Source organism: Spirosoma pulveris (assembly GCF_054781875.1).
Window position 1 is genome coordinate 634,386 of sequence record NZ_BAAGTO010000003.1, and the last position, 57,671, is coordinate 692,056.

Below are 57,671 nucleotides of genomic sequence, written 5' to 3' on the forward strand. Positions count from 1 at the left end.
TTGATAAACGGAGGCATTTGGCTACTAACGGACCTGTAAAAGACGGTCTGCTGCTCTTTTGTGAGGGAGCGTATTTTGGGTTATGGCAACTCAAACAAAGTGACGGCAGACCTTGTCTATGCAGAAGCTGGCCTCCTGATCAGGCACGGCTCAGTCACTTCGTCTACGGCCTATGTTTGTCACTAACCACCCAACGGTAGCCATTTGCCTTTGTCTCTTCACCATGTTCTGCTGGGGCTCCTGGGCCAACGCCCAGAAGTACGTTACCCTGTCGTCTCCCCTGTATGTCTTCTACCGGGACTATGTTTACGGTATTCTTCTGGCATCGATGGTGATTGGGTTTACGCTGGGCAGCTTTGGCGAACAGGGCCGCTCCCTGGTCGCCGACCTTCAGCAGGCGCAGGTAAGCAGTTTATTAATTGCCCTGGCCGCCGGTGTGGTGTTTAACATCGGCAACATGCTGCTCACAGTAGGCATTGGTATCGCCGGTATTTCCATTGCCATGCCTGTGGGTACGGGCTTATCCTTGTCTATTGGTTTGGTTGTCAACTATCTGGCTGAGCCTAAAGGAAGTATTCCGTTACTGGCGGCAGGCGCAGCCGCCATACTGGTCGCCATGGTCTTTAGTGCGCTGGCATATCGGGCTAAACAGGGGCAGAATGATACCGGCGCATCATCGTCCAATAATCGGGGCATCTGGATTGCGCTGGCTGGCGGACTGGTGGCGGGGTTCTTCTTCCGCATCACGGCTGAGTCGCAGGTTAGCGATCTGGAAAGCCCCGAGTCAGGGTTGTTAACGCCATATACGAGTCTGCTACTATTTGCGCTGGGTGTTACTTTGAGCAATCCACTTCTGGAGTACCTGGTCCGGCGATTTTTGCAAACCGAAGAACAGGACCAGCCTTCATACCGCCAAACGCCGGTCAGCGTACACCTGGCTGGCCTGGGCGGGGGTGTCATCTGGGGGCTGGGTATGATCACGCTGCTGCTGGGCACCGGGCAGGCGGGCGATGCGGTATCGTATGGTCTTAGCCAGGGGGCCACGATTGTATCTGTCCTTTGGGGGGTGTTTGTCTGGCAGGAATTTAAGGATGCACCTCCCAAAGCCAGCCGCTATCTCTGGCTAATGGGCACGGCTTACGTGGCAGGTCTGGTACTTATTGTTCTGGCCCGAATGTAGGGCAACTGGCCAAAACCGTAACCCGTTCTACTCCGTCCAGTACATACGAAGCGTGGAGAAGCATTCCCGCCATTCGTTGTAGGTTAGGGGTTTTACAATATATGAATTGCTGGAGTAGGAAAGTGCGCTCTTGACGTCGTCGGGGTTATTGGAGCGGCTAATGATAACTGTAGGAATTTGTCCGTACATTGGATGCAGTTTAATTTTTTTCAGAATGTTCAGGCCGGACTGCGAGGTGGGTAAGTACAAGTCTACGAGGATTAGTCGGGGCAAGTCGATCTCACGCTGAACACATTTATTAAGGTAGGGTATCACCCGTCGGGGCTCGGCAATCCAGATCACCTGCGAGACGGGAAACTGTTGAAGTAAGGCCCATCGAATTAGAAACCATTCATCTGCATTATCCTCAATGACCAGAATAGTTGGTTTATTTGGGTTAGTCTGTAATAACGACTGAGGGGGATTAAGCTGGGGGGCGGGGTTGGTTCTGGATAGGTAAGTTTCGTACACTCGGCTCCGATATAAGGCCAGCCAGCTCTCAAAATTCTGTAGTGTTGTCTGATCCTCGTCTGTATTCGATTCGTTATCTGAAGCCATACGTTACGCTAATTACAGGTTTTGTGTACTATCCGTTTGAACATTACTTGTACAAACACGATTTACCTCACTAAACGGACACGTGAGAAAATGTCATAAGTTTACAGATGGGACTTTTTGGGAAATTAAATTGATGTATTGCTTGAAAATTCAGGCAATTTAAATGTTCTGAGATTAATGTAAGCAATGATTATTTAGTATTGTTTAGCTAATTGATAAATTAGTTGCTCAATTATTTTCCATGTATCGCTATTAATAGAATAAAACAACGTTATCCAAGTTGCCAAAATCGAATGGCCGGATGCTGGGGAGCCGCCATAGTAATTAGGAAGAAAGAGCTTGTCCGGACGGTGGCAAATCCAATGAGATGAGCAAGGTTAAATCAGTGTTTTCTTGTCATTAACAGGGTTATAATGAGATTATATTCAGATTAACCCACCTATTCTAACCTTTTCTAATTCTGAAATGTAACCATAGCGGGCAAGGATCAAGAAGAGTATGTTTCTGGCACACAATCCAGATGAGCAGACCCCTCCACTTTGTTCTACCTTTTCTTTATGTGTGCCTTACTTAATACTATGATTGAGCGTGAATCGTCGGAGCCGTTTTTAGCTGGAGGTGGAGAGATGGGGCAATTGATCCGCTCTATGGACTGGGCAAAGACACCCCTTGGGCCTATTTCTTCATGGCCGCAAAGTTTACGGACATCGGTTAGTTTATGCCTTTCATCAACATTTCCTATTCTCATTGCCTGGGGACCCGAAACCATTCAGCTGTATAACGATAGTTACCGGCCTATCTGCGGAGCCAAACACCCGGAATCGATGGGGCAGAATTTCCGGATCTGCTGGGAAACGGCGCTGCCCGTTGTTGGGGATGCTTTTACGCGGGGACAGCAGGGTGAAGGTACCTATATTAAAGATCAGCGGATGTTTCTGGATCGGTATGGCTACCTCGAAGAAGCGTTCATGACGTTCTCCTTCGCCCCCATTCGGGATGAATCCGGTGGGGTAGGCGGAATTTTCCACCCCATCACCGAAACGACCGACAAAATGCTCAGCGCCCGCCGAACACAGGTGCTGCGGGATGTGGCAGCCCTTGTTGGACAGGCAAAGACCAGTCAGGATATTTATACAAGTCTGGTAAACGCGCAGAGCGGGTTTGACCTGGATTTACCTTTTTTATTGTTTTACGACCTTCTGGACGATGGGAAACAGGCTAAACTGGTTAGCACGGCTGGCCTGAACGTCGATTCACCTATGCCGCCCGGTCTCGACCAGGTAACTATAGCCGAAACAGGCTGGCTCGCCAACCTGCCGGAAACGCTGGTCATGGACCAACTGGCCGAAGGGGTCGGAACAATTATTGGCGGTCCCTATCCGGAACCTCCGCATACCGCCGTCCGGCTTCCTATTCTGCTGTCGACCCGCGAGCAGCCCGTTGGTTTTCTGCTGGCTGGCGTTAGTCCGCGCCGGGCACTCGACCAGGACTATCTCAACTTTTACGCGCTCCTGGCCAATACCATCAGCACCGCTTTCTCCAATGTTCATGCGTATCAGGAAGAACAAAAACGAGCCGAAGCCCTGGCCGCTATCGACCAGGCTAAAACGGCATTCTTCAACAATATCAGTCACGAATTCCGGACACCGCTAACCCTGATGCTCGGGCCGCTGGAAGGGCTGCTACAGGACACTGCCATCCAGGCATCGTCGTATAAGCAGCCTATAGAAGCCACCCACCGCAACGCCCTGCGTCTGCTGAAACTGGTTAATAACCTGCTCGATTTCAGTCGTATAGAAGCCGGTCGGACAAAAGCCAGCTTCCGCCCCGTCGATTTGGTTGGTCTGACCGTTGACCTGACCAGCAGTTTCCGCTCCCTGATCGAGCGGGCCGGGATGCACCTGACCGTTGACTGTGAGCCGCTGCCCGCCGTCGTCTATGCCGATGCAGAAATGTGGGAAAAAGTTGTCCTCAACCTGCTGTCCAATGCCTTCAAATATACATTGCAGGGTAGCATTGGGGTACAACTAACCGCCGAAGATGGAAATGCTGTCCTGCGCGTGTCGGATACGGGTGTGGGCATCCCTGCCGCAGAACTGCCTCACATGTTCGAGCGCTTTCACCGGGTTGCCAATGCGGGCGGTCGCACCTACGAGGGCAGCGGCATCGGCCTTTCTCTGGTGCACGAACTGGTGAATCTGCACGGCGGTACGATCACTGTAGCCAGTGTGGAAGGCCAGGGCAGTACATTCACGGTACAATTACCGCTGGGTAGAGAGCATCTATTTAAAGGTCAGATCGTTGAAGATAATTACCGGGGTCAGCGGAGCCAGTTGGCTGATACCTTTCTGCAGGAAGCCCGAACGATGCTTCCGGATGAGATGATGCCCATAGAAACGGCCGGAATGACGCTGGAAGCCGGTGAGGATGACCGGACAACGAAAATACTGGTGGTCGACGATAATGCCGATATGCGCGCCTATCTGAGTCGGTTACTGGCTCCTTATTTCACCGTTCAGACGGCAGTACATGGTGCCGATGCTATCCGGCAGTTGAACACAGACCTGCCCCAGCTTATCCTGAGCGATATGATGATGCCGGTCATGGATGGGAAAGAACTACTGCGCCGGATAAAGCAAAACCCGGTAATGGCCCACATTCCGCTTATCTTTTTATCGGCCAGAGCTGGCCAAGAGGCTCGTATCGACGGTCTGGAGGCCGGGGCAGATGATTACCTGGTGAAACCGTTTTCGAGTCTGGAGCTCCTGACCAAAGTTCGGGCGCAGATCAACCTGAACCAGACCCGTCGACAGGCCGAAACGCGTCTGCGTAATCTGGTTGAGCAGGCTCCGGTAGCCATGCTGCTGATGAAAGGCCCTGATCTGGTCATTGATCTGATTAACCAAGGCATGCTGGAGCTGATTCAGCGGGATAAGGACGTACTGGGAAAACCTCTCGTCGACGCCCTCCCGGAACTGAATGGGCAGTCGTTTATCGATCAATGTCTGCGGGTGTATCACACGGGCGTTACCGATCAGAGCTGGTCTATTCCCATACCCGTAACCCGGAATGGCGAGGTCGAAACGGGGTATTTCAACGTTCTCCTAACGCCCTACTACGAGGGAAACACCATTACGGGTGTACTGGAAGTGTGTACCGAGATCACTGAACTTGTTGAGGTGAACAAGGCATTGACCGCCAGTGAAGACCGGTATCGACAGCTATCAACTGCCCTGGACGAACAGGTTCGGCAGCGTACGGCCCAGCTGCAGGCGTCGATCCACGATTTACAGCGTTCCAACGACAACCTTCAGCAGTTTGCTTACGTGGCATCGCACGATTTGCAGGAGCCGTTACGCAAGATACAGTCGTTCGGCGACCTTCTGAAAAGCCAGTACGCTGATAATCTGGGAGATGGTATCGACTATCTGAAACGAATGCAGACAGCGGCCAACCGAATGTCGACGCTCATCCGGGATTTGCTGAGCTTCTCCCGAATCACTACCCGTCAGGAAGCAAACGGGGCCATTTCACTGACCGAAACGCTCAACATGGTACTGATGGATCTGGACGTGATGATTCAGGAAACCGGTGCTACGATCCATATTCAGCCATTACCAACGGTACTGGGCGACCGTTCGCAACTGATACAACTCTTTCAGAATTTACTGTCGAATGCCCTTAAGTTTCGCCGGAAGAGCCCCTCCGGTGTGCCGGTGCCGCCGGTTGTTGAGGTAAGTGCTAAACTGGTGAAAGCACCGGACCTACCCCCGTCTGCGAAACCTACCCGCGCCGTGAACCTGTATCACCGCATCGATGTGACAGATAATGGAATTGGGTTTAATGAGAAATACCTGGATCGAATTTTTCAGGTGTTTCAGCGGCTGCACGGCAAAAGTGAATTTCAGGGCACAGGAATCGGACTGGCCATTTGCGAAAAAGTAGTTGCCAATCATGGGGGTGTGATTACGGCCCAGAGTCAGCCCGGCGAAGGAGCTACCTTTAGCGTATATCTTCCGGCAGTGCAGTTTCAGAATCAGTAATTCCGACGTCTCCTCTTTATTTTTACACCAACAAAACCTACCGAACCTCTACTTTTGTGCTATGAATATTCTGTCAATGAGCCAGACGCTGTTCTACCTGATCGAGCAGCAATCGAATTCTGAAAAAGCCGTAACCTACCTGCGCCAACAGGCTGATGCCTTTTCGGCAAACCCGCAAGTCGCTGTATTTTACCGCGTCTTTACCGCCTTGCCACGCTTTGTCGGGAAGCAGCCCGTTGTGGTTCCGGCGGATATACAATTTGCCTTGAAACGGGTTCGACCCGGCTTCACCGTTCAGGACTGGACCCTCGACCGGCTGGCGCGGGTGTGGTGGCTGCTTCAACTCCCCGCCGACGACCAGACTGCCTACGTCAAAACCATCAGCGAACTTTTTAAAGCGGGTGAACTGAACGAATTGGTTGCCCTGTATTCAGCCCTGCCGGTACTGGCCTATCCCGAAGCGTGGAAGTTTCAGGCCACGGAAGGTATTCGCAACAACATCGCCGATGTGCAGTCGGCCATTATGCTTCACAACCCTTACCCTGCCGACTACTTCGACGAACCCGCCTGGAATCAGTTGATTATGAAAGCGTTTTTCACGGACAAAGACGTTACGCAGGTCATTGGCCTGAATGAGCGCAACAACGCCCGGCTCGCTCAAACGCTGACAGATTTTGCTGCCGAACGCCGGGCGGCCGGGCGAAGTTTGCCCGCTCACATGGAAGAATTAATGTAACGCGGGTATACCCGCGTCACATTAATAAAACCGATACGAAATACCCGCTGAGATCATGAGCGAGGGAGCACTGTTCTTCAACAAATCATAGTTGAAGAATATATTCTGGTATTGCGCCTGAATTTCAGCTCCCAGCCCCTGCTCACGTTTGCCGTAGTACTTAACGCCAATGGCCGGAGCTATGGCACCCCTGAAGCCATTCGATTGGTCGGCCAGCGTACCGAAATAGTTGGTATAATCGACATAAGCACCGCCACCGGCCATCTGCACATAGGGCCGAAGGGCGGCTGCATTATCGGCAAAGTAATAGGAGAGCGACACCATAGCCGGAATAACCGACAGCGTCCGGGTCTGTACGGCCGAAATAGACTGGTCGCCATAATCGTAGACCTGCCGATCCAGCCGCTGCTTGTTGTACTGGTAACCCGTTTTTATGCCGATGGCAAACCGTTTTGGGAACAGCCATTCGCCTTCCAGTGCAAAGTTAGTGGGCGACACCTTGTCGATGTACCCCTGTGTACCACCCATCGGGAAGGCCACTCCATACCGGGCCGCAATGTTGAAGGTCACGTACTCCTGATAGGGCGACGGGAAGCCGTTGTCTCCCGAATTATCATTTCTATACTGTGCCCAGGTCGTTGTCGTGAACGCCATCAGGGCAACCAATGTGATGATCGATTTCATAATAACTTATTCAGCAGCCTTCAAATAAGGCGATTGGTTGAAAATAGCCGTAACTGCGTTGTCGACGGCTTGCTGATCTGTGATATCAGTGCCCCGGACGGTTGCATTGTAAATAACATTCAGCTGAGGCTGTCCGGTACCTGTTCCCGTTCCTGCCGTTGGCCGGTTTTTCAGGTCCACAATCTGAATTTCCCAGTATTGATCGGTTACCTGATACGTGTAATAACTTGGATAATAAGGTGAATAACCGTAACCTCCTAAACCGCCAAAGCCACCCCAGTAGCCCGAATAATACGAATACGGATTGGATGCTACCCCGGTGTATTGGTTATTAACCTGGATGATCGCTACGCCTAGATCTGCGCTGTCGCCCCGGCTAACCCGCTGAAACCCTTTGGCCGTCAGTGCGTTCGCTACATTTGTGACAAACCGGCTCGAAACAGGTGTTTGCGACGTAACGTATGAATCGTTCGACTCTATAATGACGGAGTCAGGGAGGCTGAAAGTCTTGTACTGACCAAAGTTGACCGAACGGTCGTAGTTCGTTATATAAACCGGGCTATCAGCCGGGCTCAGATCTTTAATGGCGTTTTCGCGGCAGGAGAGTAACCCGCCACCCGCCAGAAGGAGTAAAACTGCCCCCAGTTTCCACTTTCCTGCTTTACGCTGTTGATGCATGTTCATATTCGTGGTTGCATTTGTTGTAGGACTATCTATCTATAAAACGAATAGACTACTGCGAAGTTTGTGTAACCTGAATTAAATGTTGCTAAAAATCGTGCAGAACGGGGGTAATTTTTACGGAACTTTACGGCCCAATTAACGAGTACTTAATGCCTCTAACGTAGAACTATTATGGATTTTATGGATTCTATTCGTGGCATGTCGTTTTTCGATATGCACGTCCACATGACGTCCCGCACCACAGATGACTATCAGGCAATGGCCGATGCGGGCGTCGTAGCCCTGATCGAACCGGCTTTCTGGCTGGGGCAACCCCGTACGGGCGTCGACTCATTTCGGGATTATTTTGCCAGTCTGGTTGGATGGGAGCGTTTTCGGGCGTCACAGTTCGGTATCCGGCACTACTGTACCATCGGATTGAACTCCAAAGAGGCAAATCAGGAGGAATTAGCCGAGCAGGTTATGGAAATCCTGCCATTATTCATCTACAAAGAAGGTGTGGTTGGCGTAGGGGAGATTGGCTTTGACGACCAGACGCCCGCCGAGGATAAGTACTACCGGGCGCAACTGGAACTGGCCAGAGAGGCCGGGTTGCCCGTGCAGATCCACACGCCCCACCGCGACAAAAAACAGGGTACCAGCCGGAGCATGGACATTGCTATCGAGCACGGTATCGACCCCGGCATGGTGATTGTCGACCACAATAATGAGGAAACGGTGCGTGAGGTGCTGGATCGTGGTTTCTGGGCCGGTTTCACTATTTACCCGTTTACCAAGATGGGCAACGAACGTATGGTAGAGGTCGTAAAACAGTACGGGCCGGAGCGCATCATGATCAACTCGGCCGCCGACTGGGGTATCAGCGACCCGCTGGCTGTACCTAAAACGGCAGCTTTGATGAAACAACGAGGTATTTCGGACGAGGCCATCAAACTGGTGACGTTCACCAATGCCGTAACGGCCTTTGCCCAAAGCGGACAACTTAGCCTGGAAGACCTCACCCAACCAATGGGTATCGACCAAAGCCAGCGATACAACGGCAGTTCTGTGCTGCGCGGTGGCCAGGCCCCAAGAGTAGATAAGGAATCGACAATTATTAAATAGAACGATAGCGTTTGTGGTGTCGGGTTCTCAAACCCGACACGCTCGCGTCAGCAATTGTTATCGGGTTCTTGAACCCGATAACACGGCCCGACACCACTTCATGAGTAAGATTAAAGCACTTCTTTCCCTTACCCGACCAGCTAATCTGGTTACGGCTGTTGCCGATGTGCTGGCCGGGATGGCTATTGCCGGGTATTTTGGGGTTTACGATCCGGCACCGGCTCCGGTGGGCTGGCTTTGCCTGGCAACAGTCGGGTTGTACGGTGGGGGCGTTGTTTTTAACGACGTGTTCGATGCCGAACTGGATGCTGTCGAGCGGCCCGAGCGACCTATACCCAGCGGTGTTATTCCCAAACCGACGGCTATTCTGCTGGGGGCAGTGTTATTTCTGATTGGTATAGGTGCATCGTTCGCCGTGAACCAAACGGCGGGGGTACTGGCCATCGGGATTACGGTGGCATCGCTGGTCTATGATAAATTTGGAAAGCACCATAACCTGCTGGGCCCCGTCAACATGGGTCTTTGCCGGGGACTGAATCTCCTGCTGGGTATCAGCATCGTTCCCGATCAGGTGATGCCCTGGGCGTGGGTTGGTCTGGTACCCATTGCCTACATTGCGGCTATCACCATGATCAGTCGGGGGGAAGTGCATGGCGGGAGCCCGACGACGCTGCGGTTTGCGGGGATTCTCTATGCGCTGGTTATTGGCTGTCTGGCGGCTCTGGCGCAACAGCAGCAACAGTTGGGTACGGCTTTGCCGTTTCTGCTTTTGTTTGGCTATTATATTTTCCCCCCTCTCTGGCGGGCGGTGAAAGAACCTGTCGGCCGCAACATCGGGCTGGCAGTGCGGGCGGGGGTGCTGTCGCTTATTGTCATGAATGCGGCCTGGGTAGCGGCTTTCGCGTCGTTCCCGCTGGCTATGCTGGTCTTTTGCCTGTTACCCCTGTCGAGATTGCTGGCGAAGGTTTTCGCGGTAACGTAGTTAATACCAAAAAGGGGTGGTGGGTCGGGGAGTTAAACGTTATATCTTAAAGATATAACGTTTAACTCCCCGACCCACCACCCCTTTTTGGTTAATGACGCTGCTAATTAATTAGGCGTTAGCTGGTGTGCAGAACTCTTCCAGCGCCATTTCCAGGTGCTGGGCGATCATCTGCGCCGAACGACCTTCGATGTGGTGCCGCTCGATGAAATGAACGAGTTCACCATCTTTGAAAATACCGATGGCTGGCGATGATGGAGGATACGGCAGCAGGTATTCCCGCATCTTGGCGGTTGCTTCCAGATCGCCACCGGCAAAGACACTGACCATCTTATCGGGCTTAACGGGACTAGCCGCCAAAGCCGCTTTCACACCCGGGCGAGCTGCACCGGCTGCACAGCCGCAAACCGAATTTACGACGACCAGCATGGTGCCTTCGGTATTTTCCACGGCGTTCACTACGTCGTCGGCGGTGGTCAATTCTTCAAACCCGACGCTGGTCAGGTCTTCCCGCATCGGGATAAGCAAATGAGGAGGATACATAATAGTTTGTTAGTTAATAAGTTAGTAAGTCGAGTCGGTAAGTCAGCGATAGGGTTGCCCCAACACGCCTTACCCACTATTTTTTTACATAAACCCAAGTTCAAGCTTCGCTACTTCCGACATCAGTTCGGTCGAGTAGGGAGGATCAAAAGTCAGCTCTACGCTCACGTCGCTGACGCCTTCGATGGCCCGTACTTTCTCTTCGATCTCGGCGGGAATCGACCCGGCGGAGGGGCACGAAGGGGAGGTCAGCGTCATCAGAATATATACGTTGTTGACCGGAAATATCTTAATGTCGTAAATGAGTCCCAGCTCATACACGTCCACTGGAATTTCGGGGTCATAAACACCCTTCAGGGCCAGTACAACTTGTTCTTTCAGTTCTTCGTCTGTCATCTTTTTAGGTCATGTTGTGGTCAAAAGTGGTCAGGTTTCGTCATGAATACGGCAAAGCCTGCCTGGTTTCTGACTATTGGTTACCCGTTGAATAGCCCTTCCCGAATGCTTTCATCCGTTCGATCATGGAGGCTAATCCACCGGCTCGCAGGGATGTTATTAAGTTACCCATGCCCACGCGGGGGATAAAGTATAAATCGGCATTGGCAATATCGTCGGGTTTCTCGCCCGACAGTACCCGAATCAGCAGACCAACCAGCCCTTTCGAAATTTGTGCCGTTGGCTCGCTGTCGCCGTAAAAATACAGCCTATCGTCTTTCAATTCGGCATCGACCCATACTTTTGACTGGCAGCCCATAATGCGGTTCTCGTCTGTTTTGAGCGCTTCGGGCATGGGGGGCAGCTTTTTGCCTAAATCAATGATGTATTGCGTTTTATCGAGCTGATCGTCGAATAAATCAAATTCTTCGATAATCTCGTCCTGCTTTTCGTTAATGGTCATACTTACTTATAACATCATTTTCTGTACCCGGCGAAGACCCTGCACAAGTCGGTCGATTTCGTCTCTGGTGTTATAAACCGCAAACGACGCCCGCGTAGTTCCGGCAATGCCAAAGCGCTGCATGAGCGGCTGGGTGCAGTGGTGCCCCGTCCGGACAGCAATGCCCTGCTGGTCGAGAATAACGCCCGTATCCTGATGGTGAATGCCGTCGAGCACAAAGGAGACAACGCCAATTTTATGCTTCGCCCGGCCAATGATCCGGAGGCCGTCCAGCTCGCTCAACTGCTCGGTGGCGTACTGAAGCAGGTCGTTTTCATGGGCAGCAATGTTCTCTTTGCCCAGACCCGCCATGTAGTCAAGCGCCGTTTTGACGGCAACCACATCGGCAATATTGGGCGTGCCCGCTTCGAATTTATACGGTATCTCGTTATAAGTCGTTTTGGCGAAGGTAACCTCCTTGATCATTTCGCCACCGCCCCGGTAGGGAGGCATCGAATCTAGTAACTCCTTTTTGCCGTATAAAACGCCCATGCCCGTCGGGCCGTACAGCTTGTGTGCCGACAAGACGTAAAAGTCAGCGTCAAGTGCTTGTACGTCGAGTTCTAGGTGCGAGCTGGCCTGTGCACCGTCGATCAGGACAACTGCGCCAACGGCATGGGCTTTGTCGATGATGGTTTTGACGGGGTTGATGGTACCCAGCGAATTCGACACATGAACACACGAAACGAATTTGGTACGCTCTGTCAGCAGTTTTTCGTACTCGTCGATGAGTAATTCACCTTCGTCGTTAACGGGAATGACTTTCAGGATGCAGCCTTTTTCTTCGCAAAGCATCTGCCAGGGCACAATGTTGGAATGGTGCTCCATGGTCGAGATAATGATCTCGTCACCTTCGTTCAAAAACCGGCGTCCGTAGCTCTGGGCCACCAGATTAATGCCATCCGTAGTGCCATAGGTAAAGATGATCTCCTGCCAGTGTTTGGCATTCAGGAACTCCTGAAACGCCCGGCGGGATGCTTCGAAGGCGGCCGTTGCTTTTTCGGCCAGGTGGTGAATACCCCGGTGAATATTGGCATTGTAGCCCTCATAATAATCCGTCAGGGCATTGATGACCGCCGTGGGCTTTTGATTCGTAGCGGCATTATCCAAATAAACCAGCGGACGACCGTTCACCTGTTGATCGAGGATGGGGAAATCCCGGCGGATTTGCTGTATATCGAGGGTTGTTTCTATCGCTGATTGCATGTTGTGTTCGTATCGAAAAGAGGATAAATGGCTGAACCATTCACCCAAAGGTCATTGATAAAACGTAAAGTGAGGGTGGTTAGGTTCGTGTTTGGACGCCTAGTACAACGAAACTTGTGAGCCAAACAAACTTTGTAACTATTGGAGGAAAATGAAAAAGAGGAAATTACCGTGTGAGTAGCTAAACCGAAAATATGAAAAAACTATATTAGTAGTTAATCGTTAAGTAGTAACTAATCTTGTATGATTATACAAAATAGGTTATTTGTACTAATTAAATAAATGAAAATAGGTTAAACTAATATCTAGAAACTTTTTGAATGATTTCAGCTAGTAAAAAGATGATTTCAGACAGTTAAGGAGCTTGATTAGTTGTTAGATGTACTTTTAATGGCTAAATAGGCACAGGAAATTTATGGACGATCGTAAAAAGATTTCTAGTCCTACTTTATCCACATTGCATTTATTGACACTATGCAACACCAACCTGACTTGAAACACGAAGAAAATGAGCTGCCTAACCGTGCTATTTTGGATTTGACGTCCCGCGAATGGGACGTTCTGATGCATATAACCCAGGACTTGACAAACTCTGAGATTGCAGACCAACTAGCTGTGACATCCAAAAGTGTAGAAAACTATAGGGCCAGAATTGGTAGTAAGCTTGGACTGAAGCGGATGGTAAGGTAGGAGTCTACTTTTGATGCCAAGAAAGCAGCTAGTAGCGCAAATTTTAGTGCGCCAATTTCTTGATATAAGAATTCTAAAAGCTATGAGGAGTAACTTCAATGATAGAATTAATAAGTTGCCAATAGATGATTCAACTATGGCGCGATTAATGCATAAAAGTATACAAAAGAAGCATATATTTTATCTAAATTTGATTGATTATGTAGCACCTATATTTGAAAAAATTTCAGAATCACAAAAGGAACAAATTTCATTTGCGGGTTATCTATACTTTCGCTTTTTATTAGAGTTTGATTCCTTCGTAGATAATGTACGAGAGCAGAACAAAACTGATCAACTCCAAAGCCTGACCTACGTAATAGAAATACATGAAGCTGCAACACGAGAGCTAAGTTTGCTATTTCCAACCAATTCATCATTTTGGCCTATATTTAATAGGTATAAAAATGAGTATGCAAAAGCTGTCTTAACAGAAAAAGATTTTGCCACATTAGGGGAAATATATTCAGAAGCTACTTTTGAGCAACTTGCCGCTGGTAAATCGGCGGTTTGTTATGCCGCCATACAAGCACTCGTAACGCTAAATGGGTATACGCCTTTCGAGAATGAGCTTGAGAGATGCCTACGACACATTCATATCGCCTTTCAATATCTTGATGATCTTGATGACTTTAAGGTTGATCTTATCGGGGGACAACGATCTTTTGCCCATCAGTTGGTTCAAGATTATTTAACTAAACAGGGTGTGCAATTAGTAGATAGAACTCTGATGCATAAATACTTATACCTTTCGGGCATAGGTTCCATAATCGTCGATAAAGCTATTAGAAATTTTAAGGAGGCTATCAAGATTTCGGAACTACTTGGCCTGATATTACTGAAAGAGTACTTAATGACTCAGGTAGAATTAGCGAAAAATTTCAATAATGAAATAAACTTACTTATCCGAAAGACACGAATTAAATCGATTAAAAGTACAGTTGTAAAGCCAAGGCAAAATATCAGTGAGTCAGCGGATAGCGCGTATCTATATTTAGCTTCATTAATCGATACAGGAAGATGGTCAGATTTTATTACTAGCGCAGATTCTGGTGATACTTGGATTTCAGCTTATGTAGGTGTTATGCTGCTGGAGTGTGACGTTGATAAATACTTACTCCAAACTACATTAGAGAAAATCTCAGTAAAAGGGGCATTCAATGACAGTATATTACAGGATGCAGATTCAACAAATTTTCTCGCAGGAATGCATTGGCAACTTACAAAAACAATACCTAATCAACTTTTAGAATCGTGGCTGTCCTTTAGAACGGAGAACGGAGGATGGGTAACATAACAGGATGAGGATAGCTTGCGGGGTCGATTAGGTTTGGCTGAACATACTTGTGTGGCTGGCTGGCTTTCTGAACATGACTGCGTTAGTGCTGTTGCTGCTTATATACTGTCTGATATACATATCCTAGATGACGTATATAGGTCAACGTGTGACTATTTAATTAGTAGGATTGCAAATGGAATCTTACAGTCATATTGGTGGACAAGCAACCTGTATGTACTGTCATTTGCTACTCTCGCTTTTGCTAAACGTCCGATCTACAAGACTTATGCTTGTCAATTGGGTCACCAGATTTCTCAATACCAGCATCCAAACGGCTATTGGATAAACTCTGTTGATAATCAACCTAATGCTTTCTACACTGCAATTGCACTGAAGGCATTAATGGCTACCGATGTAGAGACCTATAGAGCGGTTATAAAGTGTGGAATTCAATGGCTGAGAATGCATCAAACCGAGGATGGTAGCTGGCAGACTAGCCATATTTTGCGAATACCTGCAACAAATGTATTACAGCCTGAAACGATAAAACAATGGCGAAAAAGTTCTTTTGGCGTAAATACGTTGGTCGATGATCATAATCGGGTTTTTACAACTAGTACTGTCTTTAACGTATTGACTACTTCTAAGAAATATCCATGCTTATTGTAAACGATACTAGCGTGCACGTCTTTGACGAAACTAATTGGGTTATTCACTCAACCAAAGGACGCAACTTTTTGATTAATCAGTCTACCTATCAACTGTACCAGATTTTACGGGAGTCGTCAGATTGGTTAGAGGCCGTAACGAAATTTAACCACCTATTCGGTTTAACATTTAATCATCAGGAATTCAATGCATTAGTTGCTCAAACGTTAGGGGGGTATTGCGTCCTGCTTGAAGACCCAACGCCTATGAAACCTAGTTTGAAAAATAACTATCTGAAACTGAAGGTAGAGCTTTTACCGGCCCGTATAGTTGGTTTATTATCGAAACCGCTTCAATGGGTGTATGCACCCAACGTATTTTGGACCGCTTTTCTGTTATGCTCGTCGGTTGTGCCGATGGTGTATTTTGTGAGTGATGCAAATCAGGTGATTGGTCAAACGAATTACGTCTTATACCTCAGCTTGTTATATCCGACAATGCTGATCCATGAACTTGGACACATTGGTGCCTGTGCCAAGTATGGGTTAAAGCATGGCGGAGTCGGGTTTGGGTTTTACTTTATTATGCCCGTTATGTACGCCGACATAACCGAGGTATGGTTGGTTGACAGATCACGTCGGGTTATCGCAAACCTAGCTGGTATTTTCAACGAGATACTTTACGCAGGTGTTTTAGCAGTCGTGTATTTGATAACTGGTAATGAAACCTGTCTGGCAGTGGCACTCACTGTATTTACAATGGTAATCTGGGAGTTTAATCCTTTCGTTCGGTTTGATGGCTATTGGGTACTTTCTGATTTGACAAACCCCCCCAACTTGCTCCCAAAGGCGAATATGCTGTTTAAGACAAGCATTAATGCGTCCGTTCTGCGCACCTTTAGGCAACAGCCAATAACGCAATTGCGCAAATTTTCAGTGCAAAAAATGGGATTATTTATATATGGTTTCATTAACACATTATTGTGGATAAGCGTAATGATTTACACCTTGATTGTGTATCGAGAAACCGTATTTCAATTTCCGGCCATCGTTTGTCGATTGATTGAAAAAGGAGTAAGCGGCAAATTAGCGTGGCAAGACCTAAGTCGTCAATATGTGACCGTATTGTTATTTTATGTACTTTCTCTGCGATTTATTGCCAGTCAATGGAAGAGCCATAAGCATATACTTTTTTGATCTCATAGCAGATAAGTGATCAGCTGTCCATTGAGGGCGGTTAGTGAAAGTCTTTTGACGGCGGCCCTTTTTACCTTTTAACTTTTTACGTACATGCAAGAACAATTGGTTTACGCGCCAGAAAGCAAAATACTAGACTTTTTTCAACTGGAAGAACTGGAAGAACGGTTAGAAAATAAGTGGTATGTGGTCAATAATGGACCCCAAGAAGATAATCTCATGGAGGTTACAGTAGTTGTTGTTAATTGATACTTAACAACAAAATAGGTAACGCACATAAGGGTTATTGCTAAAGTCATCCGGTTGCCATTCAACGGGGCAGTAGCAACAGGTTAAACTAAACAGCCCTTAAATTTTATTAACTATCTATTTTTATGCAAACTTTTGACCAATTTAAAGAACAGTTTGATGGCGATCTGATAGCTATGTTCCAAGTAGAAGAGCTCGAAGAGCGACTTGAAAACCAATGGGAGCTTTCAGCTTCAGGTAATTCGGATGGTACAGTTACCGCTACCGCAACCTTGAAAATTTAGTAAAAGCACCATTTATGGGAGTTGTTTTTCAACTTCCATAAATGGTATTTAACACGTTAATAATGACTATTCTAAATAAACTCTTTATATACTTTACGACAATATGTATTATTTGCAATGTCCTTATTCGTTCAAGTTATGGCCAGCACATTCAAGGTTCTGTCTTGGACGCTTACAATCAAAATAAAATTTCTTTTGCAAATATTTACTGCCTGGCCACTAATACAGGGACTTTAAGTAATGAAAATGGTGATTACTATCTTCAAGTAAAACAGTATCCTATTCAGCTAATTATCTCTCACTTAAATTATAGTTCAGATACAATTACGATTATTGGACCTTCCGATAATAACACCTTTTATCTTAAGCCTATTGCTCATGAGCTAGCCCCGATAACGGTGAGCAATATTGGATATAAATTAATTAAACAAGCTTTTGATCGCGTGGATACCGAAGAGAAAAGAGTCGTTTTCGGAAAAGCTTTTTATCGTCAATTAACTCTAAATGGCGAGCAACCGACAGAAATTCAGGAAGTTGTATATGATGTTAAATTGTCAAGTAACAAAATAGAAGGTATACAAATTAGTAATGCTCGGTATGCAAAGATGACTTCAGATGATAAGAAAATATATGTTGGGTTTGCCAACTTTTCGTATCTGCTATTAGCACAGAAAGCAATTGGACGATCAAAGCCAGCGAAAGATGTACTTTTGTCACCAATGCGGCCAGATGTAGCTGACTACTATAATGTTCGAGTAACCGATGTACTGACACAGCCCAATGGTGAAAAAATAGCTAAACTTGACTGTCAAATCCGAGAAGACTATACGAATCCTGCATTTTCAGGTCAAGTTTATATCAACATGACTAACTATAAATTAGTGAAGGTGCATGGGATAATTCCAGATAATATGGGCGCTGTAATTAATAATGCAAAAACAATAACTGAGAATCATATATATACTGTTGATATAGACTATAAATCTCAAGGAAACACTACTGTTTTTAACACTATTCGGGTTACAGTGGAGTTTGATCAACTTATTCGCGCTACTGGAGAAAGGCGAAAAGATAATGTTAGTGCGTTTTTGGTTATTAATGAATTTAGTAGTGTATCTGCTAAAGGAAAATACAAGCCTATTAATATTCATCGTGAGGACTTGAAAATCATTCAACATGCTAAATATGACTCTGAATTTTGGCAAAATAATCCAGTAATACGTCGAACCCCTTTAGAAGAAAAGACCATTAAAGCTTTTGAGCAAGAGGGCGTAATGGGAAATATGAAATTTGATTCCCATTAATCTCCATTTTCATTATGAAATCTGTTATATTAACACGAGTAGCTTCGATTATTTTGGGATTGCTCTATCTTGCCTCAGGCGTTGGCAAAGCTATAGATGTAAACGCTTTTGCTGATGTAATTATCCACTTTGGGATTCCCAAATTGAGGATGTTTGCGCCCTTAATTATTAGCTTGGAAATTACACTTGCTTTTACTCTGCTATTTAATGTGTATCGCCAGTACTTTGGAATATTTTCGTTAGGAGTACTCATTATACTTTCGCTTATTTTTTTATTCGGCTACGTCATTATAGGTGTCAGGGATTTTGGCTGTTTTGGTAAAGTGATGAGTATATCAGCTCCCATATTTTTACTTCGAAATTTATTTATGATTGCCATATCTTACTACATCTGGAAGCAGCCAGAAAATCAGGTCAGCCGAGTCATATTGAAGACAACAAGTGCTGTTATTCTGGGTATCTTTATATTTATCATAACCGGCGTTGAAATGAAGAAAGCATATTTGGAAATAAAAGTACATGAGGGGACTGAACGGAGCGATAACCTTACCGTCTTTTCAAAACGATGACCTGATTTCGAAGGGTTTTGTTGACCCTGAAATTATCATCGGCCATGAGGACCAGCGTCTGGTGCTGCTCATCGGCCCAGGCCATCGCTTCCAGATTGCAGACAGCAGCCGGATACTGGCGGTTGAAATCGAACGCTTTTTCTTTGCGCAATGTATGCGTGGCGTCGTCGGGGGTGGCCAGATAGAGGTTTGCCGTAACACGTTTCTGCTCACTGTCATAACACCGTTCCAGCACCAGCAGTCGCCGGTCGTCAAGGGCCAGGATGTCCGAGATGCCGCCAGTTCGCTCTTCGCCCTGTGCAAACAGACAGCGATCGATGGGGTATTTGTAACGCTCCACAATGGGGTCGGCATCCAGCGGATTTGGATAGCGAAAAAACGTAATCGTATCCTGGTGTAGGTTGGTTTCGCCTTCCCAACCCGCTTCGGGGGCTACCCAAAGCGCCCCGGTTGACATAACGGCCAACCCTTCAATTCCTTTGTTAGGGGCGGGGAGGGGAATCTTCAGAAGAACAGCTGCCGCACTATCGCGCATAGTCTTTCCATACAAAACGGAAGTCACATGCTCATGCTCATCCGTCCAGAAGTAAGTCCCGGTATTGGAATCGTAGCGGCTGCTTTCAAACCAGTAGGGTGTTTTCTGAGCTGCCTGCAGACGATTCTGATCGCCCAGATCGCGGATGGTTCGGATGTTGGCAAAGGTAAAATGCCACCCCCGGTCGCTCACCAGATGCCACTCGCCGGTTGATGGTACGATCTCCAGCCCCGATATACCCCGCAAACTATCCCGAACGAAGGGCATCGTGATCGAATCGCCTTCGAAACGGAATTGAATGCTCTGCCCGTAAGTGGTGGCGTAGGTGAGGAATAGACTGGTAAGTAAGGTGAGTAGGCGCATAGTGGAATAAAAAAAGTGTCGGGTTTTCAAACCCGACACCACGAAAACGCGACATAAATGCAGCTTACTTCGTCAGCTTCTCCCGAACAACTCCTTCAAGGTATTCGCGGATGGGCTGAATTTTGAGTTGGCTCAATACGTCCTGCGAGAAGGCGTACAGCAACAGGGTCCGGGCTTCATCTTTAGGGATACCGCGCGACCGCATGTAAAACAGGGCTTCGTCGTTCAGCTGACCCGTGGTCGTTCCGTGCGAACATTTCACATCGTCGGCATAGATTTCCAACTGCGGCTTGGTGTTCATCGACGCTCCCGGCGACAGCACTACGTTCTTGCACGACTGGTACGCATTGGTTTTCTGCGCGTCGGGCCGAACGAAGATCTTGCCGTTGAAAACGCCCGTGCTGTTATCGTCCAGAATACCCTTGTACAGTTCGTTGCTGTACGAGTTAGGCATGGCATGGTCAACCAACGTGTGGTTATCTACGTGCTGGCGACCGTTTGGCATATACAAGCCGTACATAAAGGCTTCGGCATGCTGGCCGTTGAGGACGATGTTCAGGTTGTTCCGTACGAAATGCCCGTTGAGGGTGATCGACGCGGAGTAGAAATGGCTGTTGTCGGCCTGGTGAACCTGCGTAGTGCCAATATGGTAGGCTTTTGCCGTTTCGTTCAGCACTTTGTAATACTGCATCCGGGCATCGCGGTCGAGCACAATTTCCGTCACGACGTTCACAAAGCTGGAATGTTCACCCAGCGTTCGGTACGATTCCGCCATCATCACCTCGGCATTTTTACCGATAACAACGAGGTTACGGGGCTGCGAAGTAATGTTGTGAACACGGGCGTCGGTAACGAAGCGCAAAATGATCGGCTGTTCGACGGTTGTGTTGTTGGGTACCCGAACCACCACGCCATCGCTGGCCATGGCCGTATTCAGTGCCGTAAAGGCGCTATCCTGATAATCGGCATACCGGGCGAAATGCGCACCCATAAAATCGGGGTCTGCTTTGATCGCTTCGGCGAAACTGGTAATCTGTAGTTGTTCTGCCGGGCTCACTATCCGCGAAAGTTCGGGATGGTAGATGCCGTTGACGAAGTACAGAATATTACCTTCCAGATTCGGAATTTCCAGCGGAGCCAGATCGTCGGCTGTCAGTGAAGAAGCAGTATCGAGGGCAAAGTCTTCTTTGATCAGACTGCTGACATTCGAGTACTTCCATTCTTCGTGCCGGATTGTCGGAAATCCTAACTGCTCGAACTGTTTCAGGGCGGCCCGGCGAACTTGGTGTAACGGCGATTTTCGTTCGCCGTTCATGCGTTCTTCGTTGTCCCGAAAAGACGCCAGCAACTGCTCCTTGAAATCGTTATATGATGCGTAAGAGGGAGTCATTTTTTTATGTATGATGTATAACGGTGTATGATGTATGACGTATGATATAGTTTATACCATACATCATATATAATAGATCATACATCAGATGGCTTCAGCTTCGGCTTTGATCCAGTCATATCCTTTTTCTTCCAGTTCAAGGGCCAGTTCTTTCGGGCCCGACTTCACGATACGGCCTTTATAGAGCACGTGTACGTAATCGGGTACGATGTAATCCAGTAACCGCTGGTAGTGCGTTACAACAATCGTGGCCCGTTCCGGCGACCGAAGTTTATTGACTCCATCGGCCACGATGCGGAGGGCATCAATGTCCAGACCGGAATCGGTTTCGTCCAGAATGGCTAGTTTGGGCTCCAGCATGGCCATCTGGAAAATTTCATTCCGTTTTTTCTCACCGCCCGAGAAGCCTTCGTTCAACGACCGGCTCAGCAGCGACTGGTCGATATTGACGAGTTTCATTTTCTCCTTCATCAGCTTCAGGAACTGAACCGCATCGAGCGAGTCCTGCCCGCGATATTTACGGATTTCGTTCAATGCTGTTTTAAGGAAGTTGGTCGTACTAACGCCGGGGATCTCAATTGGATACTGAAAGGCCAGGAAAATACCTTCGGCTGCCCGTTCTTCGGGGGCCATATCCAACAGGTCTTTTCCATCGAAAAGTACGCTGCCACTCGTTACATCATAGTCCTCACGACCTGCTAATACTGACGCCAGCGTGCTTTTGCCCGCACCGTTGGGACCCATAATGGCGTGAACCTCACCGGGGTTGATTTCCAGGTTAAGGCCTCTTAATATCTCTTTCTCGCCAATCGAGGCATGTAAATTACTGATGGATAACATAATAGGTTCTATCGTGACACCTCTAAATAAAGCCGCAAAGTTAGCACATGAAATGGCATCTGCGCTGTTAGGTAACAAAATCGGCTGTTTAAAAGTTGACCCAGCCGTCGCTTATTCGCTGATAATCAAAAAACTCGTTTCCAGAATGACAAAAAATCTGCTACAGGTGGGATTTTTCGGGCGACCCGTTCATGGCCATCTTTTCCCTAACAGCAGGGCTAACGTCCCGGTGCCAGTAGCGTGGAGAATAGTGTGCCACCGGCCCCATCAAAAAAATACGGCCCGTAACAGGGTTGCGGGCCGTATATCAATCAAACCGGTTAATCAGACTGGCGGGGGTGCCGATGCGTTTAACCGTAATGTACTTAATATGCTTATCTACGGATTTTTCTGGCCACTATTGGCACACAATTGGTTGGCGGGCAATTACAGTTTGTTTTGGGCAGTGTCACGATTACATCGCGTATACAACCTAATCCATTTGTAATCCGAACGGTGTATGCCTGTCCTGTATCGCCAGCAGGACTGGCCAGATTAGCGACCAAAACCCCATTGGAAGGTACTTTCGTACTGGCACTGCCAGCTATTACCTGGTTACTGTTAAAGCTGCTGCCCAACGATACCTGATAATGATACATGGTGGTATCTGTGGTACTCAACATCCAGTTCGTTACTATAATGCGGCCATCCTGATTCGTCTGATTTGTTGTTGAATTACAGGTTGCAGGCTGTGCCACCGCCTGATAATTAGCTATCGAATCTTCGACAATGACAACCGGACAGCACGAACCGTTTATACAGCCACCGATACCGTTGACGACAACCGAATAACTCCCGGCCCCTGTAACTTGATACGAGTTGGCCATAGCTCCTGAAATGGCTACACCATTCCGGTACCATTGATAGCTGCTCTGTCCTGCCGTTACAGATAGCGAAAAGACATAGTTACTTGCCTTACACACATGAATTGGGGGCGGACAGGTATATGTACAACTGGCGGGTGCGGTGTAGGTGGTCGTGGCCGATCCACAGGCGGTGGCACTGCTGATGACCGACACCGTCTTCGCCAAGCCATCGGAAGTGAGCCCGTTCAGGGTGTAATTGACTGGGCCGTTGCCCGTCAGCGTTACGACCGTGCTGACATTACCCACGGCGATGGTCAGCGACTGGCTGGCTGCGCCGTTGGTGGCCGAGACGCTACCCGTCAGGGTGTACTGGTTGGTGGCCGGGTTACAGCTACCGGCCGCTGCCGTAGCGACCAGCGAGCAGACGGGGGCTGAAGCGACCTGCATTGTCAGCGTCAACAGCGCCGAACAGTTCTTGGCATCGCTCACCTTGACCAAAGCTGGCTGTGCCGGTGGTGGTGGGCGTGCCCGAGATCACCCCGGTGGTGGGGTTGAGGCTCAGGCCTGCGGGCAGGCTACCACTCACCAACGCATAGGTGTAAGGCGTACTGCCGCCCATGGCCGTGAGTGCCTGGCTGTAGGCGGTGCCCACCTGAGCGTTAGGCAGACTGGTGGTGGTGAAGCTCAGGGAGCAGACCGTGCAGGCCGTTGGGGCGGTGTAGGTGGTGGTGGCGGTCTGGCCGTTGAGGCTGGCAATCACGTTGTGGCTGCTGGCGTTACTTGGGCCGCTTACCGTGAAGCTGGCCGACGGCTGGCCCGCCGTGACGGTAATGGTGCCGATGGTCGTGCCGTTATCCGTTACGGTGATCGTAGCGGCAGGGCTGTTGGTCAGGCTAACGGTACCGGTAGCGGTATACTGGTTGGTGACTGAGTTACAAACCGGTGTACTGACAGCTACCGCCATGCTCAGCCTACAGGCAGCGGGTGCGGTGTAGGTGGTCGTGGTCGATCCGCAGGCGGTGGCACTGCTGATGACCGATACCGTCTTCGCCAAGCCATCGGAAGTAAGCCCGTTCAGGGTGTAATTGACTGGGCCGTTGCCCGTCAGCGTTACGACCGTGCTGACACTACCCACGGCGATGGTCAGCGACTGGCTGGCTGCGCCGTTGGTGGCCGAGACGCTACCCGTCAGGGTGTACTGGTTGGTGGCCGGGTTACAGCTACCGGCCGCTGCCGTAGCGACCAGCGAGCAGACGGGGGCTGAAGCGACCTGCATCGTCAGGGTGAGCAGCGCCGAACAGTTCTTGGCATCGCTCACGTTCACCAAGATAGTCGATGCACCCGTAGTGGTGGGCGTGCCCGAGATCACCCCGGTGGCGGGGTTGAGGCTCAGGCCTGCGGGCAGGCTACCACTCACCAACGCATAGGTGTAAGGCGTACTGCCGCCCATGGCCGTGAGTGCCTGGCTGTAGGCGGTGCCCACCTGAGCGTTAGGCAGACTGGTGGTGGTGAAGCTCAGGGAACAAACCGTGCAGGCCGTTGGGGCGGTGTAGGTGGTGGTGGTGGTCTGGCCGTTGAGGCTGGCAATCACGTTGTGGCTGCTGGCATTACTCGGGCCACTTACCGTGAAACTGGCCGAAGGCTGACCCGCCACTAGCTGGACCGAACCAACAATAGCCCCGTTGTCGGTTAGGGTGAGCGTGCCTGCCGGACTGTTGGCGAGGCTTACCGTAGCCGTGGCCGTATACTGGTTGGTAGCCGAATTACATACTGGGGTGCTTACCGTTACACCCATCGTATACGTGCAAGACAGGGGAGCGTAGTAGTCAACAATAGCCAGGCTACAAACCGTGCCACTATTTACTGCGGTCACTCTATGCCGTAGGCCATCGGAGTTGAGACCTGTGAGGGTGTAACTAACCGGGCCATCCCCGTTTAGGGTGGCGTACGTAATAGCCTGACCATCGGTGATCGTAAGGGACTGAACACCCACGCCGAAAATAGCCGTGTTCGTGGCCGATATGGTACCCGTTAATATGTAGGTGTTATTTTGTGGGTTACAGTCGCCAGGAACGGCCGTGGCCACCAGATTACAAACCGGGCCACCGGCTACCTGGAGCGTCAGAGCCATAATCGACGAACAGTTGGCACCGTCAAATACTGTGATATTGAATGTATAAGTACCCGCCATAGTAGGCGTACCCGAAAGCAGACCCGTGCTGCCATTGAGGCTCATGCCGACGGGTAGGCTACCGTCAGATACGAGGAAGGTATAGGGTTGAGTACCGCCCGTAGCCACCACCGATTGATTGTAGGCCGTACCGACCACTGCGGCAGGTAGACTACTTGTTGTGATGTTGAGCGTACAGATTGTACAGGCCGCCGGAGCCGTATAAATTACACTGGCGGTCTGGTCATTCAGGGTGGCAATTACGTTGTGCGAACTTCCATTGCTTTGTCCATTTACCGTGAAGCTGGCCGAGGCCTGACTCGCCGTTACGGTGATGGTGCTTACAGTAACCCCATTGTCGGTCACTGTAAGTGTACCGGCAGTACTGTTGACCAGGCTAACGGTTCCGGTAGCGGTATACTGGTTGGTGGTCGGGCTACAAACCGGCGTATTCACCCCAACGGTCATTGTCTGCGCACAGGCAATCGGTGCGGCAAAGGTCGTGGTGGCGGTTTGGCCATAGAGGCTAACCACAATGTTGTGGCTGGCTAAGTTGCTTAATCCACTGAGCAGGAATGTGGCAGAAGGCTGACCCGCGGTCACATTGACGCTACCGGCGGGCGCGCCGTTATCGGTAATGGTAATGGTACCGGCCGTGGCGTTAACCAGGCTGATGGTTCCCGTAGCAGCATATTGGTTGGTAGCCGGATTACAAACTGGTGCTGACACAGCCACCGTCATTACCAGTGAACAGGAAACTGGCGCTGAATAACTCGTATTGGCGGTTTGGCCATTGAAACTGGCTACTACAGTATGGCTATTGGCATTACTTAATCCGCTTACCGAGAACGTAGCCGACGATTGACCCGCCGTTACGGTGATCGTTCCGACGTTGGTACCGTTATCCGTTACGGTGATCGTACCGGCGGGGCTGTTGGTGAGACTAACCGTTCCCGTGGCCGTGTACTGGTCGGTGGCTGGGTTACAAGTGGGGGGGGCTACAGCTACCCTCATCGCCAGTGTGCAGGAGGCTGGAGCCGTATAGGTCGTTCTGGCGGTCTGGCTGTTCAGGCTGGCTACCAGTGTGTGGCTGCTGGCATTACTTAATCCACTTACCGGGAACGTAGCCGACGATTGACCCGCCGTCACGGTGATGGTACCAATGGTGGTGCCGTTATCGGTTACGGTGATCGTACCGGCAGGGCTGTTGGTCAGGCTAACGGTGCCGGTAGCCGTATACTGGCCAGTTGCCGGGTCGCAGTTTAGCGGGCCTGTAGCCACATTCATCACCAGCGTACAAAAGGCCGGGGCCGTATAGGTCGTGCTGGCGGTTTGGCTGTTCAGGCTGGCCACCAGCGAGTGACTGCTGGCATTACTTAGCCCGCTTACCGAGAAAGGAACCGACGATTGGCCCGCTGTCACGGCGATAGACGCTATAGTAATACCATTGTCGGTAAGGGTCATGGTGCCCGCTGCCGCATTGGATAAGCTAACCGTTCCGGTAGCGGTGTACTGATTGGTGGACGGATTACAAACCGGGGCATCCGCCAGGGCTACGGTTAAGCTGACCGGAGGAGCACAAATAGAATAATTAATACCATTCGACACATTAACACACGTGCCGCCAATATTGGCAAAGTTCGTGCCTGTAGTAAGGGTAGGGGCGGCCTGAGCACCATCGTAGTTAACGGCATAGGCAATGTAAGACCCCACGCCAACGGCAGTAAACGAAGGCGTACCAGATACCTGAACAATAGCAGCCGACGTAGCATCGACTAACATGTACTTCGTTATATAACCCGTGGTGGTGGTGTTGCCCGTGTTGGTAAAGGCTATGTTCGCTGGCGCGGTGCCGTCGCAGGCAAAGGATGCTGGTAGTATAGTCGACAGCAATTTACCCGGAGCAGCCAGCGCAGTTGCGGGTCTGGTTAGAGTAATTTCCCTATTTTTTGCGGCAACCCGTCCTGTAGGCGGGTGCAGATCAGGGGTTTCGTGACGTTTGCCTACTGGCGAAGCTATGCTTACGGTCACGCTTAGTACGTACCCTACCAGCACAAGTGCGAGCCATTTCCAACAGGCAGGCGTATGGGTAAACGGTAGTTTCATGGATTTGAAGGTTTTATGAATTCTGGCGATCATACATTACGGCAATTGCTGCTGTCTGCCTACAGTACACTATTTTGAGATGGTGCCCGCATTGGCTGTACAGTTGAACAGAGAGGCTAACGTATATACCTGGTAGGTATTCGGAGCCAAACTGAAGGTGGTCGTAATCGAACCCGCCGTAGATGTACTTGCTGATCCCAAAATTGACGTGGCATCCATCGTTGAGGGAATAATGACCCATTTCGTCCCGTCCCAGCCGGCAATCGTGAGTGAGGTTAGGTTCCCCGCTGTGAGCGTCGATACATTCGAATTGGCATCCCAGGTCAGGGTGATTCTGGTCGAAAGAGTGCCATCTATATCCCAGTACTCTACCCCGTCTACAGCCAGCAGAGCTGTCTCTTTGGCCGTTATAGAAAATGGTCCGCCAGAGGGTAGTGCCGGCTCATTACCCCCTTTCAAACTACTCGTTATGGCCGTTGTTGGACTGACTCCATAATAGGCAGCAGTAATCGGCTCAATCAATGAGGCAGCACTCACTGCTGCTGGTCGATATTTGTTATTATCGCCAATGGGAAATACAAACGCTGTTGTATTGTAGGTCTTTGCATACCCATCCACAAACGCATTGTCGGATGCATTGATATGGCTGGCCCCTGCCGAAAAACTCAGGAAACCCTGGGGACCAGATCGTTCCGTACCGACAATACCGGGCTGAACGCCACTGCCGCCATTCTGGAAGTCGTGTTGAACGCCAACAATGCTCATCTCGCTGGTACTACCAATAAACGTATTCCCGAATGAGGCCGACTGGGCATAGCTCTGGCCCAGACAAAGCAGTGCTATGCAAATCGCCATGACCCATCTGATGGCTTTGTCACTATAAAGCTGGTTCATTTTGCTAGGTTTTAAATACTATAAATTTGACTCATGTACAGTGAAATCAAATGGATCACTTACAGGCCTCGGACCTTAACTGAAAACTGTATACTGACTGATTATGAATTTCATACGCTCGTCAGTTAATTGGCAGGGCAAAAATTCGCTCCTCTCCAGAGTAGTTCATGGCGGTCGTTGGAATCGGCCTTCCCCATAGATAGAATGTGGTGGTCGTCACGGTTACGTTGTAAATAGCCGAAGTAGGACAATACAGACCTGAAGGAGCCGGTGCGCTAAGTGTACGGCCGACAATCCCCGGCGTTGTAGCCCCGGTGTAACCAGTAGCGGCTGAGGTCATATCCCAGTAAATATTGCTGGTAGCCCCTCCACCATTATTGTATGTCGCATTGAAAAAAACCAGCCAACTACCAGGGGTAAGTGTAATGGATACGCCTGAATTGATGAAATCAGAACCTGTTAATGCCGTCAAACCGGTAGAGGGAACAGAGCCCCGCGTTAGTGAAACTTTGGCGCCGGCCACCCCTGAAGCTACCCCATTGACGTCAGAAGTAAGCACCTTACCCGCGTTATTTTCATGCTTGTACCTGCAGCCGTTTCAAATTCTATACCACCGATGTTTAGACCAAATACATTGGTGATGCTCGGTTTAGTACCAATACCGTATTGGGTACTGAATGAGTAAAAATTGCCTAATGAAAGAACATTTCCATTTATATGAAGCTTTTCAACTGGCGTTGTTGCGCCAATACCGACATTGCCGTTCTGCAAGACCGTGAGTCGGCTCGTAGCTTCGCCCCCAAAGTTGGAAAAGAAGTTGAAGATCGGTGTGGTGGCTGTGTTCTCCCCCGACTGAAACTCAATGGCTCCCCGAGGTACCGACAGCATGGGGTTAGTGGCGGTGTTGCCTACCCCCACATTGCCGGTGGTTTTGTTGACTACCACCTGAGAGCCGTTGGTGGCCTCGACCTGGGGGTTGGCCGTGGTTGTCAGGGAAGTGGGGTTGCTGCCAATCTTGACCTGCGCCCGGGCTGACAAAGCGGTCAGCGTGAGCAGGGCAGTCACAAGCATGTATTGATACTTCATCGTCCTGTTTTCAGTTTGGTTCTTCTCAGCAAAGTGTTGGCACAAGGGGGCAAGTAGATAACTAAGACTGTGTAATGGTTTTTAAACGATCATGTATATACGTAAACCAAGGCAGGCGTAGTCTTACCTTGTATACGTAATGGCTTATTTCTTTTCCAGTAATTGCTTTACAGCTGCTTTCAACTCGTTGATTTCGGCTTGTTGTGCATTGATAATGGCCTGCTGATCCTGAATCGACTTGACCAGCAAGGGCGTTACCTTGCCGTAGTCAACTTTCCAGGAATCCTTGACAGCCGCCGTTTCATCAGCGTCGCCCGGCGTTACGGCAATCGGATACACTTTGTACAGATCCTGAGCAACAAAACCCGTTTCCTGCATCTTGTTTTTGTTCGACTTGAAGTTGTAATCGACCACATTGATCTTCATCAGATCCTTGATGCCGTAATGGCTGGTAACGATGTTTTCTTTCAAACGTCGGTCGGAGTTTGTGTTGAAGGAGATACCCGTTCCGGCGGCTGTAGGAGCTATATTTCCTATGGCTGATCCGGCAACAGTAAACAGTATCATTTCTGATATGTCAAGTGCACCATTGCTGTTGGTATTAGGCACGTTAATCGTAATAGCACCATAGGGATCTGCCGCTGTGCAATCCATGTATAATCTTTCGCCAACAACATGCAATTTGGCATTAGGCGCGGTTGTACCGATGCCCACATTGCCCACAGAAGCTCCGGCCAGATCAACCGTAATATATTCATTGTCTGTGCTCCCTAAAGACAGACGCGAGTCGTTGATATTGTTTATGTTACTATATTTAATTTCTCCCCAGTTGGGGTTACCTCCGCCAACCCATAAATTCGTTGAAGTACCCGCTCCGTCGTTATTGAGGAAGCTAGCCGCTTTCGTTGTGCCCGTCGTAAGAACATGTAACTTACTGGAAGGGGTTGTTGTTCCAATACCTACGTTGCCATCCAAGGCTACTTTCATGCTTGTACCTGCAGCCGTCTCAAATTCTATACCCCCTTGGTTGAGACCAAATACATTGGTTGTTTTAGGTTTTGTACCAATACCGTACTCATTACTGAATGAATAAAAATTGCCTAATGAAAGAACATTTCCATTTATATGAAGCTTTTCAGCTGGTATTGTTGTGCCAATACCGACATTGCCGTTCTGCAAGACCGTGAGTCGGTTCATGGCTTCGCCCCCTACATTGGAGAAAAAGTTAAAGATGGGCGTGCCACCACTGGTCTCCCCCGACTGAAACTCGATGGCCCCTCTGGGTACCGATAGCCGTGGGTTGGTCGCTGTATTACCCGAGTTGAAGTTGAGGGGGTTGGTGCCGGTAGGATTGAAAATTACATTACCATTGAGTACATGCAGTTTGGCCCCGGGGGCCACCGTGCCGATACCGACGTTGCCGGTGGTCTTGTTGATGACCACCTGAGAGCCGTCGGTAGCCTCGACCTGGAGGTTGGCCGTGGTGGTCAGGGAAGTGGGGTTGCTGCCAATTTTGACCTGCGCCTGAGCGGAAACAGTAGCTAGTGTCAGCAGGCTTGCTATAAGATGGTATCGATTCTTCATCGTCTGATTCTATTCTTTTCTGAGTACGTAGTTGAACAAAGGTTGCTTTTGGTAAGGCCCAGGAAGGCTAAGCATTACAATTAATGGAAGAGAAAAAGATCTCGATGGCCCCAGCCTGGGGCCATCGAGATCAATGAAACATTACTATCGTGGATCACCTACGCGCTTCGCTCGCTTGCTTTGTTTTACCACGAAGGGTACACAAATTTTAGCTGGACAGCAGTTCGTGCTGGCTACTACTTCGAGCGGGCAACACTGACTATTGGGACAGGTGCCCGAGGTAGTTCGTACCGTGTAAAGACCTGTCCGTGTTATAGTCAGTTGAGCACCAGTACCTACCTGTACACCATCGCGGAACCAGATTAGATCAGAACGTCCACCCGGTGCAGATGCTATAATCTGCTCGCCTTCGCAAAGGTCCATCGGAATAGTCGTACATACTCGGTTGGTATCACCCGGAATAGTGGCTATGTTGTACAGTACACCGCCGGTTAATACACGGGCCGTCATCGTCAGGGTAGCACTACTACCGGCCGTTAAGGCTGGTATCTGCCACACGCCACCGAAGCTGGCCGGGCTAAAGCTACCCGAAGAAGCCTGAGACGATACATAGAGCAGACCAGCGTCCAGCGAGTCGCGAACCACAATCGAATTAGCTGTACCTTGACCGGTATTCCGAATAATCAGTTTGTAAGTCAATACATCATTGACTTGCGCTCTGGACTTATCCACCAGTTTTTCCAGTTCCAGTTTAGGCTGGGGGACATCCACACGGTAGATCGTAATTGACCCCTGCGATGTACAACCTGAACCATTGGTACAGCTAACGGAGTAGAATGTAGTAGCCTGTGTAGGCTGTACTACGATCATGGCCGATGTTTGACCACCTGCTGACCATTTCAGGTTACCCGTCGTACAACCCGAAGCCGTTAACGTTACCGCGCTGGCATTGGTAATGGTCAGACTGGAAGCGGTTATGGTTATCGGCGTTACGGGGAGGACAGTTACCGTACCAATCGCTGATACAATGCGGTCGACCGTGTTACATATAGCGGTATAGCTGGTAGTAGCGGTGAGCGCCGGGGTGATCAGGGTATTACCTGTCGTACCGTTGCTCCAGCTCATCTCCACTGGACAGCCGCTGGCGACCAGTGTGGCACTACTACCCGAACAGATCGTTGCCGACGTAACCACCAGGGTCGGTGCAGGCTGTGTTTGAACCGTAATCGAAGCCGTGGCGACACAACCTTGCGCGGTGGTGCAGGTTGCCGAGTAGGTGTTGGTCGGGTTCATGGGCGTTACCGTGATGGCGCTGCCCGTAGCACCCGTTGACCAGCTTAGATTACCCGTGCAGCCACTCGCCGTCAGCACGACTGACGAACCAACCGTGACCAGAGTGCTACTGGCCTGCAGGCTCACCGTTGGCTGTGGCACTACTGTTACCGTACCCACTGCCGAGACTACATTGTTAGCCGCGGAACAGGTAGCCGTATAGCTGGTGGTCGTCGTGAGCGCTGGTGTGATCAGGGTGTTACCTGTCGTACCCGTATTCCACCGTACTGTACCCGTACAACCCGTGGCCGTTAATGTAGTTTGACTACCATAACAAACCGTTGCCGACGTAACCGTGAACACAGGAACACTGACGTTATACAGACCGGCGTCGATGGTTAGGTTGTCCTTGAGGATACCCCCCTGGATTGGATCCAGCGTCACCACTTGTGACAGACCCGAAGTCGGATCAGCGTCGCTGTCTTTGCCCGTATCGGTACCGGACCGTGGTCGGGTGCTGATGGCACAGTTGGCCGGGAAGCTGCTACCGATGAAACGAACCAGGTAGGTTCCCTTCGGCAGTTTGTCAAAGAGGTACTTACCATTCGCATCAGTCGACGCTACTTTCAGGGCTGCTCCCTGTGGCTGGCCGTTAACGGCTGCATAGAGTTCAACCTGTACGTTGGCTACACCAGCTTCGCCCGCATCCTGGATACCATTGTCGTTGGCATCTTTCCAGACATAGTCGCCAATCGAACCTGTCGCTGTATTGTACAGACCGGCGTCGATGGTTGGGTTATCCTTGAGAATACCACCCTGTACGGGGTCCAGCGTCACCACTTGCGAGAGACCCGTGGTGGGATCGGCGTCGCTATCTTTGGTGTCGTCGTTGCCCGTGTTTGGTCGGGTGCTGATGGCACAGGAGGCCGGGAATGAGCTACTCACAAATTTCACCAGATAATCCCCTTTAGGTAACTGATCGAAGAGGTACTTACCCGTCACGTCGGTCGAAACGATCTTCAGCGCAGCACCCTGAGGCTGACCGTTCACCGCTTTGTAAAGTTCAACCTGTACATCTTTCACACCGGCTTCACCGGCGTCCTGGATACCGTTGTCGTTAGTATCTTTCCAGACATAGTCACCAATCGAGCCGACAGCGGGTGTATACAGACCGGCATCGACCGTCAGATTATCACGCAGCAAGCCAGGGCCTTTGTATGGATTGATCGGAATAACGGGGCTCAGACCACTGGTTGGGTCGGCATCGCTATCCTTCGTATCGTCGTTACCGGTGTTTGGTTTCTGGCTGATGGCGCAACCAACAGGCAGTGTGCTACCAACAAATTTCACCTGATAATCGCCCGTATCCAGATTTGGGAACAAGTAGCGGCCATTGATATCCGTTGTCTGCGTAGCAAACGATGGCAATACTCGTTGGCCATTCACTACTTTATAAAGTTCGACCAGAACGTTAGCTACACCGGCTTCGCCCGCATCCTGGATACCATTGTCGTTGGCATCTTTCCAGACATAATCCCCAATCGAGCCTTTCGGATACGCCAGTCCGGCATCGATGGTTGGGTTGTTTTTCAACAGACCTGTCTGGTAAGGGTCCAGGCTAACAACTTGTGTAATGCCAGTAATTGGATCAGCATCAGAATCGAATTCGTCGCCTATGCTGGACAAGTTCGGTTTCTTCGACAGAGCGCAGCTATCAGGCAGGCTGGAAGGCACAAATTGTACGATATAGTCACCTTTTTTCAGGTTAATAAATCCATATTTGCCCGTTGCATCAGTCGTAGTAGAGTCTAGTTTTGTGCCGGGTGTACCGCCAGTCGTTGCCGACCAGAGAACCACCTTCACGCCTTTCACCCCTACTTCACTGGCATCCTGGATACCGTTATCATTTTTATCTTTCCAGACAAAATCACCCAGCGTACTGGTCGGTACATATAGGCCCAAATCAATCGTTGGGTTGTTTTTCAACAAGCCACCTTTGATTGGGTCAAGGCTTACCACTGGGCTAAGGCCCGAAGTGGGGTCAGCATCCGAGTTCAGGCTATCGAGTACACCCGCCTGCTTGTATTTCGGAGTGATTGCACAGCTATCTGGCCAGGTTCCTTTTACGAATCGGACAATATAATCGCCTTTAAGCAACTCAGTGAACAGATATTTACCTGTCGCTGTGGTAGTAGCCGATGTGATTTTAGTCGACGGGGTGCCATTGACGGCTTTCCAAAGTTCAACTGTTACGCCTGCTACACCTGGCTCGCCGGTATCCTGCTTACCATTATCATTCCTGTCTTTCCAGACGAAGTCACCAATAGTGCCGTAGCAAAGCTGCTTGCGCAGGTCAGCGACGGTGAATGGGAACTGGGTCAGACAGCCATTGGCATCTTTCGCTTCGGCAACATAGTCGCCACCCGCCAGGCTACCGTAGGTGATTGGACCAGCCGTAAAGGCGGTCGCCGTTGGCGACACCAGACGAATCTGGAACGGTGTCTTGCCTCCGCTCACCACGCTGATCGTGGCCGTACCGTTGTTGATGTCACAATCATTGACCGCCGTTGTCTGGATGTCGATGATGGGCACCTCCGGTTTCTGTACGGTTACCATCGCTTTCGATACACAACCATTGAAGCCGATAACTTCAATTTCGTAATCACCGGCAGCCAGGTTAGCGATAACCTCATTGGTGATGCTCGTTGGGTACGGAGCCGAGTACGGTTTCGACAGAACGCCTTTCACGATATAGCCGATGATGGCCTGGCCGTTACCATTGGCATTCAGCGTAATCGAACCGTTATTGGCACCGATACAGGTTACCAGACCCGTTGGGGTAGCTGACAGCGTTGGGCCGTCGGCATTATTCAGGATGATCTCCTCCGTGTCCGAACAACCATTGCTGTAGCTAACGGTAACGTGGTAGATACCCGCTGGTAACATCGTTGCTTTCTCAGGAATCGCCGGTGTAAACACACCATTTGGTCCCGACCATACGTAGGTTGGCGAACCACCCGGAGCCGTCTGGCCCGCTAGTGGGCTCAGGCTAATGGCGATTTCTCCCAGTGTTACTCCGTCACAGCTTGGCTTCTTCAGCGTCGAGCTGATCACCATTGGGAACGTAGATGACCGGATGTCAACCAGCGTTGTCGTTACACAACCTTTGCTGTCCTTCACTTTAAGTACGTACGAAGCGGCCAGCAGATTGCTCAGCGTAATGGCGTTTGGTACGTTGAGGATGCTGCCCGTAGCCAGTTCCACCGAACTACCCACTTTGGTGAGCGTATAGGTGAACGGTTTGTTGCCCGTTACCGAGAACCGGATAGCACCTGTAGACGCGCCACAGGCTGAAGACGTAGTGCTGTTGATAACGACAGTTGGTCCGCCTGATTGACCGATGGCTACAGAAATCTTCTGCTTACCGCCATCTGATCCACCAATGGTACAACTGTTGGCATCAACGACCGAGATGTAGTACACACCGGCCGTCAGCTTGTCAATGGTATTGACCGAATCAGCCGAGGTTACCTGCGATACTACCTGACCCAGCGAGTTGTACCAGGTATACTTGAACGGTGCTTTACCGCCCGTTACCCGGATACGTGCTTTGCCGGTGTTCAGACTGTCGCAGGACATGTCGTATCCTTCTACATCTTTCGAGCAGAACTTGTCGCAATCGAAACATACCGCTGGCTGCGTCAGGCTAACCGGGAAGTTAACGTAGCAGTTTTGTGCGTCGCGGATGGTTACGATATACTCTTTGTTAGCGTCCATGCCGAACAGGCAGTTGGTCACATTCCGTGTAAACGGTGTTGGGTTAATTGCCGTTGGCGATACGCTTACGGTATACTGTTGCCCTGTTGCGCCATTGATGGTCAAACACACTTTGCCGTCTTTCGCATCACAAAGGACCAGGTTATTGCGGTCAACCAGCACTTCGAAATGCTCGGGGTCCGTTACCTGGAAGGTTTGATAGCCTACGCAAAGGTTACAATCTGTAATGGTGAGCAGGTAAGTACCTCTCGCCAGACCGTAGACCGTCAGATTGGTATTGTCAATGACCATACCGCTGATGACGAACCCGTCTTGTGAGGTGGTGTTGCGCAGCGTATAGCTATACGGCCCAATATTCGTCAGCGGGAAGCGGTTTTTATCCGGCGTTCCGGAGTCCAGATTCTTGTTGACAATAAAGGTAACACTGCCATTGTCGAGATCCGGACAGGTTGGATTCTTAATGGTCACCAGTTCTGGTTTTGGACCTTCCGATGGGTTCAGAATCAACGTCGTACTATCTGTACAAACGCCACCACCGGCAGTGTTGCTGGAAATCTTCAGCTTGTAGATGCCCGTTGCTAAGCCGGTTGGATTGGTTGGGCTCGTTGGCGTAAATACTTTTCCATCCATGCCAATCCATGTATAGGTATACTGAGCACCCAGTGGGCTGGTTACCTGGAAAGCACCCGTTTTAGGATTCTCGCTGCCATTCGGATTGTATGGGCAAGAGCCGGGAGTCGTCGTTACAGCGATATTAAAGCCAGAGGCCAATGCGCCCACAGTAAAGCGCTTCACAGTTACGCAACCGTTGGCATCCCGTACAGTCATCACATAATCACCGGCTTCCAGGAACTCCAGCGTGACGGGAATGCCCGCCTGTGTAATAGTACCGCCTGAGTAGGGGTTATCCGATGCGAGTGAGTAGCTAAATGGTGCAGCTCCAAAGATGGTGAACTGTACTTTACCCGTTTTATCACCGCAAGGGGTTGGGGTGATCTGGGCTATCTCTACCCGTGGGCCACCCACGTTGTCCAGAACAATATCTCCTTCGGTGCTACACTTATTGACATCCACCACTTTTACATGGTATTTACCTTCAGCTAAACCCCACTTATAATCGAGCGTATCGTTTACGGTTTTCTGGCTCAGTAACGCGCCAGCTGCATCGTAATAAAAGAACGTGTACGGAGCCGTACCACCCACTACTTCAGTGTGGATACCACCGTCTGTCTTGCCACAGGTTGCTTTATAGCCGACCAACGCATTCAGGCCCAAATTTTTAGGGCGCTTGATATCGAGATCATATTCATAAGCACACCCACCAATACTGTTATCGACCCGTACGTGGTATGTGCCCGGTGCCAGATTAGTTAGGTTTGATCCCTGCGGTGCTGCTGCGACCAATGTAAATCCGTTCGGCCCGGTCCAGGTAAAGACCAGCGTGTTGGTTACGTCGCGGTTCGTTACTTTTTCCCGCGCCGATACCAATGTGATTTTACCATCGGTTCCGTTACAAACGGATGTATTAGTTGTGTTCCAGACTACATCGTAGCCACGCTCGATACGGATGTCTTTCCGACGCGTGTCAGTACAACCGCCATCGTTGACAGTCAGCGATACGACATAGGTGTTGCCAAAACCAGGGTACTTGTCCCACTGAATATCGTGAGGGCCGGGTCCTTCGGCAATACCGTCGTAGGGCTTGCTATCATTCGAGTAAATTACTTTTGCACCGGCAAAATCCCAGGTATAAATGGCACCTGGTTTCGCATTGCCATTGAAAAGTACCTGCGTCTTGCTGCCCAGACAGACATAACTGTCCATAGTGAATTCAACAATAGGGCGCGGGTTTTCGTAGCCAAAGAATTTGGTGCTGGCATAGCAGGTTTCCGCGCTATTGAGTGTCACCGTATATTCGACGATCTCGTTGGATGGCAGTACATCGAACGTCAACGTGGCTCCACTGACGACTACGTTAGTGATACCGACCATCGGCTCAATTTTCCACTGAGCGATGTTGACCGGGTTACCACTCACCAGCTCGCGCAGGGTTGTGCTGCGTTGCTGTTTAACGGCAATGTATTCGTTACAAACCGTAACATCGGCGATTACATCCACCTTCAGTAACGGATTTACGATGATCGTTACCGTAGCTGTAGTTGGGCATTGAATGTTATTGTCGGCCGTAACAATGGCCGTGGCGGTGTAACTGATCGTAGCCCCGGTGTAGCCAGCAGGCACAGTCAGGGTTGGATTGGCGCACACCGAACAGCTAAGGAATTTAGCGGTTGGATCATCTTTCGAAGTCCAGTAAATAGACGCTGCTGCGGGTGTTCCACCGCTCAAATTAGCGGCCAGCGTGATCGTCTCCTGGCTCAGCGGACAGATGTTTGGCTGAGTCGGTACAATGACTAATACTGGGTTCCGGGTAACGGTGATCTGTACCCAGTCGGTATTAATACAATTGGTCAATCCGTCCGGGCTTTTCTGTGTTACGGTAGCCCAGAATTTATATACACCCGGTGCCAAAGCGTTGGTGTTGACATTATAACCAGCGGTAGACGCCAAGTTCGAGCCTTTGTTCAGGTTCGATGGGTCTTCGGTCCAGGCAACGGTGATCGTTCCATTAACGGCACTGCTTTGCAGATTGGTCGTGGCCGAGAGCGGGGTCGTTGTCTTTTCGCAGATAGTAGCATCTTCACCGGCATAAACCCGAATACTGGGCGTTACCGTTACACTTGTAATAGCCGAGGTAAAACAGCCATCGGTATCGGTCACTTTAACCGTGTATAAATATGTCTTGTCTTCCTGCAACGAACCAGCTGGAGCTACAATTGGATTCTTGATACTTAGACTCGACAGGGCCGAGCCGGTCCATTCGTAGGTAGCTGCTGTTTTGTCTGAATCGACATTTAACTGAACGGATGTGCCGTCGCAGATAATTTTTGGAGGACTAACGATTAGAACGGGCTCTTTCTTGACGGCGATTGTAACCGAAGCAGACGCCGTACACTGAATGTTATTATCAGCGGTAACCACGGCATTGGCCGTATAGGTAATGGTCGCCTTGTTATAACTCGCAGGCAGGGTCAGCACCGGATTGGCGCAATTGGTACAGCTTAAGTAAGCCAGCGTTGGGTCGTCCGTTGACGTCCAGGTAACATTAGCCGGTGCTGCCGTCGATAAGGTAGAGGCCAGCGTTACCGTCATCGTATTGTCGCTACAGATGTTGTCACGGGTTGGCTTGATGGTTAGCACAGGGGCCTGCATCACCGTTACCTGTACTTCATCCGTATTGACACAATTGGTAAGACCATCTGGACTTACCTGCGTGACAGTAGCCGTAAACTTATATACGCCGGGTGCCAGCGCCTTGGTAGCTACTGTGTAGCCCGTGGTCGATGCCAGATTGTTGCCCGCGCTGGGGTTCGTAGCGACTTCGCTCCAAGCTACTGAAACCGTGCCATTGATGGCGCTGCTTTGAAGATTGGTCGTTGCGGACAAAGGCGTAGACGACTTCTCGCAAATAGTCATGTCGCTACCGGCAAATACACGAATGCTGGGCGTTACAGTGATCTGAGCGGTCGCAGAGGCTGTACAGCCTATGGGGGTGGTCACCACCACAACATAGCTGTAGAGTTTATTTTCCTGTAGCGAACCGGCTGGTGAGGCAATGGGATTGGCAATGGTCAAACTGGTCAGGGGACCTCCGCTCCAGGCATAGGTAGAACCCGGGATGCTTGCTGTAGCATTGAGTTGAACAGATGTACCATCACAAATTACCTTCGCTGGTATAGGATTGATAGCCGGTGGCGGATTGAGCGTCAGACTAACCGAAGTTCTCGTTGCCGATTTACAACCCGTACTTGGGTTGAATGTCTCAACCAAGTATGTGCCTGCTGCGGTTGGTGTATACGTTGTCAGACTACTGGCAACCAGGGTGCCTGCTGAATTATACCAGTTGGCTGTTTCTCCTCCACCAACCTGAACGGATAGGGCAGGTAGTGGTGCTCCCTGACAGACGGTCTTATCTCCACCACTAACTGGTGGATTGGGGACGGGAGCTCCTGTTGTTGTAATGGTTACATCGGCATAACAATCGTCGGAGCCGTTCCAGACTCGAACGGTGTAGGTTGTGTTCGGTAGTAAACCACTGAAGGTTACCCCTCCACTGGAGATTGCTTTATTGCTGGGGTCGTTGTATTTGGGCAGTGTGCCGTATGTACTTCCCACATTAATATTAGCCTGATTGCCTGTGGCACCGGTTATATTTATCGATGCAGAGCCGCAGGTACTAGCGGGCGAACTCCCAACACCTGCAGATACAGTACACGGACACTTGTAATTGCCGCAAATAAAGGCAATTCCTTTCGCCAGGGCTCCTGTTGTATTGGGAATATAGTTATTAAAGGTACCGGAAGGAGTTACCTGATATACGCAGGCTCCATAAAACGTAACTAAGTAAAGGTTGCCGTCGGGCCCTGTAACAATACCGAATGGGTCGTTAGTGGTACCGCTCGTATTACTAATAGCCGGAGGAAAGGGGAAAGAAGCTATCTGTGATAAGGTACCGTTGGCATTAACGGATAAGTGAAGAAGTTGGTCAGGCCCGCTTGTACTGGCAGTGGTTGCCCACATGGTTCCATCGCTGGCGAAGGTTATACCCCGAGGATAGAGACCGGAAGGGAGGGTATAGGCTAAAGTAGGAGTGCCTAAGTTGGGGTCTGTAAACCATATGGATGGGGTCACCGTACTTGGAGCGACAGGGTTCCATCTTGCACTGAAATAAAGCTGCGAACTGTTGTTGGGATTTACGGCCAATCCCCATAAGTTGTTGTTACTACCCGCTTGGCCAGGCAGGGTGAGTTCTGCTTCAATCGCGTTGGTAGCAAGATTTACTTTATACAAGGCGTCACGGCCTGTTACAAATAAATAATTGTTATCCGCTGATAAGGTTGCTGAAGCTAGATACCCCGTTTCGGAAGGCACTGGAATATCTGGCTTGAACTGACCCGTTGCGAAGTCATACACCTTTATATTTACAGAGCCTAGTGGACAAATATAGGCCAGGTTCTTGGTGGGGTCGATAACAATATTTTCGCCCCCACTACCTGGCCCCAGGTTACAACTGGGCGTGGTGCCAGCTGTTGGAAAGTCAAAGGCCATTGTATACGAACCACTATTATCGTTTTCGCTAATCAACAGCTTGTACTTATCGCATCCGAGAGGGGCATTCTGAGCCTTCGTTGTTGATACGCCACAAATAGCCCATATCAGGACAGACAGGCCAAGTAGCAACCTACCTTTAGGCATACCCATTGAAAATGAATGAGCCTCAGCTATCTCATCTGAAGCGACACGAATCGCCTGAAAGTTTCGAATTACTTTCCTGCGTATTGACCTAAAAGCCGTTTTTAAGGGCCTGTGGCTATCATTTTGGATATTCAGATGTCGCGGTGGCGCCAAGGCAGGCTTAACGCGGTAGAGTGCGGCTAGAAACCACCTTAGGTAGTTTAAAACTGGTGGCCAGCAGGTTTGTAAGATTTGCTTCATAATGGTTGATCTAAAAGTCATTGCAGAAGTTTTGTGAAGCGGCCTCTGCGTATTTGAGAGAATAAATCGTGGTAATACGTTTCGCATTAGGCCTTAATAAATCATTAGCAGATTAGAGGTGGATGAATAACAGTGCAGTAGCCAATCGACTAAATCTCTCACTCGCCTAAGTAGTAGTCGGCATAGTGCCTGATAACAGGTGAAAGGCAGGAGCCGGCGTGAAGCGGGTAGGTAGCCTTTAGGAATAAACTTGGGCGGTTGGTAGAAAGATGTCATTGAAAGCATGTGCTGCCTGAGGTTTTTTACTAGCCTATAAAATGCATACACGTGAGGCTATAAAGCCTGAATAGGTGACTTTAGCCTTCCCATATGTATGTAGGCTATCCTTGGGCAAATGCTGTGCTAAATCACAGTGGAAATGATTTGGTGGGGACAATCGACATGAAAAAGTAAATAAACGCCCTTGTAGCTAATCCCGAATTTTAGTGTACGATCTTGTATAAAAAGGATTTTGCCTTGTTTACAAAAAACAGTCCAACTTGTGTGCACCAACGATTCGCTCAGAATCAAAGCATCTGTTACGATTGACAGACACCTATTGTTCTGTTGGTTTTACAGCCATTGGTCAGGCCGTTGAACAGTTGTTTTGGTATCTTTTTCAACGCACAAATGGCTGATCGAACAGGAGTGATGAGGTGGGTAAACGCTCGTTACTGGAAGCCGTCAGAGTGGCCATTCCCCCTGGGCAAATGGCTTTTGAATTTACCGATATGTTTGCTGGGTAGTTAACAAACACAGTGCCTGTACCGCTACCAGTACAACCATTGAGATTACAAGTTGCTGTGTAATTCGTTGTTGCGTTAGGAGACACAGTGATTGAACTGTCCGAAGATCCATTGCTCCAGGTTACGGTCCCTCTACTACATCCGCTGGCAGTTAATGTCGCTTGTGCGTTAACACAAATAGACGCTGAATTGACAGTGATTACCGGAAGTGGTTTTACGTTTATAGTGACGGTACAGTTTCCCGAGCTGGCTCCTTTGGAATCGGTTACATTATACGTGAAGGTGATGTTGCCGGTGGCCGTCCCCGGCGTATAGACGTACTCACCATTAGTCGCATCTCTGTTATAAAGATCTACCGAGCCGCTGCTTGGCTGGTTTACAAGGCTAAATGTCAGATTGTCTCCATCAGGGTCAAAGCTCCCTACCGGCTTGGTGATGGCTTGCCCCAGGTAAGTTGTTTGCGAAGAATTGCTGCAAGTGGGCGGATTGTTGCAGAAGAGTTCATTTATAAAGTCTACTACAGCAACGTAGTTATTTTGCTGTAATAAGGGATTCATCCCTTTATTAATATTTCTTACCTGAACGTTAACCCAGGCTGGCTCACCATCCAGAATCTTTTTATAGTAGCCGTTAGCATCAGTATAAATGTTTTCATCGTACTGGTCCAATTGTGAATAAACCTTTACCTGTTCGTTTGCCGCCGGCACTCCACCGCATTTGACATAACCCTTAACGTGCCAGGCAAATGCTGATTATAGATACTATAGAATCAAGTACCTTGTAGCAAGGCACTTGGTAAGATGGTCAGTATCGTAGCGTCTCTGACCAGATGACAAAAGAGTTGTTGTTTGCAGCGAAGGTATATTTTCGCCTTTCAGACGGGAGGAGACGGTAGGCGTATGATCCCGGACGATGTCCATTGGCGACTGCCTTCGTATTTTCGCCAGTAAGTAACAAAGAGGATTACTGCTGGCCTCTGACCAATACAAAACAGGTATCAGATCATGGAGCCGGTTAGCAGAAGCCCGCCAGGAAGATAATCTGTGTTTGTTGCCAAAGCTCGTGGCAATCCGCTGCGATTGAAGGAAACGCATAACTGACGACCAGAAGCTGGGTATTCGGTCGAGTGATGACTTTGTCGTCCATAATCGGTCAGGGTGCTGGAAGAGAAGGCGCCGGGGTGGTAAATCGACGATTAACCATGACCGAAGCCAGGTCAAAAACACGTGTTCGGCGCGGGTCGACCGAAGCAGGGTGTGCGTAAAATAAATAGAGACTAAATGCATAGTGCCCGGAGGTGAAAATACTCTGGTGGCCTATGTATTCAGCATAGGCCAGCCATTGACTCAGGGCTTTACAATTGCTATACAGAATAGTCGTCAATCAAACGAAAGGGGGATGAATTACCGATAAATGTATTCAAACGAAATGATTCCGTTAAATCGAATAGGAAATGAGGTGTTCAATAACAGGTACCAAAATAACCGCAAAAGCCTTGCCACAAATGTTGTGCCTGGCTTCTAAAACATAAATTTACACGGGGCGGAGGTGCTGATATTTTCAGTTTATGGGGTGCTCCATACTGATTGATAAAATTTTGGATTGAACGGATGGAATCGTTCTGTTCTTACGGCAAGTCTGCCTATAGGCAGACTTGCCGATTACTAGTGTTTCTATCAGAGAATGGGTGTTTAAGGTTTGCTACTGGTTGAAGGTATTCAAGGAGTTAATAGGTATTTAAGGGATAAGTGCATGTAAGAAGTTGACAAAAATACATCCATCAGACACTTGCTGTATCTTCCCAAAAGATAAGCCTGCCATTAGCTCAAGTCGCTGCAAATACCGTACAGAATTGAATATGACAAGTACAAACTGCATAGAAATGGATGCAAATGTAATGTTCGGGGCAAAGACAGCTTAATAGTTTAAATCAAACACCTTTCCAGATTCATAAGGCTGATGTGTTCAGGCTAACGGGGCTGTTCGAAGCGTCTTTTTATTTCCTGTACCAAACGCGTACCTTGCATTACCAGCATGAGCAAGAAACAACACTGGTTTTTTATGGTAAATGAAGGAAATACGGCTGTTCGCGAATCGATGGCAACCGACAACGCTATAAACAGCGCACACTCGCCACGTATTCAGGTTTCGTCGGAGATTGGTACACTACGAAAATTGCTTATTCATAGCCCCGACCGGGGATTGGGTAAAGTAGTACCGTCGAAAGCGCAGGACTGGCTTTTCGAAGATATCGTGCATCTGGATATGATGCGCAGGGATGAATACGATTACTACGTCAAGATTCTGTTGTACTTCCTGGACCCCGACAAAGTACGGGGGAAAATAGCCCAACTTGGCCCCGACTCCGACCGGTCCTTTTTCAAACCTGACCACGATGATTACTTCAAGTCGGACAAGGTTATTGATATTCAGAATCTGCTCTCCGATATTCTGGCCGATGAAGTAATCCGGACCCGGCTCATTGCGGCCATCTGTGGTATCGAGCGCACGTCGTTCAAGACCCAGCAGCAACTCAATGAGTTCGACCCAGTCGAGCTGGCCAAAATTATGATCTCGGGTTCGCTGCCCGACCGCCGGATGCTGTTTGCACCACTGCCCAACTTTATTTTCACGCGGGACATTGGCATTGTTATCAATGACCACATTCTGCTTAACAAACCTGCCAAGTTGGCTCGTACCCGCGAGGCCTTGCTGGCGCAGTATATTTTCTTTAATCACCCCCTGTTTGCGGGTTATCAGGATAAAATCCTCGAAATACCGGATAACGAACATGCGTTTCTACTCTCCGATGCTGACGCGAAGCGAGACATAACGCTTTCGACACTGGAAGGGGGCGATGTGATGATGATTGGCAAGCGCCACCTGATGATCGGCGTTAGCGAACGAACCACGCTGTATGCAGCTCAGCAGGTGATGCGGCTGGTGTTTAGCCGGAATGTGGTCGATACGGTTACCATTCTTCAGATTCCCAAAAAGCGGGATTACATGCACATCGATACGGTGTTTACGCAGGTAAAACGAAACGTATGGGTGCTGCTCGGCTCGCTGGCCCGAACCGGCGACGAAGCGAAAAAGCGCGATGTCATTCACTTTTTTGCTCCTAAAGATGTATCGGAAGACCTGAAGATTATGCAGTTCATTAAAGGACTGGAGCATAAACCCATCGAAATTGAGAATCTGGAGGATCTGTTGACCGATATCAGCAAGAATGATTTAGGGGCTACCGAACCTGTCCGGTTCATCTACTCGGGCAACAATGAATTTCCGTTTGGCGCCCGGGAGCAATGGACGGACTCCTGCAATTTGCTCGCTCTGAAAGACGGCGTGGTAGTGGGCTACGACCGCAATGAAAAAACCGCCGAAGCCTTCCGGGAGGCCGGCTTCGAAGTAATTGGCGCGGCCAAACTGCTGGACCGTTTCGAGCGGGGTGAGTCCTCTCCCGAAACCATCGAAAATACGTTCATCATGCTGCCATCTGCCGAACTCAGCCGGGCGCGCGGAGGCTCCCATTGCATGAGTCTGCCGCTGCTGCGGGATGAGGTGTAGGCGAGCCGAAGATACGTCAATCGCTGAAGCAAGCCTTGAACAATTAATACTTTGGCGTTACTTTGCTGTTATGTAATCAGTAGCAGATACTATTTTGCATACTTACAACTCACAATCCAATCTATGCAATCACAAGCTACTTCACGCATTCTGATGATCCGACCGGTAAACTTCGGGTTCAATACCGAAACGGCCGAATCAAATGCGTTTCAGAATAGTCAGCTGGCCGCGCAAACGAAGGATACAGCCCAGGAAACCGCGCAACGGGAGTTCGACGAGATGGCGCGCCAACTTCGGGCTATGGGGGTCGATGTTATAGTCTATGACGACACAACAGAACCTTACACACCCGATTCGATCTTTCCGAACAACTGGATTTCGTTTCACGCCAGTGGAACCGTGGTCTTGTATCCCATGCAGGCTGAGAACCGGCGTCTCGAACGTCGGCAGGATATTGTTGATGACCTGCGCAAAAATTATCACGTTGCCAAAGTCATTGACCTGACTCACTTTGAGCAGGAGGGTAAGTTTCTGGAAGGCACCGGCAGCATGGTCCTCGACCGGATGAACCACGTTGCCTTCGCCAGTCTGTCGCCCCGCACGCATCCCGATGTGCTGGCGGAGTTTAGTCGGCAGACGAACTACCGCATCGTTTCGTTCAGTTCGGCTGATGCCGATGGGAAAGCCATTTACCACACCAATGTGCTCATGTGCATTGCTGATACCTTTGCCGTCGTTTGCCTATCGGCTATTGTAGACCCTGATGAACGCCTGATGGTGCGTCAGGAGCTGGAGAAGCTGAACAAGCGGATCATTGATATATCGCTGGAGCAGATGGCCCATTTTGCCGGGAACATGCTCATGGTAACGACCAGCAAAGGCCAGAAACTACTGGTAATGTCCACCCGCGCATTCGAGTCGCTGACACCCAAGCAGATCGATCTCCTCGATGATTACACAACGCTGGTTCACTTCGACCTGTCCATGATTGAAAATAACGGTGGCGGCTCCGCCCGTTGCATGATGGCAGAAGTGCATTTGCCTATGAAATGAAGTATGTAGGAGTGAGGAGCGAGGAATGAGGAGGGCTGACGCGAGAGAACTGGCGCGGGCATTGGCCCGTGCCTTTTCATGAAGTCAGTATTCACTGACGCAAGAGAACCGGGACGTCGGACCGGCTTGTAATATAAAAAAGCACAGGCCAATCCCGGCGCCAGCCCTCCTCGCTCCTGCATACTCACTCTTTTTTTTTAACGTTGCTTGCACATACAAATATAATCCATTACCTTTGTATCCATCATCGAGTAAGATTCTAATGGACGTAGAAACAGTTGTTGCCGTAGCGAAAGAGGAAAAATCAGTGACGCGGTTCAGTGCTTGTCTGTTGTTCTCTGCCAACGCACTGTCGCGGGCCATTACGGCAATCGGGGATGAGGAGTTTGGTCGGTTCGGTCTCTGTTATTCGCACGCTTACATGCTGTGCGAAGTAGTTGGCCAACCGGGTATTACCCCATCTGAACTGAGTGAAACGCTTTACCTGACACCATCGACAATTACACGATTGGTGGAAAAGCTGGAACAGAAACATCTGGTACGGCGGGAGTCGGAGGGAAAGAAAACGCTGATCTATCCAACGGCACAAGGCACTGCCCTGCAACCCGAAATCAGCGAAGCCTGGGACCGCGTTGGCGTACGGTACTCCCAGTTGATCGGTGAAACGAACGTTTGCCAATTGACAAAGCAGGTATTTAGCGCCGTACAGGCACTCGGCGAGGGTGCTTAAAAAAAATTTATTAAAACTATTGTTTGCACATACAACAAAACTTGACAGCCATGAAAACAAAGGAAGAACTAAACGGAACGATTGGTGTCGTGATTGGCCACACAACGGATGTGACGAAAGACATTTGTCGGTCACTGGCTAAGCAGGGCATTTCGACAATTGTTGTGCAAAAAGACAATTACAGCCACGACGTAGAAGAGGCCCCCGAGCAACACCACTGGTCAGGACAACCCGGTAAAGACCTTTTCTTTAACGGTTGGAAACTGCTGTTCTGATACATACCGCACTGCACCTGCATCTCACCACTAACTTATACACATGAAGTACGTTATTACCGGCTCTTTGGGGCATACTGGCAAACCCGTGGCTGAAGGCCTCGTTAAAGCGGGTCATCAGGTTACCGTTATTACCAGCAAACCCGAAAATGCAGAAGCGATTGAGTCTCTGGGCGCCACTGCCGCTGTAGGAAGTGTTGAAGACGCGGCCTTCGTGACGGAAGCCTTTGCCGGAGCACAGGCCGTTTATCTGCTCATTCCAGGCAAATGGGCAGTTACGGATTGGCGGAACTTTCAGAACCAGATCATCGACAATTACATCGCTGCCATTGAGGCTAACGACATTCGGTTTGCTGTGCTGCTGAGCAGTATAGGAGCTGACTTAGGCGAAGGGACCGGGCCAGTTGATGGGCTGTACGATGCCGAACAGAAATTAGCTAAAGTGCCCGGCCTGAACAGCAAGTTCCTGCGTCCGTCGTATTTCATGTATAATCTCCTGAGTATGGCGGGCATGGTAAAAGGCATGGGTATGATGGGAAGCAACTTTGGCGGAGAAACCGTTGTGCTGACCCATACCGATGATATTGCCGATGTTGCCCTGACTGAACTGCTTAATCTTGATTTTACCGGCCAACAGGTGCGGTATATTGCCAGCGATGAACGCACGGGTGCCGAAATTGCTCAGGTACTTGGCCAGTCAATCGGCAGACCCGAAACGCCCTGGGTTGTCTTCTCCGACGAACAGACAAAGCAGAGCCTGTTACAGGCCGGTCTGAATGACGAGATGGCATCCGGGTATACCAGCCTGGGACAGTCGCTCCGCGAAGGGAGAATGCAAGCCGATTTCTTTACCAACCGGCCCGCCGTTTATGGTAAAGTGAAGCTCGAAGCGTTTGCTCAACATGAGTTTGCCCCGGCTTTCAACGCCTAGGCATGCACATACGCTAAACACCTTACTAAGAACTTACCCTTTTTCGAAGATTTACAGAGAAAGTACCCTCAAGGCACTTTCTCTGTAAATCTTCTTATTTTTCAGGCTGCTACATAGGCCGTAAATAAGAATAGCTATACATGAAAACAGCATTGATTACGGGCGCAAACGTCGGGATAGGCCTGGCAACCGCAAAAGCGCTGGCCCGACGGGGGTTTAATCTCATTCTACTTTGTCGGAATGAAGCAAAGGGCCGGGAAGCTCTGACAACCATACAACGGATCAATCCAGCCGTAACCGTCGAACTGCTCCTGGCCGATTTAACCGATACCGAGTCGATACGTCGGGCGGCAGAGCAGGTTAGGACCACGCATAGCCAGTTGGATGTGCTGATCAACAACGCCGGGTACTCGCCCGACCGAATCGAATTCGTGGGTACGGTAGAGAAGTCCTTTTACGCCAATCACATTGGCCATTTTGTGCTTACCTATCACCTGCTCGATCTGCTGAAAGCCGCCGGAGAGGCTCGAATCATTAACCTGTCTTCGGCGGCTTATATGCTGGGGAAAGCCGCCCGATTTTTTCAGCACGATAAAAAACTCTCACTTTTGGCGGCCTATGGCGATGGCAAACTGGCTAATGTATTGTTTACCAGAGAGCTGGCTACCCGCTTTGCCGACGCGGGCATTACGGCCTACGCGGTACATCCCGGCGTTGTTAAATCCAACTTTGGGAGCAACTTCACCGGCCCGATTCAACTGCTTATGTCCGTGGCCAGACCTTTTATGCGAAGCCCGGAGCGGGGTGCCGAAACGTCTGTTTATCTGGCCACCGCGCCCATTGATGTACTAACCCGGAAGACGGGAAAGGCGGGTGGATCGGGGGGCTTCTTTGCTGATTCAGCCCCTAAGCCAGTGAAGCATATTGACGACACAAACCGACAGGCTGCCGACTTGTGGGAAAAAAGTATGGAGTTTGTTTAAGCTTTACAGCTACATGGAGGGAAACAAAAATGGCGACGACCAGCCGGTCATCGCCATTTTAAAACCCACTCTATGAGAAATATTGTTGTTTATCGGCCTCCCAGCGGGAAACTATAGCCGACAGTACCTTGCCCTACGATTGTTTTTGAGTTGGCGTCGAAGCCAATATCATTGTTGCCCAACGGGTATAATCCACGCACTTCAACGGTAACGTGTCCGGGTCCGGCCTTCAGGGCAGCTCCAACACCCAGCGCTCCCCCAAAGCCAAAGCGTCCTTTGGCGCCGTCGAGGGAGATGGTCTTTCCATTAATACCTGAACTTATTGCATACGCAGCATACGGGCCTACGTTGACAAAGAAACGGTTTCCGGCGTATGTTCCTGTCGAGAATTTTACAAGTAAGGGTATTTCAAGTGCATCAGTAGAGTATGTGTCGGTATACCCAAACTGGGTTATTTTCGTGGCTTTCCGTGCATAATTGATTTCGGGTTGAAACGAAACCGGACCTGCGCCAAAATTGAACGTTACGCCCCCCACAAAACCCAGAGCCGGATCGGTAAAGGCTTGCTTCTCCAGAAAAAGAGGATAGGTTACCCCCCCGCGAAACCCAATTCGTGTGCCCGATGCACTACCTGCTGAGGCCATGCGCTCGGGTTGGCTAATCCCCGTTTCGGTCTGGTCCGCGGCTCGACCCGGCTGTTGGGTTTCTGTACGTGCAGGCGTTGCCGTTTTTGCCTTTCGGTTAATACCATGATGTTCGTCGTAAAGATCCTGCATCCGGTTCGTACTGCCACCGGTTGCCGTATTGCTGGCTGGCGGTGTCGTGGCCTGGGGTTTTGTCTGGGCAAACGACAGGCTTACCGGTAGAATTAGAAGGGCCAGAAACGAGTGAATCGATTTCATTGAGTACATAGTTGGACTAGATTGTGTAAGATTAGTCGCTAATCTACTAAAATCTATAACAGCACTTAGGAAACGGTAACTCTTGTTGAGTGTACGGTTCGCCACCGGTGGCAAACATTTTACCCAAAAGTGGAGTAAGTAGTATAGAAAATCAGTCAGTATGAAAACGGAACATCAGCGTACAGCCCTTATTACAGGGGCGAATAGAGGAATTGGTAAAGAAATTGCCCGGCAACTGGCCCAGCGTGGGTTTGCCGTTTTTATCTGTGCCCGCGATATAACGAAGGGAAAGGAAGCGGCCGAAGAACTTTGCCAGGCCGGTTTTGAAGCCACGTTTATTCAGCTTGACGTGACAGACCCGGTTAGTATTCGAACGGCCTGTGGTACATTTTCTCAAAAAGCCGATCATCTCGATGTGTTGATCAACAATGCCGGTATTCTGGAAGATCATGGGGAAAATATTCTCAAACTGAACCTTGAAATGCTCGACCGTGCGCTGAAATCTAACGTTAACGGGCCGATCATGGTGATTCAGGATTTCCTGCAGCATCTGCAAAAAAGTAAAACCGGTGGCCGAATCATCAATGTATCGAGCGGGGTAAGCTCACTGGCCCGCATGACAACTTACGCGCCAGCCTATAGTATTTCAAAAACGGCACTCAACGCGGTAACGAAGCAGTTTGCCGGAGCCCTGATCGAACACAATATTGTCGTCAACAGTGTCGATCCGGGCTGGGTGCGTACCGATATGGGCGGGCCCAGCGCTAACAGACCCGTTGAAAAAGGAGCCGAAACCATTGTCTGGCTTGCTGCCGATGCCCCCCAGTCCGAAACCGGCAAGTTCTGGCATGATAAACAGGAAGTGGCCTGGTGACCGGGATCTTATCAGGAAAGGATTAAACAGGATTACCGCAAAACAAAGAAGTGGATTGCGGTAATCCTGTTTAATCTTTTAAATCCTGATAGAATCCCGGTTCAGACAGCATCTTCACGGCCTCATACGCATTCAGCAACCCACCCGAACGGCTTAAGTTTTTAAAGGGTACGGCCTGCCCGGTACGGCCGGGTTTCCGCACCTGAAGATCGGGTTTATAGCTGCTCTTTATCAGGATTTCCTTAACCTGAACGGCCGTTAATTTGGGGAAGTACGAGCGGATCAGAGCCGCTACACCCGCCGTCATGGGTGCCGACATGCTGGTGCCTGAAAAACTGGCGTATTGATCGTTGGGCAGCGTCGACAGAATATCGGTCCCTGGAGCAAATAGATCGACGGTTTGAACACCGTAGTTGGACGACTGGCTAGGAAGCGCACGGCCCAAACGCCAGGTGTTGTTGCCAACGACCAGGACGTTCTGCGCCACTTTTCCATTCTCATACCGGGCCGAGGGATAGGCCGGGAGCGAGTCGTAGTTCTCACCGTTATTCCCGGCCGCGTGTACGATCAGCACATCATGTTCTTCCGCAAATCGAATGGCGGCATCGACCTGCTCCTTAAACGGCGACAGACGCTTGCCAAAACTCATGTTGATGACTTTCGCGCCGTTTTCAACCGCGTATCGAATCCCGTTGGCTACATCTTTATCGCGCTCGTCGCCATTAGCGGGTACAACCGAAACGGGCATGATCTGGACGTTATCGGCCACCCCATCAATGCCCTTGCCGTTGCCGCGTCTGGCTGCAATGATGCCTGCCACATGGCTGCCATGAACAGCCAACTGCTGCGACTTCCCGATGATCATTCGGGGACTTCCATAAAAGCGTTCGGTTGGGTTGGCGGGATTATCGCCAATGGCAGCTCTGGGATTATAGTCCGGGTTGAACGCAATGAGGGCTTCACTACCCATGATCTGCCGGAAGCGCAACCAGTTCTTTTGAACCAGTGTCAGGTAAGTGTCGAATGATCCGTATTGTGGCGAATACGCTTCCGCTAAAATGGACTTTACGGCGAGCGCTACCGAATCGGTACCCGTGTCGACCTGCCGAATTATAGCGGGTGTCAGTGGCGATTCCGGTAATTTCTCACGGATTTGGCTGGCTACCTGCCAGAATCTGGCGGTATCGGCAAAGGCCATACGCTTGGGCTGGCTGGCCTGATACCGCTTCAGAAATTGCTTTTTTGCGGTTTGATAGGTTTCGTACTGCCGCTTCTCGGTCGGGTTAAGTTTGGCCGGATTAGCTTTGTCATATTTCGCCTTCAGGAGCACATACGTCTGGGTTATTTCGGGCTGGTCGTATTCCGACGTGGTTCCATCGGCAGCGCCCATAAAATTCCAGCCGTTTACATCGTCGGCATACCCATTTTTGTCGTCGTCCATCCCATTGCCCGGAATTTCTTTCGGGTTTTTCCAGATCACATCGCGCAGGTCTTCGTGGGTTATATCGACGCCTGAGTCCAGAACACCCACAATCACCGGCACCGATGGCAGCCCTTTGAGGAGGTCATACGCCCGGTAAAGGCTTATCCCGGCAACTGAATCCTGAACAGGGTCCAGATAAGGCCAGTTGCGGGGCGGCTGAGCCAGGTTGAGACGCACCCGTGTAAAAACGGCTTTCGATTCAAATGCATGCTTTCGTTCAAGACAGTCGTCGTCAATAGGAAGTAGTTTCAGACTTTCGCCATTCGTCAGGTAACTCAGTCGGTAAAAACCCGTCACGCTCGTTCCACAAGGGCTTTGTCCCGAAACTTTCTGTACCGCGAGCGTGTCGCCCTTTTGTTGGTAAAGCATGGTTTCCAGCGGGGTCGTTTCTTGTTTCGGAATAATCAGGAGGGTATCCTTGCTGAAGTTCAGGACAACCTCAACATCGGTAGGGGCCAGAACTACACCGGTCCAGCGGGTGTTTCGGATGGGTAACTGCGCCTGAGCAGCCGTAAACAGGTCTGCCAGAAGTAAGCTAAGCAACAGCCGGGAAAGGAAAGGATTCATGATTGAGGGGTATGACTTTAAGCTAAATGTAAGGCTTTGGGTTCTACAGAATCGCATCAAAGTCCTGGTAGAGGAAAGTTACTGCGGATATCCTTAAAACGAAAAGGCCCTCCAATTCATTGGAAGGCCTTTTGCACCGCACGTAATTCCTTACGCTACTATCCGGACGCGAACCGGCTCTGGAATAATTTGTGTGCCGTCGTCCAGCGTCACCAGAAACAGAAACTGGATCTCGGTGTAGTTTGGTAACGCCACCGGCGTTGTCGCTACCGACGGGTACTTTGTTTTAAAAGCAGCCAGCGTCGTGGTGAACACCGCTGTTGTGCCACTACCGGCAATGGGTGCCGGATTGAAGGCGCTGGTTGCCGTAGCGGCATTCAGCGTCGCCACGTTGATGCCCGTGGCCCCGCCAACAACTTTGGTGATCTCCTTAATGGTACGACCGCTCGAAGCCGGGATCGACAGCGTAAACTGAATAGGAGCACCTGCCGCCAGCGAGGTGATAATAAACGGATTGAATCCGTAAGTGGTTGTTCCGGGGAACGTTACGGGCACCGCCGGACGGTTATCCCGAACCAGATCGCTGTAGATCAGATCGTCTTTGCAGGAGATGCTGCCTCCCGCCAGCAAGGCGAGCAACAGTGTGTTTATGACTATATTTTTCATCACTATGCGTGTTTAAAGTCGTGAATGATTAATCGACATCCCACCAAACAGGAATGTTCGATTGGGGAGACGGGTTAAGGAAGTTCGGATTTCGCTGAACTTCGTTGCTGATGTATACCGCCCGTACCGGAATGGTACCATTGATACCAGCCGCATTTTGCGAAAGCTGCAGCGTTGGGTAGCCCGTCCGACGATAGTCATTCCATAACTCTATACCATTACCCGTGAAAGCAATGTATTTCTGAGTGATGATCTGCGCAATTTTTTGCTCCGTCGTTCCCGACAGCGTTGCCACCGTTGGATTGGCGGTCAGATAAGCCGAAATCTGAGCCGGCGTTAGTCCGGCCAGTGTCATTGAGGCTGTGATTCCTTCGGTATACAGCACCTGTGGATCGCCGGGGGTGCCCAGCCGAAGGGCGGCTTCGGCCAGAATGAACGCCCGCTGGAAGTTGGTGATCATCCGAACCGGACCCTCGCCCGAATTGCCCGTAACGTATTTGTTGTACCGCGACCAGTTTGCCGTTGGTGTTGGCAGGGTGCCCCGGAAACCATTGTCGATCGTTACGTAATTAGGGCCAGGCTTCGTGAAGAAAATAGGCAGACGCGGATCGTTCAGGCTGTTGAGCAGATTCAGGTAGCGCGTGCTCAGCAACATATCGTTTTGGAACGAACTCACAAACATATAGGTGTAGCGCGGGTCCTGACTACCTACGCTGGAGCCGAAGTTGAAGTTCATGTCGTTGGCGTTGCTCGTAATGTAGTTGCCACCCGTCAGCACTTCATTGATCACACTGGCTGCCAGAGCAGGCTCCCTGCGGCTGATCGTCATTGCGAACTTCAACAGCAGTGTGTTGCCAGCCTGTTTCCATTTGGTCAGGTTGCCGCCGTAGATGATATCGTCACCGGCCGGCTTCAGGGCCGACGTAGCATCGAGGTCCTTAATGCCTTCCCGAACAAGGTCGAACAGGCTTTGAATACCCAGCGTTGCGTTGCCCTTGTAGATATCTTCCTGTTTATCAAGACGTGGTGTGGTGTTCGCTTCGCCCAGTAACGCCTGAGAATAAGGAACATCGCCCCATACATCGGTGGCAATGCTGAAGGTATACGCCTTCATGATCTTGGCAATCCCCGAATACGCCTTCGAGTTCGTAGCATCGCCCAGTTCGATCAGCTTCTGGTAGTTGATCAGTGGACCGTTATAGAGTTCCCCATTCCACTGGTTACCAAAGTCGGCACCGTTTGTCTGGTAAATATCGTACGTAGCCGGGCTGTTGGCCGCACCTGCCAACTGCTGGACCAGTACCGACGAGAACCGGTTCAGTTCATTGGCATTCACAAACGCACTACCACCCTCTGCCCCGGCCAGCAACACGGCGGGCGTAACCGACGTGGGGTTGTTGGGGCTTACGTTTACATCTAGATAACTGCTGCAAGCTCCCATTCCCAGAAAGAACGGGACGAGCAAATAGCTTTTTGGAATTATGAATTTCATGAGTAATTCGAATGAATAGAGTGATTAGAACGTGAGCCGAATGTTACCGCCGAAGTTCCGTGTGTTTGGCGGTCCGTTCAGGTCAAGGCCCTGAATATTACCCGCTCCCTGGGTGTTGACCTCTGGATCGGCCGGGAAGTTGGGTGCGTAGAAAAACAGGTTACGACCGCTCACACCCACCGAAATGGTGCCAAATGGCGTTTTACCCAGCAACGTTTTCGGCAGCGTGTAGTTTAGCGCTACCTCGCGCAGACGATATACCGTTGCATCGTAAACCGCGGCTTCCGAAGCCAGGCCACCCAACGCACTCCAGTAGGTTTGTGCCGGTAGCTGGATGTTGTTCGGCCGGAAGGTGCCATCCGTATTCTGAATCACGCCGGGCAGGATACGCGGCTGATCGCGGTCGATACCCGTTACGTACATCGAGCCATTCTGGCGTGCATCAACAGCGTTGAACGAGAAAATCTGACCACCCTGGCGGGTATCGACCAGTACCGACAACGCCACGCCTTTGTAAGAGAACGTGTTGGTCAAGCCGGCAATGTAATTAGGCTGCGGATTCGATATAACCGAGTTGGCGATACCTGGCGCAAACTGCCCGTTGGTTCCATTGATAATATACTGACCGCCAAATTGACCCGTTGCATCGTAGTATAAACCGTTCGGGTCGGTAGTCTGAGCGCGGGCGTTGGCCGTACTGACAATCACGCCGTAGGGAGACCCTTCGTAGATAGACGGAGCGATACCAATGAAGGAGTTACCCGATATGTTCGACGACTTAACCCCGGGAGCAATGGAAACAACCTTGTTCCGGATCAGGGTATAGTTCAGGGTAGCGTCCCATTTAAAACCACCCACGCGTACCGGCGTTGCATTCAGGATCAATTCAACACCCTGGTTCTGCAACTCGCCAACGTTGGTTGTTCGGGTATCGAAGCCCGATGAGTTGGATACGGCTACATTGAAAATCTGCTGGGTACTCTTTGAGTTGAAGTACGTAGCGTCGATGCTCAGGCGGTTTTTGAAGAAACCGAGGTTAACCCCAAATTCGTACGAGGTTACAAACTCAGGCTTGAGGTTGTTGTTACCAATCCGGGTATCAATACTGAAGCCGGGCGTGTTGTTCGGCGCCAGTGGGTAAACGATGTTGGCAACGTTATTACCATAGCCCGTCTTGGTATAAACGGTGTTCAACTGATACGGGTCTGCATCGCGGCCAACTTTAGCAATGCTGGCGCGCACTTTCGCGTAGGAAAGCACGTCGGAGTTGATCTTGAAGGCATCTGTTGGCACGAAACTAACCGATGCACCCGGATAGAAATAGGTGTTGTTGGCTTTCGGCAGGGTAGACGACTGGTCGGCACGGCCGGATAATTCCAGGAAGAGGTAGTTGTTATAATTCAACGACAGCTGTCCATAATAACCGACCAGACGACGCAGCGTCGAGCTTTCGAACGTACCCGTGAACACCGTACCGCTGTTGATGTTATAAAAACCGGGCAGCGTCAGGGAGGTAGCATCAGCCGCCGACTCCTGGGTTTTCCGCTGGTTGATGTTATTGCCTAAGAGCAGGTTCGCGTTAAGGCCTTCCATAAACAGGTTGTCTTTACGGGCCGTGATCAGCAGGTCACCGTTCAGTTCATTCCGGAAGAAGTTATCTTGCTGAACCTGTCCCGCCGGGGCACGACCCGAGCCAATTGGCAGGATCAGCTTACGCCGGTCGGTGTAGGTATCGCCCGTTACCCGATAAGCAACGTTCAGCCAGCTGGCTACGTCATAGCTTAACTGGAAATTACCAAAGAAGCGGTCAACCTGGCTGTCAAGACGTTCGTTATTAACACTCCATTGCGGATTGTTCGTTGATGGGGTGAAGTAAATACTTCTACCGTCAAGGCCCTGGTAGGGTTCGTTGGCCAGGTCATAACTCCGTGGAATACGGGTAATCTGCCCAAACGCACTGGCGCCGTTACCACCCGGCACCGCACGCGATACCG

At 50.0% G+C, this 57,671-nt stretch carries 44 protein-coding genes (1 of these 44 only partly in view); 19 read left to right on the forward strand and 25 right to left on the reverse strand.

Annotated elements, in window-relative coordinates:
* Positions 1–172 precede the first annotated feature (172 nt).
* The gene (locus ACYVJM_RS15300) at positions 173–1,180 is read left to right on the forward strand and encodes a GRP family sugar transporter (protein WP_461149102.1); all 1,008 of its coding nucleotides are present in this window, start codon (positions 173–175) and stop codon (positions 1,178–1,180) included.
* 27 nt (positions 1,181–1,207) lie between these two features.
* On the opposite strand, the gene ACYVJM_RS15305 is transcribed toward ACYVJM_RS15300, so the two are convergent.
* Positions 1,208–1,777: a response regulator gene (locus tag ACYVJM_RS15305; protein WP_461149103.1), complete on the reverse strand. Its 570-nt coding sequence runs from the start codon at positions 1,775–1,777 to the stop codon at positions 1,208–1,210.
* A gap of 578 nt (positions 1,778–2,355) precedes the next feature.
* Here ACYVJM_RS15305 and ACYVJM_RS15310 point away from each other — a divergent pair.
* The gene (locus ACYVJM_RS15310) at positions 2,356–5,820 is read left to right on the forward strand and encodes an ATP-binding response regulator (protein ID WP_461149104.1); all 3,465 of its coding nucleotides are present in this window, start codon (positions 2,356–2,358) and stop codon (positions 5,818–5,820) included.
* A 61-nt stretch (positions 5,821–5,881) separates the two neighbouring features.
* Positions 5,882–6,556 carry an EboA domain-containing protein gene (locus tag ACYVJM_RS15315; protein ID WP_461149105.1) on the forward strand — a complete coding sequence of 225 codons (675 nt, stop codon included), beginning with the start codon at positions 5,882–5,884 and terminating at the stop codon, positions 6,554–6,556.
* Between the two features lie 21 nt (positions 6,557–6,577).
* On the opposite strand, the gene ACYVJM_RS15320 is transcribed toward ACYVJM_RS15315, so the two are convergent.
* Together ACYVJM_RS15320 and ACYVJM_RS15325 are read right to left on the reverse strand one after the other, a co-directional pair.
* Positions 6,578–7,240 (reverse strand): porin family protein, encoded by a 663-nt coding sequence (locus tag ACYVJM_RS15320; protein WP_461149106.1) that lies wholly within the window; start codon positions 7,238–7,240, stop codon positions 6,578–6,580.
* A gap of 6 nt (positions 7,241–7,246) precedes the next feature.
* A complete protein-coding gene (locus tag ACYVJM_RS15325) occupies positions 7,247–7,924 on the reverse strand; it encodes a DUF4136 domain-containing protein (protein WP_461149107.1) in 678 nt (225 codons plus the stop codon).
* Between the two features lie 171 nt (positions 7,925–8,095).
* Between ACYVJM_RS15325 and ACYVJM_RS15330 the strand changes: the two genes are divergently transcribed.
* Together ACYVJM_RS15330 and eboC are read left to right on the forward strand one after the other, a co-directional pair.
* Complete coding sequence (locus ACYVJM_RS15330) at positions 8,096–9,028, forward strand: TatD family hydrolase (protein ID WP_461149108.1); 933 nt, start codon at positions 8,096–8,098, stop codon at positions 9,026–9,028.
* Between the two features lie 100 nt (positions 9,029–9,128).
* On the forward strand, positions 9,129–10,010 hold the full coding sequence (eboC, locus tag ACYVJM_RS15335; RefSeq protein WP_461149109.1) for a UbiA-like protein EboC: 882 nt from the start codon (positions 9,129–9,131) through the stop codon (positions 10,008–10,010).
* Between the two features lie 111 nt (positions 10,011–10,121).
* Here eboC and ACYVJM_RS15340 read toward each other — a convergent pair whose 3' ends face one another.
* The 4 genes from ACYVJM_RS15340 to ACYVJM_RS15355 all read right to left on the reverse strand — a co-directional run bounded on the left by ACYVJM_RS15340 (position 10,122) and on the right by ACYVJM_RS15355 (position 12,696).
* On the reverse strand, positions 10,122–10,553 hold the full coding sequence (locus ACYVJM_RS15340) for a BrxA/BrxB family bacilliredoxin (RefSeq protein ID WP_297381226.1): 432 nt from the start codon (positions 10,551–10,553) through the stop codon (positions 10,122–10,124).
* Between the two features lie 84 nt (positions 10,554–10,637).
* The gene (locus ACYVJM_RS15345) at positions 10,638–10,949 is read right to left on the reverse strand and encodes a DUF59 domain-containing protein (RefSeq protein WP_111344449.1); all 312 of its coding nucleotides are present in this window, start codon (positions 10,947–10,949) and stop codon (positions 10,638–10,640) included.
* 73 nt (positions 10,950–11,022) lie between these two features.
* Entirely contained in the window at positions 11,023–11,451 is a 429-nt protein-coding gene (locus ACYVJM_RS15350; RefSeq protein WP_461149110.1) for a SufE family protein, read from the reverse strand.
* 6 nt (positions 11,452–11,457) lie between these two features.
* The gene (locus tag ACYVJM_RS15355; protein ID WP_461149111.1) at positions 11,458–12,696 is read right to left on the reverse strand and encodes a SufS family cysteine desulfurase; all 1,239 of its coding nucleotides are present in this window, start codon (positions 12,694–12,696) and stop codon (positions 11,458–11,460) included.
* A 474-nt stretch (positions 12,697–13,170) separates the two neighbouring features.
* On the opposite strand from ACYVJM_RS15355, the gene ACYVJM_RS15360 reads away from it, so the two are divergent.
* From ACYVJM_RS15360 to ACYVJM_RS15390, 7 genes are all read left to right on the forward strand, one after another.
* Positions 13,171–13,386, forward strand: a complete 216-nt coding sequence (locus ACYVJM_RS15360) for a response regulator transcription factor (RefSeq protein ID WP_461149112.1) — start codon at positions 13,171–13,173, stop codon at positions 13,384–13,386.
* Between the two features lie 13 nt (positions 13,387–13,399).
* Positions 13,400–14,722, forward strand: a complete 1,323-nt coding sequence (locus tag ACYVJM_RS15365; RefSeq protein ID WP_461149113.1) for a hypothetical protein — start codon at positions 13,400–13,402, stop codon at positions 14,720–14,722.
* Positions 14,723–15,360: 638 nt separating this feature from the next.
* Positions 15,361–16,548: a hypothetical protein gene (locus ACYVJM_RS15370; protein ID WP_461149114.1), complete on the forward strand. Its 1,188-nt coding sequence runs from the start codon at positions 15,361–15,363 to the stop codon at positions 16,546–16,548.
* 93 nt (positions 16,549–16,641) lie between these two features.
* Positions 16,642–16,797 carry a hypothetical protein gene (locus ACYVJM_RS15375; protein WP_461149115.1) on the forward strand — a complete coding sequence of 52 codons (156 nt, stop codon included), beginning with the start codon at positions 16,642–16,644 and terminating at the stop codon, positions 16,795–16,797.
* A 125-nt stretch (positions 16,798–16,922) separates the two neighbouring features.
* Positions 16,923–17,081: a hypothetical protein gene (locus ACYVJM_RS15380; RefSeq protein WP_461149116.1), complete on the forward strand. Its 159-nt coding sequence runs from the start codon at positions 16,923–16,925 to the stop codon at positions 17,079–17,081.
* Positions 17,082–17,143: 62 nt separating this feature from the next.
* Positions 17,144–18,385, forward strand: coding sequence for a carboxypeptidase-like regulatory domain-containing protein (locus tag ACYVJM_RS15385; protein ID WP_461149117.1), 1,242 nt, complete (start codon positions 17,144–17,146; stop codon positions 18,383–18,385).
* Positions 18,386–18,399: 14 nt separating this feature from the next.
* Positions 18,400–18,954, forward strand: coding sequence for a MauE/DoxX family redox-associated membrane protein (locus ACYVJM_RS15390; protein WP_461149118.1), 555 nt, complete (start codon positions 18,400–18,402; stop codon positions 18,952–18,954).
* Here ACYVJM_RS15390 and ACYVJM_RS15395 read toward each other — a convergent pair.
* The 13 genes from ACYVJM_RS15395 to ACYVJM_RS15455 all read right to left on the reverse strand — a co-directional run bounded on the left by ACYVJM_RS15395 (position 18,932) and on the right by ACYVJM_RS15455 (position 43,537).
* Positions 18,932–19,852: an esterase-like activity of phytase family protein gene (locus tag ACYVJM_RS15395; RefSeq protein WP_461149119.1), complete on the reverse strand. Its 921-nt coding sequence runs from the start codon at positions 19,850–19,852 to the stop codon at positions 18,932–18,934. The genes ACYVJM_RS15390 and ACYVJM_RS15395 overlap by 23 nt on opposite strands.
* Positions 19,853–19,916: 64 nt before the next feature.
* A complete protein-coding gene (sufD, locus tag ACYVJM_RS15400; protein ID WP_461149120.1) occupies positions 19,917–21,242 on the reverse strand; it encodes a Fe-S cluster assembly protein SufD in 1,326 nt (441 codons plus the stop codon).
* An 84-nt stretch (positions 21,243–21,326) separates the two neighbouring features.
* The gene (sufC, locus tag ACYVJM_RS15405; RefSeq protein ID WP_461149121.1) at positions 21,327–22,082 is read right to left on the reverse strand and encodes a Fe-S cluster assembly ATPase SufC; all 756 of its coding nucleotides are present in this window, start codon (positions 22,080–22,082) and stop codon (positions 21,327–21,329) included.
* Between the two features lie 374 nt (positions 22,083–22,456).
* Entirely contained in the window at positions 22,457–23,374 is a 918-nt protein-coding gene (locus ACYVJM_RS15410; protein WP_461149122.1) for a hypothetical protein, read from the reverse strand.
* Positions 23,319–27,203: a beta strand repeat-containing protein gene (locus ACYVJM_RS15415; protein WP_461149123.1), complete on the reverse strand. Its 3,885-nt coding sequence runs from the start codon at positions 27,201–27,203 to the stop codon at positions 23,319–23,321. Before ACYVJM_RS15415 ends, ACYVJM_RS15410 begins: the two co-directional genes overlap by 56 nt.
* 69 nt (positions 27,204–27,272) lie before the next feature.
* Positions 27,273–28,097, reverse strand: a complete 825-nt coding sequence (locus ACYVJM_RS15420) for a hypothetical protein (RefSeq protein ID WP_461149124.1) — start codon at positions 28,095–28,097, stop codon at positions 27,273–27,275.
* A gap of 121 nt (positions 28,098–28,218) precedes the next feature.
* Positions 28,219–28,569, reverse strand: a complete 351-nt coding sequence (locus ACYVJM_RS15425) for a hypothetical protein (RefSeq protein ID WP_461149125.1) — start codon at positions 28,567–28,569, stop codon at positions 28,219–28,221.
* Positions 28,570–28,628: 59 nt separating this feature from the next.
* Positions 28,629–29,183, reverse strand: coding sequence for a hypothetical protein (locus tag ACYVJM_RS15430; protein ID WP_461149126.1), 555 nt, complete (start codon positions 29,181–29,183; stop codon positions 28,629–28,631).
* Between the two features lie 144 nt (positions 29,184–29,327).
* Positions 29,328–30,767: a tail fiber domain-containing protein gene (locus ACYVJM_RS15435; RefSeq protein ID WP_461149127.1), complete on the reverse strand. Its 1,440-nt coding sequence runs from the start codon at positions 30,765–30,767 to the stop codon at positions 29,328–29,330.
* A gap of 144 nt (positions 30,768–30,911) precedes the next feature.
* A complete protein-coding gene (locus ACYVJM_RS15440) occupies positions 30,912–41,129 on the reverse strand; it encodes an SdrD B-like domain-containing protein (protein ID WP_461149128.1) in 10,218 nt (3,405 codons plus the stop codon).
* 898 nt (positions 41,130–42,027) lie between these two features.
* Entirely contained in the window at positions 42,028–42,822 is a 795-nt protein-coding gene (locus ACYVJM_RS15445; RefSeq protein WP_461149129.1) for an Ig-like domain-containing protein, read from the reverse strand.
* Positions 42,823–43,168: 346 nt separating this feature from the next.
* Entirely contained in the window at positions 43,169–43,300 is a 132-nt protein-coding gene (locus ACYVJM_RS15450) for a hypothetical protein (RefSeq protein ID WP_461149130.1), read from the reverse strand.
* Positions 43,301–43,306: 6 nt separating this feature from the next.
* Positions 43,307–43,537, reverse strand: a complete 231-nt coding sequence (locus ACYVJM_RS15455) for a hypothetical protein (RefSeq protein WP_461149131.1) — start codon at positions 43,535–43,537, stop codon at positions 43,307–43,309.
* 714 nt (positions 43,538–44,251) lie between these two features.
* Between ACYVJM_RS15455 and ACYVJM_RS15460 the strand changes: the two genes are divergently transcribed.
* The 6 genes from ACYVJM_RS15460 to ACYVJM_RS15485 all read left to right on the forward strand — a co-directional run bounded on the left by ACYVJM_RS15460 (position 44,252) and on the right by ACYVJM_RS15485 (position 49,693).
* Entirely contained in the window at positions 44,252–45,721 is a 1,470-nt protein-coding gene (locus ACYVJM_RS15460; RefSeq protein ID WP_461149228.1) for an arginine deiminase family protein, read from the forward strand.
* Between the two features lie 123 nt (positions 45,722–45,844).
* Entirely contained in the window at positions 45,845–46,774 is a 930-nt protein-coding gene (gene ctlX, locus ACYVJM_RS15465; protein WP_461149132.1) for a citrulline utilization hydrolase CtlX, read from the forward strand.
* 262 nt (positions 46,775–47,036) lie between these two features.
* Positions 47,037–47,504 carry a MarR family winged helix-turn-helix transcriptional regulator gene (locus tag ACYVJM_RS15470; protein ID WP_461149133.1) on the forward strand — a complete coding sequence of 156 codons (468 nt, stop codon included), beginning with the start codon at positions 47,037–47,039 and terminating at the stop codon, positions 47,502–47,504.
* Between the two features lie 50 nt (positions 47,505–47,554).
* Entirely contained in the window at positions 47,555–47,779 is a 225-nt protein-coding gene (locus tag ACYVJM_RS15475) for a hypothetical protein (protein ID WP_461149134.1), read from the forward strand.
* Positions 47,780–47,822: 43 nt separating this feature from the next.
* Positions 47,823–48,710 carry an NAD(P)H-binding protein gene (locus ACYVJM_RS15480; RefSeq protein WP_461149135.1) on the forward strand — a complete coding sequence of 296 codons (888 nt, stop codon included), beginning with the start codon at positions 47,823–47,825 and terminating at the stop codon, positions 48,708–48,710.
* A 140-nt stretch (positions 48,711–48,850) separates the two neighbouring features.
* Positions 48,851–49,693, forward strand: a complete 843-nt coding sequence (locus tag ACYVJM_RS15485) for an SDR family NAD(P)-dependent oxidoreductase (RefSeq protein WP_461149136.1) — start codon at positions 48,851–48,853, stop codon at positions 49,691–49,693.
* Positions 49,694–49,782: 89 nt separating this feature from the next.
* On the opposite strand, the gene ACYVJM_RS15490 is transcribed toward ACYVJM_RS15485, so the two are convergent.
* Positions 49,783–50,595, reverse strand: coding sequence for a porin family protein (locus ACYVJM_RS15490; protein ID WP_461149137.1), 813 nt, complete (start codon positions 50,593–50,595; stop codon positions 49,783–49,785).
* Positions 50,596–50,755: 160 nt separating this feature from the next.
* Here ACYVJM_RS15490 and ACYVJM_RS15495 point away from each other — a divergent pair, with 160 nt between their 5' ends.
* Positions 50,756–51,469 carry an SDR family oxidoreductase gene (locus ACYVJM_RS15495; RefSeq protein WP_461149138.1) on the forward strand — a complete coding sequence of 238 codons (714 nt, stop codon included), beginning with the start codon at positions 50,756–50,758 and terminating at the stop codon, positions 51,467–51,469.
* Between the two features lie 70 nt (positions 51,470–51,539).
* On the opposite strand, the gene ACYVJM_RS15500 is transcribed toward ACYVJM_RS15495, so the two are convergent.
* The 4 genes from ACYVJM_RS15500 to ACYVJM_RS15515 form a co-directional block, all read right to left on the reverse strand.
* Positions 51,540–53,519 carry a S8 family peptidase gene (locus ACYVJM_RS15500; protein ID WP_461149139.1) on the reverse strand — a complete coding sequence of 660 codons (1,980 nt, stop codon included), beginning with the start codon at positions 53,517–53,519 and terminating at the stop codon, positions 51,540–51,542.
* 150 nt (positions 53,520–53,669) lie between these two features.
* On the reverse strand, positions 53,670–54,185 hold the full coding sequence (locus ACYVJM_RS15505; RefSeq protein WP_461149140.1) for a hypothetical protein: 516 nt from the start codon (positions 54,183–54,185) through the stop codon (positions 53,670–53,672).
* 28 nt (positions 54,186–54,213) lie between these two features.
* Positions 54,214–55,677, reverse strand: coding sequence for a SusD/RagB family nutrient-binding outer membrane lipoprotein (locus ACYVJM_RS15510; RefSeq protein ID WP_461149141.1), 1,464 nt, complete (start codon positions 55,675–55,677; stop codon positions 54,214–54,216).
* Positions 55,678–55,701: 24 nt separating this feature from the next.
* A protein-coding gene (locus tag ACYVJM_RS15515; protein WP_461149142.1) for a SusC/RagA family TonB-linked outer membrane protein crosses the window boundary here: on the reverse strand, positions 55,702–57,671 show its 3' portion. Its footprint extends 1,174 nt past the window's final position; only the last 1,970 of its 3,144 coding nucleotides appear in the window; its start codon lies off the right edge, out of view — the gene reads right to left on this strand; the stop codon is at positions 55,702–55,704.

Bases quoted from the DNA above. Each gene is read 5' to 3' on its own strand.
- ACYVJM_RS15390 (WP_461149118.1), top strand. From the start codon at position 18,400: ATGAAATCTGTTATATTAACACGAGTAGCTTCGATTATTTTGGGATTG.
- ACYVJM_RS15395 (WP_461149119.1), bottom strand. From the start codon at position 19,852: ATGCGCCTACTCACCTTACTTACCAGTCTATTCCTCACCTACGCCACC.
- ACYVJM_RS15470 (WP_461149133.1), top strand. From the start codon at position 47,037: ATGGACGTAGAAACAGTTGTTGCCGTAGCGAAAGAGGAAAAATCAGTG.
- ACYVJM_RS15500 (WP_461149139.1), bottom strand. From the start codon at position 53,519: ATGAATCCTTTCCTTTCCCGGCTGTTGCTTAGCTTACTTCTGGCAGAC.
- sufD (WP_461149120.1), bottom strand. From the start codon at position 21,242: ATGACTCCCTCTTACGCATCATATAACGATTTCAAGGAGCAGTTGCTG.
- ACYVJM_RS15375 (WP_461149115.1), top strand. From the start codon at position 16,642: ATGCAAGAACAATTGGTTTACGCGCCAGAAAGCAAAATACTAGACTTT.
- ACYVJM_RS15350 (WP_461149110.1), bottom strand. From the start codon at position 11,451: ATGACCATTAACGAAAAGCAGGACGAGATTATCGAAGAATTTGATTTA.
- ACYVJM_RS15360 (WP_461149112.1), top strand. From the start codon at position 13,171: ATGCAACACCAACCTGACTTGAAACACGAAGAAAATGAGCTGCCTAAC.
- ACYVJM_RS15370 (WP_461149114.1), top strand. From the start codon at position 15,361: ATGCTTATTGTAAACGATACTAGCGTGCACGTCTTTGACGAAACTAAT.
- ACYVJM_RS15330 (WP_461149108.1), top strand. From the start codon at position 8,096: ATGGATTTTATGGATTCTATTCGTGGCATGTCGTTTTTCGATATGCAC.
- ACYVJM_RS15490 (WP_461149137.1), bottom strand. From the start codon at position 50,595: ATGAAATCGATTCACTCGTTTCTGGCCCTTCTAATTCTACCGGTAAGC.
- eboC (WP_461149109.1), top strand. From the start codon at position 9,129: ATGAGTAAGATTAAAGCACTTCTTTCCCTTACCCGACCAGCTAATCTG.
- ACYVJM_RS15385 (WP_461149117.1), top strand. From the start codon at position 17,144: ATGACTATTCTAAATAAACTCTTTATATACTTTACGACAATATGTATT.
- ACYVJM_RS15320 (WP_461149106.1), bottom strand. From the start codon at position 7,240: ATGAAATCGATCATCACATTGGTTGCCCTGATGGCGTTCACGACAACG.
- ACYVJM_RS15305 (WP_461149103.1), bottom strand. From the start codon at position 1,777: ATGGCTTCAGATAACGAATCGAATACAGACGAGGATCAGACAACACTA.
- ACYVJM_RS15485 (WP_461149136.1), top strand. From the start codon at position 48,851: ATGAAAACAGCATTGATTACGGGCGCAAACGTCGGGATAGGCCTGGCA.
- ACYVJM_RS15340 (WP_297381226.1), bottom strand. From the start codon at position 10,553: ATGTATCCTCCTCATTTGCTTATCCCGATGCGGGAAGACCTGACCAGC.
- ACYVJM_RS15310 (WP_461149104.1), top strand. From the start codon at position 2,356: ATGATTGAGCGTGAATCGTCGGAGCCGTTTTTAGCTGGAGGTGGAGAG.
- ACYVJM_RS15300 (WP_461149102.1), top strand. From the start codon at position 173: ATGTTTGTCACTAACCACCCAACGGTAGCCATTTGCCTTTGTCTCTTC.
- ACYVJM_RS15510 (WP_461149141.1), bottom strand. From the start codon at position 55,677: ATGAAATTCATAATTCCAAAAAGCTATTTGCTCGTCCCGTTCTTTCTG.
- ctlX (WP_461149132.1), top strand. From the start codon at position 45,845: ATGCAATCACAAGCTACTTCACGCATTCTGATGATCCGACCGGTAAAC.
- ACYVJM_RS15315 (WP_461149105.1), top strand. From the start codon at position 5,882: ATGAATATTCTGTCAATGAGCCAGACGCTGTTCTACCTGATCGAGCAG.
- ACYVJM_RS15495 (WP_461149138.1), top strand. From the start codon at position 50,756: ATGAAAACGGAACATCAGCGTACAGCCCTTATTACAGGGGCGAATAGA.
- ACYVJM_RS15435 (WP_461149127.1), bottom strand. From the start codon at position 30,767: ATGAAGAATCGATACCATCTTATAGCAAGCCTGCTGACACTAGCTACT.
- ACYVJM_RS15420 (WP_461149124.1), bottom strand. From the start codon at position 28,097: ATGAACCAGCTTTATAGTGACAAAGCCATCAGATGGGTCATGGCGATT.
- ACYVJM_RS15460 (WP_461149228.1), top strand. From the start codon at position 44,252: ATGGCAACCGACAACGCTATAAACAGCGCACACTCGCCACGTATTCAG.
- ACYVJM_RS15480 (WP_461149135.1), top strand. From the start codon at position 47,823: ATGAAGTACGTTATTACCGGCTCTTTGGGGCATACTGGCAAACCCGTG.
- ACYVJM_RS15450 (WP_461149130.1), bottom strand. From the start codon at position 43,300: ATGGACGACAAAGTCATCACTCGACCGAATACCCAGCTTCTGGTCGTC.
- ACYVJM_RS15415 (WP_461149123.1), bottom strand. From the start codon at position 27,203: ATGAAACTACCGTTTACCCATACGCCTGCCTGTTGGAAATGGCTCGCA.
- ACYVJM_RS15430 (WP_461149126.1), bottom strand. From the start codon at position 29,183: ATGAAGTATCAATACATGCTTGTGACTGCCCTGCTCACGCTGACCGCT.
- ACYVJM_RS15440 (WP_461149128.1), bottom strand. From the start codon at position 41,129: ATGCCTAAAGGTAGGTTGCTACTTGGCCTGTCTGTCCTGATATGGGCT.
- sufC (WP_461149121.1), bottom strand. From the start codon at position 22,082: ATGTTATCCATCAGTAATTTACATGCCTCGATTGGCGAGAAAGAGATA.
- ACYVJM_RS15475 (WP_461149134.1), top strand. From the start codon at position 47,555: ATGAAAACAAAGGAAGAACTAAACGGAACGATTGGTGTCGTGATTGGC.
- ACYVJM_RS15365 (WP_461149113.1), top strand. From the start codon at position 13,400: ATGCCAAGAAAGCAGCTAGTAGCGCAAATTTTAGTGCGCCAATTTCTT.
- ACYVJM_RS15505 (WP_461149140.1), bottom strand. From the start codon at position 54,185: ATGAAAAATATAGTCATAAACACACTGTTGCTCGCCTTGCTGGCGGGA.
- ACYVJM_RS15355 (WP_461149111.1), bottom strand. From the start codon at position 12,696: ATGCAATCAGCGATAGAAACAACCCTCGATATACAGCAAATCCGCCGG.
- ACYVJM_RS15380 (WP_461149116.1), top strand. From the start codon at position 16,923: ATGCAAACTTTTGACCAATTTAAAGAACAGTTTGATGGCGATCTGATA.
- ACYVJM_RS15410 (WP_461149122.1), bottom strand. From the start codon at position 23,374: ATGCAGGTCGCTTCAGCCCCCGTCTGCTCGCTGGTCGCTACGGCAGCG.
- ACYVJM_RS15325 (WP_461149107.1), bottom strand. From the start codon at position 7,924: ATGAACATGCATCAACAGCGTAAAGCAGGAAAGTGGAAACTGGGGGCA.
- ACYVJM_RS15345 (WP_111344449.1), bottom strand. From the start codon at position 10,949: ATGACAGACGAAGAACTGAAAGAACAAGTTGTACTGGCCCTGAAGGGT.